This is a genomic window from Legionella sp. PATHC039, assembly GCF_026191275.1.
In the GTDB taxonomy this organism is placed as follows: domain Bacteria; phylum Pseudomonadota; class Gammaproteobacteria; order Legionellales; family Legionellaceae; genus Legionella; species Legionella pneumophila.
The window spans coordinates 3235858-3293528 of record NZ_JAPHOP010000001.1; the positions used below are offsets into that span (position 1 = coordinate 3235858).

Consider the following 57671-nt stretch of genomic DNA (forward strand, 5'->3'; position numbering starts at 1 on the left):
TTCTTTAGCGGTTTCCTTGACTCGAACATAATGTTTTCTATCCAGCTCATCACGATCTTTTCGATACTCTTCCGGACAGGTATCCGTAATGGGATCCCTTTTTTGAGATTTGGTTTGCCCAGTTTGTATTTCATGTTGATATTTGCTGACTTTACTTGATAATGTGGAAGATTCTAATGTTTGATCTCCCAAGTGTTGAATATGACATTGGTAAGGATCAGCATGTTTATATTTTTTTCCTGGAGTAACATGCCAGCCGGTAAATTCTAACAATCTTTTAACTATGCTTTTTAATATGTTAGGTATCCATGGTGATTGGGTAATCATATCGCAAACGGCTGCTTTAAATGACTTGAAAACATTGTTCATGATCGCACGAACTTTGATGTCCGCTTGCTCTTCTAATTGCCTTTTTACCTCTAATGCAATGCTAGCTCCGTAGCAATCCCCCTGTAAAATGATGTCGTCCGGGTGCACGCCTTGTTTAATTAAAGAGGAAACCACAGAAAGACCAGCATTGATTAAGTCATTCGCCTCTCTCACCTTTCCTGAACTGAGGCCTGTCCCTGGGAAATTAAAAGCGTGTACAGTTGCTCCAGTTTCTTTGCAAGCCGTGCTGATATCGCGAAAACAGGCTTGGTAGTAAGTATTCGCTCCGGGAAAATAGACAATATGTTTCCCAGTGCCAGGCTTTTTAGGCTCATTTGACTCTGGTTGGCATTTCATGACTTCTAACTGACATGATTCACCAGAAACCAGCATTGTTTTCACTTTCTTCAGACTTAAATCCAGGCCTTGAAACTCTTTATAATAGTGTGATTTTTTATCGGTTTTTTGTTTTTCAACGAAATCTCTAAAAGGAGCTTCGTCATCAACTTCGTCCTTTTTTCCGTAGCCTTTGTTTTTATACCAATCACCGGCCCCTGCTGGAAAAAGGGAATTAGCTACAAATTGTTGTAAACGACTATGAAAAAAACTGTCTTTTGTAATAGTTTTGGCCATTTAATTCCCCAGTGTGATCAAAATAAAGTCATAATATTTTTTAAGTTTAGCATAAATTTAGCAGAAAAAACTTAAGAGAGTATTAATAAAGTACATTTGGATTTGCTAAAAACCAAAAACATCAATAATACTATGATTTTTTTTTAGGATTCATGCCAATATGCTGAAATTATTTGTCGTTTATTTGATCAAGTATTAAGATTTCTTAGCATATTATATGTTTATGGGTTAAAATAAAGAGACTTTTATAAAAGTTGACTTCAGTCATGCCTTTTGCCCATCTCTTGTTAGCTTTATTGGTTGTTTTCGTTTGGGGAATTAATTTTATTTTCGTCAAGCTTAGTCTTGAAGAATTTTCTCCACTGCTTCTTTGCGCTGTCAGATTTCTTTTAGCCAGTGTCCCGGCTGTATTTTTTATCAAACCTCCTGCTGTACCTTTTAAAATTATTGCTGGTTATGGGTTAATCATGTTTGCCTTGCAATTTGGATTCCTTTTTATTGGTTTGCGTGTGGGCATGACTCCAGGAGTGGCTTCTTTGCTCATGCAAGTGCAAGTCTTTTTCAGTATGTTTTTTGCAATAATATTTTTAGGAGAACAACCCCAAGTTGGGCAGATAATAGGGGCTTTGATTGCATTTATAGGCATTGGTGTAGTGGCCTTACACTTCGACCACAATGTGTCTTTAATGGGGTTTTTATGTATTCTTGCTGCAGCGGCTTCCTGGGGTATTGGCAACCTCATTACGAAAAAAATTCATTCTGTTAATCTGATTGCTGTGATTGTTTGGAGTAGTTTTGTTGCCTGTTTGCCCATGTTTATACTTTCTCTGGTTTTTGAAGGACCTGAAAGCATTGTAAACGCCTATGAACATATGACCTGGAAAGGTATTCTTTCCGTGCTTTATATTGTTTATATTTCAACTTGGGTTGGTTATGGGGTATGGAATTGGTTGATAAGCCGTTATCCAGTTGGCATGGTAGTACCTTTCACTTTATTGGTTCCAGTTGTGGGTATTTTGAGTTCTGTCTTTATTTTGGGAGAACCATTTTATCTCTGGAAGCTGGTTGCCGGATTGCTGGTGATTAGTGGACTTTGTATTAATTTACTGACAACTCGCCTGTTTGTTGCAAAAACGCAACAACCTGAGACAGCCTAGTTATCACCAGCTGATTCTATATATCCTTTTAAGATCATAAGTGGAGCAGGGAGTTAAATTTCTATCACCGCATATAATATGGATTATCAGATAATTATTTTGGTTATTACAAAATAAGGATAGGGGCAGTAATATATTACAATTTTTTTTCGAATTAGAAGTTATTAATGAGTGATCTGAAAAATATATTCTTGTGCGCTGATGATTTTGGCCTTAATCATGGTATTACCCAGGGTATTTTAAAAATGGCTCGCTTACAGCGCTTATCTGCAGTAAGCTGTATTGTGAATGCCAGTTCTTTTGATGTCAATGCCCAAGACTTATTGGCTTTGAAAAATGGGGTTAGCACTGGCTTACATTTTAATCTCACAGAAGGTTATTTTCTATCTCATCCTGACAAGCTTTGTTTTGGTTTAAGAGAATTACTCATCAGATCGCATTTGGGTATCTTGAATTCAAGAATAATCTCAGATGAATTGAATACTCAATTGGATCATTTCATAAAAGTCATGGGAAAGTTGCCGGATTTTATTGATGGTCATCAACATATCCATCAGTTTCCTGGTATTAGGCGAATTATTATTGATATGTATGAACAGCGATTAAAGGGAAAGAGTATTTTTATTCGTTCCACTTATCCTTTGGTTAACATGTCAGGGTATCAAGCAAAAACAAAAATTCTGGGAATAACTGGCGGTAAAATTTTAAGTAGCCAGTTAAAGAAAACAAATATTCCTCATAATCCTTATTTTGCAGGGATTTACGATTTTTCTGCCAGAACAAACTACAGATCTTTATTCAGGCAATGGTTAAACAATGTTCCTACAAATACGTTAATCATGTGCCATCCTGGTGAAGGTGAGAATAGTGATATTATTGCAGCGGCAAGAGCCAGGGAACTAAATTATTTTTTGAGTGATGAATTTATGCAAGATTGTGAGGAATACCAAGTCAATTTAACGACAGGCCCAAAATCTTGAAAAAAGATAGTTGTAAACTGCAACGATACTTAAAACAAAAACCAGGGCAGCAATATAATGTAACGTTGTGAAGCGTAATAGCAGATAATATAGTGTTTCATTAATTAGGCCGGCAGAAGCTGCCACCAGAAAAAAATGAGGTAAACTTAATTGTTTTTCATTTTGTAGCTGATTAAAAGTGAAATATTTATGACCTAAATAGCTGACATTGAATGCAATTAAAAAAGCAATAACATTAGACAGCAGAGGTTGAAGATTTAGAAAATTGACTAAATTGAACACGATCAAAAGATGTACGATAGCAGTGCAGATCCCTACTCCAGTAAAATAAATTAATCGATGGGATAATTTAAGAGCAGTGGTCATCAAAACTGGATTCCTCATCAATAATGTAGTGGGGTCTGTGTTTCACTTCATCAAAAACACGGCCTATGTATTCGCCAACTACACCGATAGCAAACAATTGCAATCCGCTAAAAAAACTGATTGCAGTGACTATGGTTGCCCAGCCAGGGGTTTCAACGCCAAAGATTAGTGTGCTCAATACAATCCAGGCGGCATAAATAAGCGCCAGGGCGGAGACCCCCATCCCTCCCAGGGAAATCATTCTTAGAGGAAAAGCAGTAAACGATGTTATGCCAGTAATTGCCAAATCCATTAAAGAATAAAAACTCCATTGTGAACTACCCGATTTACGGGGGTGCACATTAAATGGCACAGCTATTTGTTTAAAACCGACCCAGCTATATAAACCCTTCATAAAGCGATTACGTTCGGGAAGGGGTTGTAGCGCATTAACAATTTTTCTATCGAGCAATCTAAAATCACCTGCATTTGCCGGGATATTAATACGGTTTATCTTAGAGGTGAGATGATAGAAAGTTTTGGCGCAAACTCGTTTTAGCCATGATTCGTCAGAGCGATTTTGTCTCACGGCATAAACCATGCCATAACCGTCTTCCCATTTGGTGATAAACTCGCTTAATAACTCAAGCGGGTGTTGGAAATCACTATCCAGTAAGATCACAGCATCTCCGCGTGCATGATCCAATCCTGCACTGAGCGCTTTTTCCTTGCCGAAATTTCTACTGAAACGAATGCAACGAAGAGAATATTCTTTTCTTAATGTTTGAATGATTGCGAAAGTATTATCTTGGCTTCCATCATCTATCAGTAGAATTTCATAGGGATAATTGATGCTCTTAAGAGTTTTATCCAATGCGGCAATGAATTCAGCAATAAGTACTTCCTCATTAAAAACAGGAACAACACAAGAGATGAGTTTTTTATGTTTTGCAGTTTTAGACATAATGAATATTAATGTACAAGACAAAAGATAGATAGTTTCATATGTTAACCTACTCTTGGAAGTTGAGTCCATTGAGGGTTATAAAAACAGTGAAAGTATTGGTATATTGTCCACAGTCTTTAACATGAATAATGGGCCCATACTAATGAACGATTCAGGTTGGTTTTTGATTTCAACTGCTCTTTTGCTTGGGATGCGTCATGGTTTTGATTTGGATCATCTGGCAACGATCGATGCGATAACTCGCACGGTTCGTTATAAACCTTCTTTATCTCGGATGGTTGGCTTTTTGTTTTCACTAGGCCATGGTTTGGTAGTTATTATTGTGAGTTTGATTATTGGAGGGGGGATTATTTCAGCGAGTACTCCTGAATGGTTAAATGAAGTGGGTAATATTGTATCAGTTACCTGTTTATTGTTATTTGGGTTTTTAACTTTGTGGAATACGGTTCATTATTCATCTTATTCTACCATACCAACCAACTTAAGGAGTTATTTATTCAGGAAGCTTGCTGCTAACAATGTACATCCTCTTATGATTCTTCTCATTGGTGCGTTGTTTGCATTATCTTTTGATACGATTAGTCAAATTGTATTGTTTTCACTTGCAGCCAGTGCTTTATCAGGTTTTCTATTTTCTGGGTTATTAGGTTTTGTTTTTATGCTGGGAATGATGATGTCTGATGGATTAAATGGATTTTTTGTAGCAAGCTTGATTCGGCGTGCTGATGGGTTCTCATTACTTTTCTCAAGATTAGTGGGAATTAGCATTGCTTTTTTTAGCATAGGTATTGCTATAATCAATTGCTGCAAATTGCTTTAAACAGGCTAAAAATGCATGAATTATGGTTATGTAAGCGTATTGTCGAGATTATCAAGCAACAAGCCACTGGCAATAAATGCCGAAAGGTAAATAAAATAGTGCTGGAAATAGGGCAGCTAGTAGCAGTCGATAAGCACGCATTGAATTTTAGCTTTAAAGTGATAACTCAAGGGACGATTGCACAAAATGCAGAATTATCGATTGTAGAAATCCCAGGTGAAGCAATATGCAATTCTTGTCAACAAATTGTACCGATGAAACAGTATTATGATGAATGCCTGGTTTGCGGCAATCATTCCTTAACACTGACAAAAGGTGAAGAATTAAAAGTGAAATCAATGGTGGTGGAATAATGTGCGGGATATGCGGATGTTCAGTAGAAAAAGGTCAAACTATGGATGATGAGCATCATGCTGCTCACCATGAGCATTCTGTGCCTCATGAACATTCAGTTGATATCGAGCAGAATATTTTAGCGCAAAACAATGAATTTGCTGCTCATAACCGGGATTATTTTCTCAGGCATAAAATTTTGGCTTTGAATTTGATGTCAAGCCCTGGATCCGGGAAGACAACATTGCTTTCCAAAACCATTTCCGAACTTGGCAAGGAAATGGATATTGCAGTCATAGTAGGTGATCAACAAACAAATTATGATGCCCAAATGCTAAAATCTCATGGAGGGGATGCCTGGCAAATTAATACTGGAAAAGTATGCCATTTGGATGCCCATATGGTCAGTCACGCCATACAAGATATTTCCCTAAAAAAGCAATCGCTTTTATTTATCGAAAATGTGGGTAATCTCGTTTGCCCGGCTTCATTTCATCTGGGCGAGCAATTCAGAATAGTGGTTCTTTCTGTGACGGAAGGGGAGAATAAACCGCTCAAATACCCTGATATGTTTCATTCAGCAGATTTGCTCCTGATAACCAAAGCAGATTTATTACCCCATGTGAATTTTGATTTGGATTTATGTAAGGAATATGTACGCCGCACGAATCCATCCATAGACATTATTACCCTGTCAGCGGTTAATGGTGTTGGATTGAAGGATTGGTACGATTGGTTGTTGCATTCTTTTAGATTGAATGTCCAGGGTTCTTCATAGAAAAAGTGGTAGCCCATGGAATTGGAACGGGTACAAATTAGCATTCAAGGACTAGTGCAAGGGGTTGGTTTTAGACCATGCGTTTATAAGCTTGCCAAACAAATGGAATTAACTGGCTTTGTACAAAATAATGCATCAGGTGTTTTGATAGAAATTCAAGGCAACTATTTATCACAATTTATTCCAAAATTAAGAGAGCAATTACCGCCTCTCGCTGCAATTCATAACCTAGAGTTCACTTCACTGCCAATTGTTCCGAACGAAAGAGCTTTTGAAATTCTTGATAGCCAGCAGGGTAAAATAAATACTGTCATTACTCCGGATGTTTGCATTTGTTCTGAATGCCTCGGCGAATTATTTGACCCTCAAAGCAGATACTATCGTTATCCTTTCTTAAATTGTACTCACTGTGGTCCAAGGTTCACAATTACCAGAAATCTGCCATATGATCGTTGTCAAACATCAATGAGCCAATTTCCCCTTTGTCAATCGTGTCAATCCGACTATTTAAATCCTGATAACCGTCGCTATCACGCGCAACCTACAGCCTGTAGTCAATGTGGCCCGCAACTCGCGCTATCAGTCGACAAGGTAGCTCATAGAATTCGGGATGGAGAAATTATTGCTTTAAAGGGTTTGGGAGGATATCAATTAATTTGTGATGCTCGCAATGAGAATACTATTTCACAATTGCGGTTAAGAAAAAGCCGTGAGGCCAAACCATTCGCTTTGATGGTAGTTAATGCAAAAAGTGCAGAAAGAATTGTCGAAGTAAGCCCCCAGGCCAGATTGGTATTAGAAAGCAGAGAAAGGCCGATTGTCTTGTTAAGAAAAAAGAAAGCGCTTTTACCGGATGGGATTGCTCCGGGCTTAAATCATTTCGGTATCATGCTGCCTTCTACTCCATTACATTATTTGCTTTTTAATTCGTTCCTTGGCAACCGGGATTATTGCCAATGGCTGGATGAGTGTCATTCCATGGTATTAGTGGTGACCAGTGCGAACATAGGGGGTGAACCGCTCATTATTGATGATAAGAAGGCGGAGCAAGGTTTAATTTCAATAGCCGATAAAATTGTCTCGCATGATCGGGAAATCATTACTCGCACAGATGACTCTGTTGTTCGCATGATTAATGACTCTTCAGTATTGATTCGTCGGGCACGCGGCTATGTGCCTGCTCCTTTAAGATTGCCTTATGAAATTCCTCCTACTGTGGCCTTGGGAGGACATCTTAAAAATACCTTCTGTGTTACTCGTGGCGAAGAAGCTTTCGTTTCACAACATATTGGCAGTTTAAACAATAAAGCGACGATTGAGTATTTTCATGAGTCATTGAATCATTTATTAAAATTTCTTGCGGTCAAACCAGAACGAATCGCTCATGATTGGCATCCTGATTTTTATACCAGTAGATTGGCGCAAAAGTATGATATACCTGTTTACGGGGTGCAGCATCATCATGCCCACTTGGCTTCTGTTGTAGCAGAACATGGAATTCAGGAGCCTGTATTAGGATTGGTTCTGGATGGCTATGGGTTTGGCTCTGATGGCGAAGCTTGGGGGGGCGAATTATTATTACTGGAGAAAGCAGAATTTAAGCGCGTTGGACATTTTTTCCCTATTCCTCAGCCCGGAGGAGAACTTGCTGCAAGAGAACCTTGGCGTATGGCTGCTGGCATTTTGTATACTTTGGGAAGGGGGGATGAGATTTCGCAACGGTTTAAAGAGCAGAGCCAATCGCCATTTTTACTGCAATTATTAGAAAAAAAGATTCATTGTCCGCTGACTACCAGTTGTGGGCGACTGTTTGATGCGGTCAGCGCTCTGTTAGGGATTGAGTTCCTGTCTGGTTTTGAAGGTCATGCGGCCATGAGGTTGGAAAGCATGGTGACTCATCCACAAGTCTTAAACAAAGGCTGGACGATAAACGACAATGTTTTTGACATGCGGCCTACTTTACAGTTTATAGCAAACACGACAGAGCAACAGTTAGGAGCCAATCTGTTTCATGGTACTTTAATAGCAGGTCTTAGCGAGTGGGTTACAGGAATTTGTCGAGAAAAAGGGATTCACATGCTACTATTGAGTGGCGGCTGTTTTTTAAACCAGGTTCTTGCGGAGGGCTTAATTAATTCATTAATTAAATCAGGTATTAAACCCCTGTTGCCCAAATTGCTTCCACCAAATGATGGTGGAATTGCGCTAGGTCAAGCATGGATTGTTGGAATAAAAGAATAAGGGTGGCTTATGTGCTTAGCGTTGCCAGCGCAAATTGATCAGGTTTTGGAAGATAACAAGGCAATCGTTAATTTGGGTGGGATCACCAAGGAAATTTCCACTGTTCTTTTGGAGCAGGTTTCTGAGGGAGAATACGTCATTATTCATGCAGGATTCGCTTTAACAAAACTGGATGAAAGAGAGGCAAAGAAAACATTGAATTTGTTTGCCCAAATGCTAAAGGATGGCTTGAAGTGAAATACATAGAAGAGTTTCGTAACGGTGCTTACGCACAAGCCATTATCAATGAAATTATCGCAACAGCAGAGCCGCAAAGACATTATCAGTTTATGGAGTTTTGTGGAGGCCATACTCATGCTATTCATCGTTATGGGATTCCAAGTTTGCTTCCCAACAATGTTGAAATGATTCATGGCCCCGGTTGTCCTGTTTGCGTTTTGCCTATAGCAAGAATTGATAAGGCTATTGCGCTTGCCTCAATGCCGCAAGTGATTCTGTGCAGTTATGCTGACATGCTGCGAGTCCCGGGAAGTGGACAAAAAAGTTTGTTAACCGCCAAAGCATGCGGTGCTGATGTCAGGATGGTCTATTCTGCGAATGATGCATTAAAAATCGCTCAGGAAAACCCCGATAAAGACGTTGTGTTTTTTGCTATTGGATTTGAAACAACAACACCCCCGACTGCTTTTGTCATTAAGCAAGCGAAAAAATTAAACATCACTAATTTCAGTGTATTTTGTAACCATGTGTTAACACCTATTGCTATGGATAGTTTGCTGCAGGCCAATGAAGTTGCCCTGGACGGCTTTGTTGGCCCAGCCCATGTCAGTATCGTGATTGGGAGTTTTCCTTATGAGCAAGTTTGTAAAAAATACCAAAAACCTATCGTGATATCAGGGTTTGAGCCGTTGGATGTGTTGCATTCTATTCTGATGTTAATTCAACAATTGAATGAGGGGCGTTGTGATGTGGAAATTCAATACACTCGTGCAGTGAATCGTAAGGGTAATCTTTTGTCACAATACATAATGGCCGAAGTCCTGGAAATACGTGATCGTTTTGAATGGCGTGGTTTGGGTTTTATTCCATCCAGCGCGTTAAAGATCAAAGAGTCTTTTTCTGAGTTTGATGCTGAACAGCGTTTCGAATTACCTGAGAGTGCAGCGCAGGAACATAAGCAATGTCTTTGTGGTGAGGTATTAAGAGGAGTAAAAAAACCAACTGATTGCAAATTATTTGCCAAGGCTTGCTTGCCAGAAAATCCTTTAGGATCCTGTATGGTTTCATCGGAGGGAGCTTGTGCAGCAGTTTATGCTTATGGACGGGTTAATGCTTTATGAATGAAATCCTGATAACTAAAAAATTAACGGGGCCAAAGCTGAATTTTAAAGAAGGTACTATCAATTTGACCCATGGCAGTGGTGGACGTGCTATGGCTCAGCTAATTGAACAATTATTTTTAACCGCATTTGATAATGAATGGTTGGCACAGAAAAATGATCAGGCTTGCTTTATTGTTCCTTCAGGACGTATGGTCATGGCAACCGATGCTCATGTTATTTCCCCACTTTTTTTTCCTGGCGGGGACATTGGTTCTTTGTCAGTGCATGGAACTGTTAATGATGTCGCTATGTCAGGGGCAAAACCTATGTATTTGACAGCCAGCTTTATTCTTGAAGAGGGATTTCCTCTTAACGATTTGCGAAAAATCGTTTATTCCATGGCTGATGCAGCCAGGCAAGCAGGTGTTCCCATCATTGCCGGCGATACAAAAGTTGTCGAACGAGGAAAAGGCGATGGTATTTTTATTACGACAACCGGAGTAGGGATTGTCCCTGCGGGAATTCATATTTCGGGCGATGCAGCAAAACCCGGTGACAAAATCATTGTGAGTGGCTTTATAGGGGACCATGGGGTAGCTATTATGGCGCACCGCAATAACCTGGAATTTCAGACCAAAGTGCAGTCTGACACAGCCTCTTTGCATGGGCTTGTCGGTCAGATGGTGAAAGCAGTTCCAGAACTTCATTGCTTGCGTGATCCAACGCGTGGAGGGCTTGCAACGACACTCAATGAATTGGCCTTACAATCCAAAGTCGGGTTTGTTATTGATGAAAGTAAAATTCCGATTCGTACTGAGGTTGCCAGCGCGTGCGAATTATTAGGTCTTGATCCTCTTTATGTTGCTAATGAAGGGAAATTAATAGCAATTTGCCCTTTTGAAAAGGCAGAGCGGCTATTAACTGCTATGAAAGCGCACCCCTTGGGTTTACATGCTGAAATCATTGGTGAGGTGATTGAAGATCATCGCTGTTTTGTTCAGCTGAAAACAAAATTAGGCGGGTTGCGAATTGTGGATTGGCTGGCCGGAGAGCAATTGCCCAGAATCTGTTAATAAGTAATAACGATCGACAAGAAAGGACGACCAGGATGAACGACAAGAGGAACTGTTTTTTGCCTCATGATAAATTGCAACATTTAATTGATTCTTTGCAAAATGCTGGATACTCCTGTGTGGGTCCTCAGGTGCGTGATGGCGCGATTGTTTATGATGTCCTGACCAGGGCTGAGCAATTACCATGGGGTATGCGTGATCATCAAGAACCAGGTGGCTATCGATTGGAACAAATTCCCGAACGCAAAGCTTTTGCATTTGCCAATGGCCCTCAGGGAATAAAGCCTCTATTGTTTAAGCCACAGGAAACAGTTTGGAGGGTTGAGCGTGATGAGCAAGGAAAATTGTGCTTTAAACCATATCAGCCAGATGAAACACCTGTTGCCATTATCGGTTCTCGCGCTTGTGATTTAGCGGCGATGAGCATTCAAGATAAAGTTTTTATAGAAAGTAATAACCCGGATCCTCGTTACAAAAGAAGGCGCGAGCAATTATTTGTTGTTGCAGTGAATTGTACCTATTCCTCTGCGAACTGTTTTTGTGTTTCTGCTGGAACTGGCCCTGCAGTGAACAATTCGTTTGATATTCTTATGACGGAAATTGAAGATGGATTTGTTGTGGAAGCAGGTAGTGATAAAGGCAAAAAGATTATTAATCAATTGGATTTACATGATGCAAAAAGTGCTCAATGTACTGATGCCCAAAATAATGTGAAACAAGCCGCTGCCTTGCAAACCAAGAGGATTCCTCTGGACAATAAAAGGGATTTACGAGATTTGCTGTTTTCGAATTTAAATCATACCCGTTGGGATGAGGTGGCTGAACGATGTTTATCCTGTGGTAATTGTACTTTGGTATGCCCAACCTGTTTTTGTCATAGTGAAGTTGAAAAGCCAGGCCTGGATGGTTGTACCAGTGAACATCATAGAGAGTGGGACTCTTGTTTTACGACAGGTCATACTTATCTCAATGGGAAAATTATTCGTGATGACACAAAAAAGCAATACAGGCAATGGTTAACTCACAAGGTAGGAAGCTGGTTTGATCAATTTGATACAAGTGGCTGTGTTGGATGTGGACGTTGTGTGACCTGGTGTCCTGTGGGAATTGATATAACCGAAGAGTTGGCAGCAATTTCAGGCGAGTCCAATGCAAGGAAAATAGCAAATGAATGAAGTAGTCTATGATCCTTATTTGCCAAAAGAAGTTGAAATTATTCAACGTACGCAGGAATCGTCTTCAATTTTTACTCTGCACTTGCGCTTTACTGATGAAGATCATCATAAGCAATTTCAATTTTATCCTGGTCAATTCAATATGCTATACCTTTATGGGGTCGGTGAAGTGGCCATTTCTATTGTTTCGGATCCCAGAAAGAAAACTTTTCTGAGTCACACTATTCGAGCAGTAGGGCGGGTAACCAAAGCCATGCAAAAACTGCAGGTTGGTGATCGTCTTGGAATACGAGGTCCTTTTGGAGTAGGCTGGCCACTGCAAAAAACGATAGGTAAAGACATTATCGTTCTAACCGGGGGATTGGGTTGTGCCCCATCTGTTTCTATTATTAATTATATTTTAGGAAGACGACGTCATTACGGTAAGCTCAGTATTTTGCAGGGAGTAAAACACAGTGACGATTTTATTTTTAGAAAGCAGTATGCTAAATGGCAAAAAACAGATCATACTGAAGTTTATATAGCTGCAGATCAAGCTGGTCCTAAATGGCCTTGGGGTGTTGGTTATGTGACTGACTTGATTGACCACATCATGATACAACCAGATAACTCTGTGGTGATGATGTGTGGGCCTGAAATGATGATGAATACAGCCGTTAAAGTGTTTACCCAAAAGGGGATTCTTGAAAACGACATCTACCTTAGTATGGAGAGAAACATGGAATGTGGAATTGGTCATTGTGGTCATTGTCAATACGGTGGTTTATTCGTGTGTAAAGATGGTCCTGTATTTGCTTATTCTCAAATTAAAGAGTTATTCAAAGAATCTGGATTTTGAAGTGCCTGAGGAAAGCTATGAAACCACGTATCGCTGTACATAAATTTACTTCTTGTGATGGATGTCAATTGGCATTTTTAAATGTGGGTGAATCGTTTTTGACTTTATCAGACTTAGTTGAAATTGTGCATTTTGCAGAGGCAGGCATGGTGGATGTGGATATGAAAGTGGATATTGCATTTGTGGAAGGCAGTATTTCAACTCCTGATGAAGAGCATCGAATACGTAAAATTCGTGAAAACAGTCAATACCTCATTACCATAGGTGCTTGCGCTACAGCGGGCGGTATACAAGCCTTACGTAATTTTGCAGACTCCAGGGAATGGATGGCCAGTGTTTATGCGTCACCGGATTATATCAAGACTTTAACGACCTCAACAGCTATTGTGCATCACGTTAAAGTGGATTGGGAGTTATGGGGGTGTCCTGTAAATAGCGGGCAGATATTGGAGGCGATTCGTTTTTTATTATCTAACGCGACTCCCAAAATAAAAAGAGATTCTGAATGTATGGAGTGTAAACGAAAAGGGAATGTGTGTGTGCTGGTGACCAAAAAACAACCTTGTATGGGGCCAGTAACTCAAACAGGTTGTGGGTCGCTTTGCCCCACTTTAGGCAGAGCATGTTATGCTTGTTATGGTCCAAAAGAAAATGCTAATCCCAATTCTTTGGGAGAGTGGTTTTTATCTATCGGATTAACCAAAGAAGCGATTGCCAGGCAGTTTTTACATATCAATAATCAGGCACCTGCATTTAATCAAGCCGGAAATTACTTTAAGGGAATTAAAATCAGCAATGGGTAAAAATATTTCAATTAATGTTCCAATTTTGGCGCGGGTGGAAGGAGAGGGCGCTCTTGAACTTTGCATTCGGGATAGCAAAATTGAGACATTAAAATTAAAAATTTATGAACCCCCAAGATTATTTGAGAAATTTCTGGAAGGTCGAAGTTACCACGAAGTGTTGGATTTTGTAGCCCGTATTTGTGGTATATGTCCCGTTGCTTATCAAATGAGTGCTACCCAGGCTATAGAACAATGTTTTAACCTAAGCCCCACTCCTTGGGTTCGCGATATGCGTCGCCTGTTTTATTGTGGCGAATGGCTGGAAAGTCATAGCTTGCACGTCTATTTTTTGGCTTTACCTGATTTTTTAGGATTTCAATCAGCACCTGAAATGGCAAGGAAATATCCAGAGGAAGTGAAATGTGGGTTGCGGATTCAGGCTTTTGGTAATGATTTGATTAAATTGTTAGGAGGGCGTTCCGTTCATCCAGTGGGCGCTTGCGTAGGCGGTTTTTATAAAGCGCCACACCATCCGCAAATCAAATTAATATTAGACAAGGCAAAAGAACGGATCTCGGATTGCGAAGCGTTAATTCATTGGCTTGCGAGCTTATCCTTACCCGATAATTCTCATGATTTTACCAGTGTTTCGCTCTATCACCCTACTGAATATCCTATGAATGAGGGAAGGATTGTTTCAGATCGTGGATTAAATATAGCCAAAGAAGAATTTGATGCTTATTTCAAAGAGCATCATGTGGATTATTCCAATGCATTGCATTGTTTATTGCAAAATAAACCTTATTTAGTGGGTCCTCTGGCCCGTATTAATAATTGTTTTGGGCATTTGCCAGCACCCATTCATCTTCTTTTACAAAGCTTGAATATTCAATTTCCTTCGCGAAATATGTGCCATAGTATTATTGCTCGAGCAGTGGAGATGTACTACTGTGTTTTGGAAGCCATCCGCATTCTGGAACAATATGACTTGCCAGAGCAATCTCGTCCTGAAATCAAACCTCAGGCAGGAGAAGGAGCAGGTTGTACCGAGGCTCCCAGAGGTATGCTGTGGCAGCATTATGTTTTTGATGAAACCGGTCAGGTTTTACAAGCGCGTATTGTTCCTCCCACCAGCCAAAATCAAGCGCGTATTGAGGAAGATTTAAAGCATTCTTTAATACAATTTGGCCTTAATCAGGAGGAAGAAGCGATCAGGTATTTTAGTGAGACGATCATTCGTAATTATGATCCGTGTATTTCATGCTCTACACATTTTCTGAATTTAAAAATCGATAGAATATGAATCTTATAAAAATATTAGGCATAGGCTCACCTTTTGGTGATGATCAAGTAGGATGTTTGGCTGCTGATTGTCTTAAGACAGAATTGTGCAAAGATCAATACATTAGTAAACTGGTGAGCATAGAGTCTCACGATCGGCCTGGTCTTCGTTTGATTGAATTGATGAATCCAGCCAAAGTCGTTTTTTTAATTGATGCTGTAAAGTCCGGATGTGCCATAGGTACAATCCATCGCTTAAAAAATAAAGAGATTTATGCATTTAAAAATATGTTATCGACCCATGAAATGGGGGTGGTTCAAGCTCTTCAATTAGGCCATACCCTTAATGCTCTGCCAGAGCATATTATTTTATATGGGATTGAAATTGATAGCATCGTTTTTAATGCGATGCTGTCTAAACCAGTTGAAAAAGCAATGAGGGTAGTTGTTATCCAAATAAAAAAAGAGATTGATGAAGCACTAAAGCTTATGACATAAGTTTCTTTATGCCTTAGGCAGTCTTCTCAATTGATATCTTAAAGAAATCGTTTCTTAATTTAAAGCGCCAAAGGCTTTACTTCTCCACCGTACTGCATAGCGCGTTTCATTACTTTGCGTCCATAAAAATATCGAGCAATGACGTGGGTTACAAATTGATTGACCAGTTGCGGCAAGAAAGGCATAGGGCGCAAAACATCAATGATTAATACGGCACGATAATCATCACTTGTATTTCTTACTTCATGTGGCCAGGAGTCATCAAAAAGTACTGCTTCTCCTTCTTTCCAGGTATAAGGCTGGTTATTAACTAAAATTTGTGGTGGATTGTTTTGGGGAACATGAATTCCTAAATGATATCTTAGATAGCCAATATAGGGGCCTTCATGGAGGGGAATAGATTTCCCAGGTTCTAAAATCGAGAAAAAAGCTTGTATAAGATGGGGTATTCCTTCCAATAAATTACAAAGTGACGGGCATAATAAACGTGCTTCCTTGAGTTGATAACCAAGAAGATACAGCATGAAAACATTCCAGTTTTTTTCTGTGGTATTTGATATGGCAGACTCTCCGGGATCTATGTCGTGGTAGCGTGGAAATTCTTTTACATTCGCTTGTACATTTTCGAATTCCCTTTTGATATCGGGAAAATGGCGTGTTATGTGATTTAATTCTGGGAAAGTTTGATCAATATCAAAAAAAACCGGGCGTTGATTATATCCTACATAGCGCCCATAAAAGTGATTCAATTTACTCTTGAAATAATGATAGTCTACCATTGCTTATTCCTTTATTTTATTTGTGATAATAATCAGGTGCCGAATGTTCGACTATCCTTGGGAAATTGGTTATTTTAAAATGAAGTGTGAAGAAATGGAAGTTTAAAAAATGCTCGTTTTTATACCGAGACAGTTTTTCAGGTTTTAGAAATGATTCTTGGCATTAAGCTTATTCCAGGTAAGCATATTCTCAATGGCAGTTATCACATAATATTTATCGCTATGGCTTAAAAAATACTGATACCAATTTCCTTTTCCTTGTTATTTTTCAGCTATTACGGTTGGGAAGAGATGAGCCTCGTCATACAGGAAATGAATATTCTTGAAGCCCGCCAACTCGAGTTGTTTTTGGGTTTGTTGGGAAGAGCGATAACACTGGAATTTTGCATTCAAAATATCTGAAAAAATAACTCTCTGCAGTAATAAATCCTCTGGATTAATTTTATTGAACATCCATTCGCATTGTGAACTCAGATGAGGGGGAGGAGTTAAAAAACTGGTTACTAACTTCCCGCCTTTTTTTAAGGCCGTATGAAACTGCTGGTATAAATCCAGAACTTTGTTATCGTCTGGTTCATAAATATTTAACCCATTGCTGGAAATGAGATCAAATTCCTCTTGAATATTAAGCTCCCAGGCATTACGACAAACAAGCGTTGTGAATTTGTCCAGGTTTTGTTGTTTTGCCAAGGCATTGGCTTCCTCTAATCCTGCCTGGTCATAATCTATACCCATCAGTCGGATGTTGTTGATGCCATTGAAATCAAGATAAAGTAATTCCCCTAACATCCCACAGGGGATAGAAGCGAGGGTTGCGCCATTAACCAGAGCTTTTTGATTTTCCTGCAAAAATAACCCAAAGCGTTGTTGGGTTGCTAACATTGTTGGTGCCTTGTCCAATAAGAAACGTTCCATGTCTGATAGTGGCTCGCCACTATTGTTTAACCCCGTCTTTCTTCCGAACCATGGATGAGTCAACATATAATGAGTCCAATACCCATTAATGCCCTGATTTTTTATTAGAAATTGACCAAATCCAAATTGACTTAATTCTTGAAGAATTTTAAGTTGCGTTTCTACTGTGGCATGTGGCTTATCACCCTCTTTTATTATTCTTTCTTTCATTTGCTTTATAACGGTATTCAGCTGACTGGATAATCTTTTAAGTTTTAATTGCTGTGAGTTTAAGATAAGAAAATGGATTTATTTTATAATTCAAACTCACAACAATTATACTTAATATTCTTTAAAATTCGTAGGTTCTCTAACTAACTTCATTACCTTTGACGAAATATCAACAGACTCTAAGAGGGCTTATCAAAAGTGCTGTAAATATACCCTGATATTGGGTTATCCGGATCGGTGAATTCAGGATATAACTCGGTAACTGTTTCATGTATTTGGTTTATATCGCTTCTGAGCAGGTAGCCTTTATTTTTTTCAAACATTTTTTCTGCTGTAAATGCCCTTATTTCATCTTTATAGCTGACTTGTTTTGACGCTTCTGTTTCCAGTTCCTTATCATACAGATCTGAATTTAAAAAATGACAGACTTCATGAATTAATGTTTTGGCAATTTCTTCAACGCTTTTTGTCGAGCTGATATAAATATGTTGGTGATCATAAATAATACCATCTAATTCTTTCTCAATTTTACGTACTGCCGACATTGTAGGCGGGAAAGTTTTTGGAAGAGTAGTATGATAGTCCTTTTTCATAATGGTTTTCATTCTCTGGTAATGATCTGGGGTAAGTTGAAAGAAAGTACTTAATGTGATTTGATTGGAATTTATCGCATCGAGCACTAATCTTGCAACAAAAGATTGATTTTGTTTTATAAGATTGATTGCATCTTGCAATTTTTGTTCGAAATTTTTTTCATCAAAAGCCTGGTTTTTTTCAAAAAAATTGAATTGAGACATTCCTTTTCTCCTATTATCCAGTATTAATGATTACTTCCATGCAATTTCATAGTAACCTTTCTTCAATTAATGAACAATACTGAGGGTAATTTTTCAGAATGATCAGTTTTATTGCTAAATAATTCTTGTATAATTTTGAAAAATTAATTTGAGAGTAGAGAATGTATATACAAAAATTAAAAGAAATGTTTGCTCAAATGGTAATTAAGAAAAACGCCAATCTTATTCCAGAATATTACCATGGGGAGTTTCTGCTCTATACCAATGATATAGTGACAGGTTATGATGAATTTCTAAGCTCGCATCAACAGTATTATGCGACTGAAATTCAATATCAAGTTGAATATGATGAAGAGACTTTCCTTATTGGACAAACACTTCCCCATGCATGGGCATTGGAAAGGACTTGGTTTAGGTCATATTGTCCAAGTCTGGGTTGCCCATATACTTAGTGAAGGTGATCATCGTCTGAACCATGTTGAAAGCTGGGCTGGCGGTTTACTGATAACGCTTGAAAAATGTCTTGCAAGGCCGGTTCGCTCTTTGGATTTCACTGACGATCGTCCCAATACCAAGGCCTTTTGCAACACTTTATTAGTTCGAGTTGGCATGAGCAAGCGACCGCTTGCGCGATCGCCTTGGCTTGCCGTCAACAGCTTAGAGTATTACACACCGGCTCGGCTGATGAGCTGGGGCTGGCTGCATAAGTTCTGCAAGTTTGAAGTTTTTGTTCGACATAAGTTTTCCAACGCATCTGGGCAGCCCGGCCCCCGCCCCCCCCGGGGAGGCCAAATATATCGACTGCAACATCACCACCCAAACCGTCAATAGAATCATCAGTAGTAGTAACAGGAAATGACCCGGCTGCCCCAACCTCGCGATAGGTATATGACCGCGCCACAGTCTCTTTTTCGTCTACCACATAATAGAGCCCCTGCGCCATCATACACCTATCAATGCCCGGTAAACGTCTCATTTCAAAACCTATCAATTGCCGCCATACTAAACGAATTTTGTCATAATTATCATTGCTTGCTTTGTATAAATTACCCCACTCACGGTCAAGTAGTTCAAACGCATGTTGAAGACTCGCGTAGTTATAATGCATGCCAGGCTTGGTAAGAACTTTAGGCGCCCAATCTTTCCGAAATTGACTAAGTGCCTTACAGAGCTCATTGTCGCCGGTCATGTCTTTATGAAGCAATGCCGTTACTTGCTCAGGAGTTGCTTTTTTAATCAGTTCAATCAATGGTGATAAATCATAAGGTTTCTGAGTCAATATGCCTTCAATATGCGGTCTATAACGCTCATATTGGCGTATCATTTCTTGCTCACCGTTGTCTATTTTTGCAAAATAACTTTGCACAATCCCCGCGAGTTCATCATCACCGGCACCTAATACAAACTCATAAAGGGTCACACGCTTTATCTCATCACCACCCGGCGTTTGCACATTCCCAGCTAGAAACAATAGACTTGGATTGGCTTCTAACATCGTCTTTAGTGCGTCAACATCTTCTTGTCTGGCATAGGCGGCAAGAGTTAATGCTTTTGCAATCTCGCTACTGGGGTTTTGGCCATACTCACTGATTTCTTTAATTATATCTATTGGTAAGGCAGAAAAAAGAGTGTCTCTGCGGTTGTTCATCATGAGCATTGTGTAAATTTGTTCGCGGGTTATCATTAGGGCATATCTCTTTAATAATCAACAAAAGAGGCTATTATATAGTCATTTTGGTACATTTTAAAGCTAATATAAAAAATATGAGAAAATTATAAAATTATTGAAATAGCTTGATGGTGATCAAATGCAATGGAACCTCATGAAAATTTGAGCGAACGGCAAGATATAAAACATCTTGTCTATGAAAGGAATCATATTCAACGAATTTCTCAATTTTGTAGAAAAAGTGAATCTTACACCCTGGTGGTTCAAATCATTATTGATAGTCATTTGAAGTCCCATGGTGCCTACACGTCTATCGGCTCTTACTATCCCAAAGAGTTATTTCAATTGGTTAAAGCACTTGCTATGAAAAATGGCAAACCAACATCAATGATTTTACAAGAATATGGTGAGTATTTGTTTGAGGTTTTTGCAAAAAAATATCCCCAATTTTTCAGGGAAAAAAAGTCGGTGTTTCAATTTTTGGAAGCGCTTGAAACACATATTCATTTCGAAGTGAAAAAATTGTATGACCATACTGAACTACCTCATTTTGAATGCCAATATCACATTCAAAATCAAATGGAAATGATTTACACTTCTTCGCGTCCTTTGGCCGATTTTGCGGAAGGTTTAATAAGAAGTTGTATTAAATATCATAAAGAAAACATGACTATTGTTTGTGAAAATCTGCATGCAGAAACAGGTTTTAAGGTAAGATTTGTATTAACGAAAGGCGATCCTGATGAGCGATTATGAAGTATTGTTACGCTATCTTGATAGAGAGATACGCGCAAGGAAAGAAGCTGAAGAAATAAGTGAAAAAAAAATATCCGAGTTATACCGTTCTGCCCAACGTCTGGAAGAGAGTTTAAAGGCTCAAAAAGAAATAAGTAAAAAATTAAAAGAGAAGACCAAGGCATTAAAGCAGCAAATTGCTAAAACAGAAGAAGAACGCCATGCCAAAAGTACTTTACAAACCATATTGGAAAGCGCAATTGAATATTCAATCATTGCAATCAATTTGAAAGGCGTTATCCTGGTTTGGAATGAAGGGGCCAGACGAAATTACGGCTACGAGGCTCAAGAATTAGTGAACAAAGAGAGCATTGAGATTTTGCATACAGTGGAAGATATACACTCAGGTAAAGTAAGAAAGTTTTTTCAAACAGTATGTCGGGAAGGAAAAGCAGAAGAAATATTTCAAAGGGTCAGAAAAGACGGGTCCCAGTTCACTGCTTCCGTTACTATGACTATCCGCCATGATTCGCAAGGAAAAAAAGTAGGGTACGTCATTATTTCAAAAGATATTACAGAAATTAAAGAATTTGAAGACAAGCTGATTAAAAGTAACCAGGATCTTGAAGAGTTTTCATACATTATTTCCCATGACCTAAAAGCGCCGCTAAGGGCAATTATTCAATTGGCAACGTGGATTGAAGAGGATTGCGGAAATAAGTTGGATCCTCTTTCCAGAAAAAAACTTCAATTGCTTAGAGAACGTACCCTTCGCATGAGCGGGATGGTAGATGGCTTATTACAATATGCGCGGGCAGGCAGGGTCAATATGGAGGTAGAATGGGTAGATACTAAAGAGTTAATTCAAGAAATAATAGATATTCTTAACCATGATGAACAATTTACTATCATAGTTCATGAGTCTATGCCGCAACTGTCAACGGCCAAATTACTCCTAAGTCAGGTTTTTTCTAATCTGATAGCAAATAGCATGAAGCACCATCATTGTAAAACGGGAACAATTGAAATTGGTGTTTTGGACAAAGGCACATTTTATGAGTTTTTTGTGGCAGATGATGGTCCGGGCATTGAGCCAGTATATTTTGAGAAAATATTCAGAATATTTCAAACCTTAAAATCCAAAGATGAGGCAGAAACTACCGGCATAGGATTAACTATAGTAAAGAAAATTGTAGAATCTCAAAATGGGAAAATTGAGGTGGACTCTGAGTTGGGTAAAGGCACAAGATTTTCATTTACATGGCCTAAAGTCCCTCATCAATAAAGGTTTAGGTCTATAATTAATTTAGAAATAAAAAAATAAAACATTGTCTCACGGAGAATAGTGATGGACCTCGCAGCTGATAAAGTAGATATCCTGTATTTGGAAGATGATGAGGTTGACATTCAGTCTGTTGAGCGCGTATTCCATAAAATCAGTTCATTAATCAAGATTGAAATAGCTAAAAGTGGGAATCAGGCATTGGATATGCTATATGGTCGAAATAAAGAAAATAAAATTCATCCCAAGTTAATTCTTCTCGACATCAATATACCTAAAATGAACGGTATTGAGTTCTTAAAAGAATTAAGAGCCGACTCTTCCTTTACGGATATAGAGGTATTTGTACTTACGGCAGCTTATACCAGCAAGGATAAGCTGGCTTTTGAGCCTTTAAATATTCGTGGCCATTTAATTAAACCGCTCGATTATGGCGAGGCTATTAAACTATTTTGGATATTACAATCCATGTAGGCGCTGTGGTATTAAATGGTTTTGTAGGTGCCAGGTTGACTTAATGCCATACTGCTTTCGGAAGCTTGTTTTAATGCTTTTTCTAATGGTTCTTTTAATTTAGGGTCGGCGTTTGGATGTTGTTTTAAATATTCTTTGGTCAAATTATTTAAATCAGGATCACGAGGATTTTCTGTAAGGGCTTTGGCTAATTCATTGACTTTTTCAACTCTCATATGTTTGGTAAATTCCTTGTACTCTTTTTTAACAGATGCCATATCGCTTTCTGTTAATTTATGGAACCCTCCCACTTCTCTGGCTTTTTGACATAAGAGTATTCCCTCTATATTGGATCGGGAATTGGCTATTGTGCAATTGTCATTTTTTTGTCCTTTTTGTTTGATATGATGAATGGGCTCTTTGTTTCCAGCAACTGCTTTAATTTGAGACATAATTTCATCATGAGAAGCACCATTCGAATGTCCATTGGCCATGTTATTGATAAACTCTGAGGTGATTTTACTGGAATCATCGATTCGGAAAATATGGGTACCATGTTCATGACTCTTTGCTCCCAGACCGCGATTGGTATATACCAGGTAGCCAGATTTGGAGCCAGGGCCATCGGGTACATAAGACAATCCCATAGCATGGCCTTTACAGCTGACAGGAATTGTGGTGAGTTCGCCACTTTGGATGCGTCTTGAAAGATCCTGACCTGCTTCCGGGTTTCTTTGCGGTGTGCTGAATTTGAAGGCAGATGCCTCGTTTGAAAAATGGAAGGCATTGGCTATTTCCTTAAAGTTCTTGCTGTCAGGATGAGATTTGGCAAAATGACTGACAGAATCTGTCATCAATTGATAAGTTGGCGCTATATGGCCGAATTGAGAGGAGGTGCCATCTACACTGGTTGTTTTTATGCCTAAAACCAGACCAAAATTTTTAACAGGGTGCAGTTTTTCTTTTTCAGGTGGTAGTGGAGGAAAACCAAATTCTTTGGCTGCCTTGCTGTCAAGGGCAATTTCAAAGACGGCTTTTTCTATTGGGCCTGCTTTTGCTCCGTTATCCAGAAAATATTTTGACGTAGCGAAGTCTTGTTTTTGCAGGGCGTATTGCAAGGGGCTTTGCCCTTCTGTGTTTTTGGCTTGAATTAATGCGCTTTGTATGCTGTCATAACCACTTTCTTTGGAAATTTTGCCTAATTGTTCTTTAAATAATTCACCCTGGAGTTTTAATGACATTAATTCGATAAGTAAACGAAAAAACATGTCATTGTCTGCTTTGACTTTATTGATTATTTCGGTTTGCAGAGACATTTTTTTTCGTAGGTCATCGAGTTTGGTTTGCTCCATTGTTGACTCATTGATTTGTTTAAGCATATCCATTGAAATACTTAATTTATCCAAATTTTTAGTGGCAGTTGTCATTTTTGAGTCAGGTGGAGGAGTCAACATGGAACACCCTGATTGATTAGTTGAACTATATAATTATTATACATCAGGACTTGCGAAAATCCCCAATCCCTTTGTTAAAAAATGTTTTTAATGCAGTCATTTAGTTTGTCTTAACTCTCTCATTAAACACATTTTTTGCTCTGACCTTGCGGTAGGGCGTAAGTCCTGTACATAATAAAAACTGTCTAAAAAAACCTGGCTTATCTTTATCAATGATTAGACGGTATGTAATTTGATGTTAGGGATTCGGGTTCTTCCTGCGTTACTTTTCTCTGGTCTTTACAACCAAAAATACTGTACAAAAAAAGACTCAAACAAGATCTTTGCTGTGAATGAGCTGGGATATCTATTTCATTTCGTCTAGTATTATTGGGTTTCTCAAGTAAGAGCTCTTCCTCCGGAAGAAGTTTTTTTGCTGGAGGTTTTTTGTAATACTCAATAAACGCATCTTCAGCAAATCCTGTTGATTTAATAACAAAGTCAAGCAATTCTTTTGGAGTAGGCGTTTTATATTGAGATATAGTAACATTTGAACCAAGTCCAAGGGGATCGGATTTATTCTTGAGATCTCTTGAAAACCATTTGACCAACTCACTTTTTTCGTAAAGATTGGTAATGCCTTCTGAGGTTGGATAAAATACTGGCTCTTTAGGAAGTTCCATACAAATTGCACAATAAAACCAATCCAAATCAACGACTTCGAGTAGCTTTAATTTTTGCTCTAAAATTTCTAACATCATTCTGGCATCTGGCTCAACCACTTTTAAATCTTTTGGGATGCTGTCCTTATAATAGAGCATTTTATCCGGGTCGTTTTGTAGATAAACAATTTTCGTCATAACATCTCCAAAGAATAATACTTTAAATAACATGAGTTATGGATAAAGAGGATATAACAACTAGTCGATACCCAGGGAACGTTTGGGCTGAGGACATGCATAGGCATCGTCTCGAAGTCCTGGCATGAAGCATTAAATCCGATACTAGGCTTCGAGACGGCATAAATGCCTCCTCAGCCCAAGCGGTTCGAGATAATAACTGATTTTATCCATGACTCGCGTTAAATAATATTATTAATGAGTAAACATGAGAAAAAGTGTGCTTTATTGTGGCACCGATGTCAATTTAAAATTTGATCGGGCTGATAGATTACTTACAGGAAATCCAGATTGGTTATTACGGATTTATAAAGTTCTTTGCATGGCAATATGGGGAATACCATCCTCCTCATAAACCGAGCCATAACTCCTAAAGCCAAATTCTTCATAGAATTTTTTCAAGTAATTTTGGGCAGAGCATTGAATGCGAATACCCGTGTAATGCATGTCGCAATTAGACAATAATTCGCGTATCAGTTTCCTTCCATATCCTTTGGTTCGTGCTGATTTAGCTGTAACGACACGGCCAAATGTGAGATGGTTTTCGATCTCAGTTGGAAGAAACAGGCGCAAATAAGCCACGAGAGAATTTTCTTCCAGGCCCAATAAATGCAAGGAAAAAAAATCTTTACCGTCTGGATCAAGGTAGGGGCAGTGCTGTTCTACTACAAAAACGCTCGCTCGTAATGCCAGAATGTCATAGAGTTGTTTGCTTGTTAATTCTGAAAATTCACACCATTTAAAATGAAGCATGAAACACTCCCAATCCGGCTTAAATCTTCGATGCATTATGCTGAAGTTATGACTCTGAAATCAAGTGGAGTTATGATCAGGATTTTGTTAAAAAATGTTTTTAATTGAGTCAATTGGTTTAAATAAACCACTTATTAAAAACATTATTTGCTTCCAACTGGATGTATTTGGCAAGTTCTGATTATACCAGAGCAAATTTACAGGCAATGGGTTGAAGTAAAAATCATTATCGAAATTATCTTTAGTAATTAATGCAAATTCATATATTATGGTGAGGATTTTTTTAACAGGGAGTATCTATCGATGTCGTTTAATAATTTCTTAAAAACATTCAATGAATTTTTATTAGAACAAGGCGGTACCACTTACCAGGCTGTTGACCATTATTTGAAAGGGAAAGACAAACCCCTCAAATCAGTTTTTTTTGCTCCTTATTCATCTGTCCCTAATTTTTTATACAGAGCAGGCCATGTGATAACGGCACCGATTAGTTTTTCTATTATAACTTTAGAACTTGTTTCATCGTCGCTCTATTTGAGCTTAAAGTCTCTCAACAGCCTGGTTTTTTCTGATAAAAAAGCCGCAAAGATTCATATTATTGATAGCGTGGTGCATTTCGCTGTTTCTCTTATTACCGCAATTGGTGTGATTGTTAGCCCCATTATTAATTTGATCGATTTGATTGGAGGAGCAATATCAACTATGAGGGTAAAAAGTGAGCCAGCAGAACAGATGAGACCATCTGTTCTCTAGTTTTCGCCAGATTTGAAATAAATAAGGGGTGCGATTGAGCCACCTAATCAGATTTTTGCTATAGTCAGACCGCAACAGGATTCGGTTACTGAATTAAGATGATCGATTCCTGTGGCGGCAACTCGACTTAATACATACAACGGATTAAAAATAAGCGACATTAAGGTTGAGAGTAATGCAACACAAGCCATACCTGCAGCAACAATAGATCCGGCAGCAGTAGATTTAAATGATGAGACAGTTTGCTCTCTCAATTCGGATCTCGGAACACATATCGCAAAGATCAAAGCAAATGGTGAAAGAACTAATGCCCCTACTAAGTGGATTATCGCCTTCAGCAAAAAACCTGCTGTGTGAATACCAAGCCAAAGAGGTTTTTCAATAGGCCGTACTGCTAATGTGGTGAATGAATCTATGGAATGAATGGGTTCGAAATATTTTCTTTGTGGTATGGGTATAGCCTCAGAATATTTTGCACGAATGTTTTGATAATAACGCCAATCGTCTTCGATATGAGAAAAAAATGATCTTTGAAAAGCCACTGGAAACTCCTTGTTATTGAATCAGCGGATATTAAAAAAATTGGCAGTGTTTGTAAATAATAGGCAAGTTATTCATTTTTCAAATCTTGGAATTTTCTTGCTGACAGAGACAACAAGAGGTTTTTACTGGGCTTATTTATGCCCACAGTGTTATTAATTTTGTCTTAAGCAAACTATATTACAATGGTGCCAAAAAAGCTTAATATGAAAGAGTATAGCGAAATTGAAAGAACAATTAGCCAAAATATTCGAAAAATACCCCTTTGTTCATTTAGATAAATCAGGTGAGCTATCAATAATTGTGCCTTTAACAGGCGCGGCCAGTATCTCCTGCAATTTTACTGCCGATGAAACCAAGCCAATTTTTCTTTATTTATTTGGCGATAATACGTGTAAATCAGATCTGGAAAGAAGAACTTTTTTTTATGGAAAGCAGAAATCCGGAGGTCGTCACTCTGTAAAACCCTTTACCGAATTGTTCTCAAATCTGATTCATGAATTAAATGGTCTCAAATCGTCTACTGAAATTCGTGTGGATGAGCAGCTATTTCTTGAAACGATCATAGAAAATCTTAATGAGTTGAAAGAGCAAGCTCTCGCTTTCAGAAAAGGAAATCCAAGCATTGAAGAGATGAAAAATGATTTTAGTCATAGCGATGAAATCATCGTATCAAAGAGCGAATTTGTTGTAACGGTGTATCCTGACAGAGTCCGACAATTTGATTTGCCAAACGTAATGAGTCTTATAAACCCCGGAGAATCGCGCTACAAGCAATTACTTGCCCAGTCCAACATTAATCAATGCTTGGATGCATTGTCTCTTGTGCAAAAGCCTGCTGCAGAGGATAACTTGGACCTTATTGCTGATGCGCTGGGAAAACTGGGCGCAAACCCCATCGATTACTTATGCAAAAAAGATAATAAAGATCCTAAAGCTTTATTTAAAGCGGTTTATGAAATTCTGCAAAAACAGGATACCTCTTTAGAAAATCAACAATCAGCTGTTTTCGAAGTCATGGAAAGCAATTTGGTCGCTGCATTTGGAGATAACGAAGACTTTAGTACCTGGCAAAAGGAAGAGATAGTCGATGCAATTAAATCAATATTTAAACAAGCGCATTTGCTGAGTGAACAATCAGAAACCAAGCAAAAAACATTTGCAGATGTCTACAGTCAGGCTTTTGATAAATGTAACGAAAGCACTAATGATGATTCTGAATCAGGATGTAAACGCAGGAACACCTATCAGTTGTTTATTTTACAAACGTTTCTCTATTTGTGTTCTTTGCAGTTGCGTTTAAAAAACAAAGAAAAGGCAAAAAAATTCCTGGGTTTGTTTGAAGACAGGGGGACGTTGAATAATTTGGTATTACAATTATGTACTGATGAACAAGCGTTTATGAGAATGATGGCCGATGAATTTGAGCTGTCTTCTGCAGAATACGCGTCTATTGCTGAATCAACTTATGGTATCGTCTTGGCTCATATTGATGCTGAACATTTTGATGAACTAAGAATAGCATGCAGTGCTCAATTGCTCCAGGATTCCAATTATATCGTGATGGGAGGACGTCTTTGTTGGAGCACCAGTTCTATTAATGAAGAGGGAAATATAAGAAGTTTGGAGCAGCAAAAGAAAATTTCGTCTGAAAATTTTGAAATTTTTTATAATCAAAGACAATCTTATATTGATAAATCAAGAGAGTTTCAACAGATAAAAGTTCTGCTAGATAAAGAAGTGAATGACGAAGGGATAGCTGAAGCTGTGGCGTCAAAAGTTCGTTACCTGACGAAATATCAAAAGTCACAAATCTTAAGCGAAGTGATTCAAAAAAAGAAATACGAACATGCAAAACTTTTAATTGAAAACTATGCCAATCTTGTTTTCCCATCCGTTTTTATTTCAGTGATAAAGAGTACACCGGTTCATATTGATTTGATTCGAGCATTTCTCAAAGCGGACTCTCGTCATGCGTTGAATATTGAGGGGAATGATTTAATTCAGGCAGCAAAAAAAGGAGATTTTGAGCTGGTTAAAATCATTATAGAACATAGACCGGATTTATTGGAATCCAAAGACTCTTTCCAACAAACTCCGTTGCTTTGGGCTTGTGCCAATGGCTATGTGGATATCGTGGAATATTTAATGGATTCAGGTGCTGATATTCATGTCAGAACAAAAGTGTCTGGGAGTCATCGATATAAAATTGGAGAAACCCCAACTGGGGGACGAACCGCACTTGATTGGGCGCGATGTTATGATAAAACTGACCCTGTAAAGGCATCAAAGATAATTGCCTTATTTGATACCTACTATCAGCGCATGGAAGACCATTTTAAATCCAACATTGCTTATAAAGACCAATTCAACAAGGTTCATTTAACCCAGGCGATAAATAATGGGGATTTAAAATTAATCGCATTGATTTTAAAGTATTGCCCACACCTCGAAAAATTTTTTACTCAAGAAGATCAACTACGTGCAAAACAACGACATAATCAGCAGATGTTGCGTTCTCAAATTATGCCGTATCAAAATTCATTCAATAAGTTATTAGACGAATTACAAAGAAAAGCGGAATTGCTGAATAAAAAATATGGTACTCTTCACGAAGCAACCAATGTCATGCAAGCACTAATTAATGATTTATCCACAGTAGGAAATGATTTTTTTATGGATGATATCACTCCTCAATCATTTCAAAAATTTGAAAAGAAGTGTAAGCAGGTTCTTGAGGAGGCCAGCCCTGTTTTATCAACTCATCGTGGTTGGCATGGCTATCCTGATTTTGTCAGAAGAATTATAGGAGTTATTGCAACCTTGGCAGTTATTCCTGCATTGGTTGTACACTTTTCATCCGCAAAAGGATATGTAGGAGTTTTCTTTTCTGGCAAAGAAAATATAAAAACAGATTCTTCTGAAAAAATGGGTGAATTTGCGAATAGCCTGGAAGTCCTAAAAACAGAAATATCCAATAAGCTGGCTTAACTGGATAACTGGGCTGCTGAAACCAAAGGTTTCTTTCTATTCTGTTTGGGTTGCAAGCAAAGGGTTCTATGGAACCCTTGATTTTTGTTCTAATTAAACACTTTATTTTTAAAGTTAAACCAGATATGATGCAAAGAAGTAATATGATTTAGTTTTATATGAAACCCATCGACTTAAAGGAATATCTCCAAAAATTAAAATTAGGTTTTCAATTATTATCTGATTTACCCCCCGAAGAACAGATTAAATACTTAAACAGTATTTATTTAGCACATATTAAAGTTTTTCCTTATTCCAATTTTGAATTACGCAGAATTGCTAATCAACATCCTGTCCAAAGACAATCCTTGTCTTTTTTTAATTATACAAAGCTGCTTTCTTCAGAGCATGGAGGGTATTGTTACCAAAGTGCGGGTCTGTTGTTTGATGCATTAGTGCAATTGGGATTTAAGACGGAATATTGTGCGGCGCGTGTTCTTGTTGGCGAACCTGTGAATTCCCCTAAGGTACTTGCGATACCTGCTACTCATCTTGTTTTAGTAGTGACTCTTGGAGACAAAAAATTTCTTCTGGATCCGGGATTGGGCGCTTCTGCTCCAAGGCTCCCAATATTGATAACAGAAAAAGACGAGTCCATTTTACAAGGTAAAGAAGAGTTTAAATTTTATAAACATGATGGTGTGCATGTTCTGGAGAGAAAAACAAGTCAAGGGTGGTTTCGCTTGATGCAGACTGATTTGCTCCCCATAGATCTCAAAACGGTAGAGATGAACTTACTCAAATTGGAACGTTACCCGGATACAATTTCTATTCGAGACAATAAAACGGTTGTTGGATCTATTACGGAATATGGACGTAAATCCTTGGTTTGGGACGCTCAATCGAATCAATTGAAATTTTCAAAACATGATGGCGATGAAGTCATTCAAAAAACTTTAACCAGTTTTGAGGAGGCGGTGCAAATACTTGTTAAGACGTTTGGTATCGATCATATTTCCGCGCAAGAGTTGAAAACTTACTGTACTGAAACAAATCTTCCCCAGCCAATAAAACCTTGGACTGTGGACTTCCCCCTTGATCAAGCGGAGTTAAAAAGAATGGAGGAAAATTTAATTTTTAGACTATAGAAAAGTGATTTGTATTGGCTTTTCCAGGCAGGTTCAGCCCATCAGAACTTATCTTTGTTATTAAAAGGCCTGCTTATCGCTATGCGGCCAGCCCTTCTAACAATAAAATCAGCAGAAACCCAATGAAAAAACATAAAGTAATATAAGGGGTTTCACGAACTTCATGGGCTTCAAGCAATAATTCCTCAGTGACCAGATAAAGTAATGCCGCAACACCAAATGATAAAATTCCATTGGTAATCGATAGCGGTAAATGAATTAATAAACTGGCACCCAGAGCAGCTCCCACAGGGATCAATATAGCTAAAATGAGGCTGGTTAACAGACAAATTGGTACGCTCACCTGCCTTACTCCTAAAGTGGCAGTTGTCGATAATCCCAAAAAGAAAATTTCAATGGCAAGGGCAATAGCGATAAGAACTCCTTCTCGTTCACCAGCCAAAAAAGCAACCCCAATTAAAATACCGTCTATTAATAAATCAATTCCAACTGCGGTTAATAATCCCCAGGATAGACCTGTTTTTTTGTTCAAGATCCTCGAGCCTGTTAGCCAACCATTTTAGGAATAACATGCCCAGAATGCCTACCGAAAAGCCGATAATAAGAGCAACAGGATCATGGTATGCTCCGATTTTGGGTAGCAGTTCTTTTGCTACAGCAGCAAAAACAACACCTGCTGCAAAATGTTGGGTGGCACTGATTATTGAACCACCTGGACGGTAAAGGCTCGCGATGCCCCCACCAATTAACATCAATATGGCGGGTAATAAAGAATAGGAGGTAATAAGCGAAATAGATGGGGTCATAAGAGATATTCTTTAAGGTAATGTTGATAGAATAATCAAATAATTAACCCAGTTCAAGAATGGCAGGCATTGCCACATTGGCTTAATTATTTATGATAGCACCATAGATGGCAGTAGAATGTTCTGTCATATAGGCCCATAGGCGATCTCCATAGGAAAAATGCCACCATTCTCTGGGGTAATTAACAAAACCATGCTTAGCCATTATTTTCAGCATCAGAATACGATTTTGCATAGCTTCTTCAGAAATAAGTTTTGAATAGGTTTCACTTAAATCAGGATCAACAATTAACCAGTCCTTTGCAGCCATTCCAAGATTAACCAAATTGCCATAGCTATCAATGAGTTCAATATCGATTGCGGCCCCGGTGCTATGCGGTGGTATATTAGCTGTCCCATCCAAATGGATTACTGGAGAAACCAGACGACAGGTTTCATTAAATAAATCCTCATAGGAATCGTACTGTTTGCTTTGACGCAGGTTATCACGTTGTTGGTTAAACAGAATTTCCTGAACAGTCAGACTACGCAATCCTTCATATAATCTAAAGCGCCAGCCATAGGGTAGATCATTTTGTGCCAAGCATAATTTTTGATATACAGTTTTACGTATTTTGGTATAGTCATTTGCAGTTAAAGGGGTTTCTGGAGGGGGCCCATAAACAATAATATTTTGGCTTTTAAGATCAATGAGCTCTTCGCCGCATTCTTTAACAGGGATAGATATTATTTCTTTATCTGCGATATGTGCTATGGGTTTCATTATTTTTTCGTAAAACAAGCAAAATTTTATTGCATGGATTCGACAAGTTATCTGCACATTAATTATATCATGCTAACAAAAAAGCAGGTTAGGTCTTATGCTTTAGTTATTTAAAACTTTTCTAATAAAACCTAACAATCTGCAGTTGGCCATTTAATGAAATTATGGCTGAAACTCTAATATCAATTGAATTTTAACGAATTTTTTTCAGATGGGTTTTTCATGAGTTCATAAATACTGTCACGTAGCTCTATTGGAACATTTTTTGAGAACACTGGTCTCACCGTGTCATTCTCTCTGTCCAAAGCCAATTGGATCTGTTGTATTGAGCCATAACCATTTTTATGGTAGAGGTGATTTTCATATTTTTCAAATTCCCCCAAACCTCTGCCATTCCCTACATAAGTAAATCCTGCCTTTTTTAGTAATGTTTCAATTTCAGTGATCATTCTAATTCTCATCAAATAAATAGGGTGGCTATTATATTGATAAAATACAAAAAGATCAATCAAAGAGCATATTACAATTTATTATGCCATCTTGTTTTAGTGTTTTTCATTGAGATTACCAAGGACAGGGTATCCTATGAAATTGATAGTTTTCCATTGATTTTGTGCATCTTTTAGAAAGACATCTAATCCTTCATCTTGCGTCTCGAAAATGAGTTTTCCCTGCTCAAATATTTGTAAGTACCAGGTAATTCTTGCAACCGCGAGATGGCCTGAGCGATAGACCTGTTTTAATTTAAAATGATATTGGTAATTTTTCCTTGTTTGCTGAAATATTTTTTTAAAGCCATGACAAATAGACGTGTAATTTTTTTGCGGAGCACCCTGATAATTGGCAATTAACGATTTTGAAAATAAAGCACAGGTTGGTGCCAGTTTTTTTTGATTAAATGCCAAAGTCCAGTCAGTAAATATTTTTTCAAATAAGGCAAAATCATTATTTTTATTTGGTTATTTATAATTTGGACATAAAATTCATTGTAGGGTCATCATGAAGGATTTGAGATCACTCTGTATTCTGTTAAGCTTTGCTTTGCATTATTTAGACTTTACTGCTATTGGAGGAAGCTCAGTATGGGGTTATCAGCTCAGCAAAAAACGGCCATAAAATCTTACTTCGAATCTAATTATAATCTGTTTTTTGGGATTCCAACTGAACGTAAAGAAGGCGATTTAACACCCAATGAACATGTGATGGTATTGCAATACCTGCGATTTTATTTATTAAAGTTGCCCATTGAGTGTTTGGAAGAAGAGTTGGTGAACAAACAAATCAATGGTGATGATACGGTAGGTATTTTATTAGAGGATTTTCTGGGCAACACTCTTTCTCCAATGAACCCGGATGCTTATTTTCATAGTCAAAAAAATTTTATCCAGATGGGTAACGCTGAAGATCCTGCAAAGCCAGAAGATATTATTCAGTATTTAATAGACGTCATCGAGAATATGTCGCAACAAATGGATCATGGTTATTTAAAAAAAGAAAGTGATCCCAGGATAGAAAAGAGCAACAGTTCTTATGCGTCGAAAGCACTAAAGTGGGGCCTATTTGGAGGAGCTGCTTTAGCTATAACGTATGCTGTCAGCAAATTGTCTGATAAAAGCCATACCAATAGTCTGTGAAAGCGACAATATTTGGTTTCGGGGTAACGGGATATCACTTTCCAGCGGATTTCTCGAATTACATCTTATACCAAAGCAAAACCACGCTATGTTGTAAGAGTTGTGTCAAAAGCAAGGAACCTGAATTGCTATTTCCGTGGATACTCCTTAAAAAGTAGATTGCAATGATATTATAAATTCGTTTTCTGCGAGACAGAAAAAGTATTATTCTGTACAAACCTACCTACTGATAAGGAAGTCAGAAATGATAAGACATTTTTTTATAGTTTTATTCTTTTTCGTCGGTTTTATGAATCAGGCTTCAGCTCTTCCCTGGTTTGAGAATAAGAATGATTTAAGAAATAATAACAAACTGAGATATAGGGTTCATGGTGAAATCAAAAAAAATCAAATAGATTTTTCTGGCAGGTGGAGCGGGCAATGTGATAGTAATCCGGCTGTGGACCTAACTATCAAGCATACTCGAGAACACATTTCTATTTCCTATGGATTTATGGAAGAAAAATATATTCCGGGCGAAGTTCGAGCAGAGTCATCCTCTCGCTTATCTTTATCTGAAAGCGGCAGCACCACAGTGAAATGGAGTCAAGATAACACAGCTTTAATTTTTATTAATTATCATTTGTTTATCAATGAAAGCGGTAGTTTGAATGTGTTTTTTAGTAAGGTTTCCATGGCATTGGAGCAAGAGCAACTGGTGGTCAAAGGGCAGCATTTTCAAACAGGAAATACCTTGGATGATATTAAACAAGAAACCATCTCATGTATTTATGACCGTAAATAATGACATGAAGTAAATCTCTGTATGATGAGCTTTTTGCTGGTCACATGGGATTTACTGTTTACGTTCATGGGGTATGTAATTAAGGAATATTAGGTCCTCTGTCTTTCCCGCGAAGGCGGGAATCTATCCATAAAGCTAGCACAAGGGTTTATTTTTAGTTAGCTTCCCGCCTTCGCGGGAAAGACAACTCAAATAAATAGGCTTATAAACAGAAAAATTTGCATACCCCGTGTACGGTTACGATTTACTTTACTGGTTAGTGAAATGACATCAATTGATTAAAAATTGTCGATCAGACTTTTTTGTATTTTGATTTCTATTGCTTCAAAGAATAATTTAACATCCAGTGTATGTTATACCTATCAATCAGCATACCAAAGTGCGCACCCCAAAATGTATCGGCGAGTGCTTGCACTACCGTTCCTTCCTGACTGAGTTTTTTAAACAGGGCTTCAATTTCTGATTTTGTGCTGCAATCAATGTTGAGATGCACATTATTGCCTTGCTTTGCTTCGCCACCTGGCCAATCAGATGCCATCAGAGTGAAATTACCTTGTCTTAAACAAGCATGCATGATGTCGTTTTTATCGGCTTTTTTATCAGAAGCCCCTTCAGGGGAATCACCATACGCCATTAGTTCCAATTCTCCTCCAAAACAATTCTGATAAAATGTCATTGCTTCTCGACAGGTACCGTTGAAAAGAAGGTAAGGTATTAGCGGTTTCATGTATTCTCCTTGATAGGTTGATTATTGCAAGACTTGTAGCCCCCAATTTCTTTGCTAAAAGTCATTTATTGCCTTGATTTTGGGATTTTTCGTTAACATCTTATTCTGCTACAGCTTTCAACTTTGCGATATCCAGCTTTTTCATTTGCAGAAGCACTCTCATTACTTTTTCTGACTTTTGATGGTCACTCAGCAATTTAGCCAGGATATTGGGAACTATCTGCCAAGATAACCCAAATTTGTCTTTAAGCCAGCCACAAGGACCTTCTTCTCCATCCGCTGAGAGTTCCTTCCAGAAGTAATCCAACTCGTCTTGCGTATCGCAATTGACCATCAGTGAGATGGATTCGTTAAATTGAAACTCAGGGCCGCCATTAAGTGCCACGTATTGTTGTTCATTCAAAGTGAAGAGGATTGTCATCACACTGCCTGCTGGTTTTTTATGGAATTCAAATCCTTCTTTGCCATAGTAAGAAATTTTTTCAATACTCCCATTTTTGAAAATCGAGATATAATATGTCACTGCTTATTCGGCTTTATCATCGAACCATAGACAAGGAGTGATTTTTTGCATGGTTTTTTTATCCTTATTTCTAGCTATTGAAAAATTTATTAAAATTCATGGCGGTTATGTGGTTTATCCAAATTTAATTTTGGACCCTTGGGAACAATTCCGGTAGGATTAATGCTTAAATGACTCCGATAATAATGTTGCTTGATATGATTAAAATTTACGGTTTCTTTTATACCAGGAAATTGATAGAGCTCTCGTAAATAATTGGATAAATGCGGATAGTCGATAATCCGCTGCAAGTTGCATTTGAAGTGACCATGATACACTGCATCGAACCGAATTAATGTTGTAAATAAACGCCAGTCGGCTTCGGTTAGTTGCTCTCCTATCAAATATCGCTGTGTTGCCAATATGTTTTCTATTTGATTTAAGGTATTAAATAACGCATCAAATGCTTCTTCATAAGCTTTTTGGGATTTAGCGAAGCCGCATTTGTAAACACCGTTGTTAATATTTTCATAGACAAGCTGGTTAATCTCATCAATTTTTTGGCGCCATTGTTTTGGATAATAGTCATGATCTGTAGAACTAAAGGCATTAAATTCGCTATTCAACATGCGCATGATTTCTGATGATTCATTATTGACTATCGTTTTCTTTTTTTTGTCCCATAAAACAGGAACTGTTACTCTACCGGTATAATCTTTTCTGGCAAGCAAATACAACTCTTTGAGATAAAGGATATGATTGATTTCATCGGTTGTTTCATTACCTGATTCGCCGTAACTCCAGCCATTTTTACCCATGACTGGATCTGAAAAAGAAACAGAAATAATTTTTTCCAATCCTTTCAGTTTTCTCATGATTAACGTTCGGCATGCCCAGGGACAAGCATAGGACAGGTATAAATGATATCGATCAGGCTCTGCTTTAAACCCACTCTCTCCACTTGCAGTAATGTGCTGACGGAAACCTGATTCAGCACGAACAAAACGTCCTTCTTTGTCCGTGTTTATATTGTTTTCATCGTGCCAAATACCATCAATTAGTATGCCCATTATGAATTCCTTATATATCAATAATTTATTAATGTTTTTTGAATACTGGCGCAACATGAATACGTCTTGTTTAATAACTGCTTTTTAATGCATAATCATTGATAAATCGATTAATTCATTTTGTATCAATAAATTTAAGGAAAAATTTATGTTCAACGTAGCGGTTATTGTCGGAAGCCTTCGTAAAGAGTCTTTTAATCGTAAATTAGCATTTGCTATGGACAAGCTTCAGCATCCTACATTTCAGCTATCTCATATTAAAATAGATGATATTCCTCTTTATAACCAGGATTTTGATAATAATTTACCTGACTCAGTCATTCGGTTTAAAAAAGAAATTACTGAGGCAGATGCCGTTTTATTCGTGACACCTGAATATAACCGTTCGATACCCGGTGTATTGAAGAATATTATAGATTGGGGGACCAGGCCATACGGAAAAAATGTATGGGCAGGCAAACTCATGGCAGCTATTGGAACGAGTCCGGGAGCTATTGGAACCGCTGTTGCTCAATCGCATTTGCGAAGCATAATGGTTGCAATCGATGGCGTTTGTTTTGGGCAGCCTGAAATTTATCTTGTTTATAAAGATGGACTGATTGATAACAATTTTTCTATTACCATAGAGTCTACCCGAAATTTTCTGCAAGGATTTCTGGATCGTTTTGCCAGAGAAATGGAAAAGCATAAATCAATATAAGTATGTCGACTGATTACCCAAAACAATCTTTCTGGCAATTGGTGCATTTTTCTATGTTCCCGATCATTTATTTTGGCTAAAGCCTCTTGCTCACTTCGTTATTCCTTATGTTTTAAGGTAGTCCAGAATTTTTATGTTTGGACTACCAATAATTAATTGAATAACATCTGTTGAATCAGCAATTTTATAACATTGAGTGTAAATCTGTTACAATTAAGTGCAGTTTATATTTTTCATAAATAATATTTTAACAGGAACACCATTAATTGAATTTTATTGGCTGGACAGAAAGGCAAAGTCTTTTTCGATTATTTCCACTCATTATCAGCATTTCCTTTGCTATGGATGTTTTTGTGCCCGCAATTCCGGAAATGAGTCGTTATTTCAGTACTGACAGTACAACGATGCAAGCTACCCTTTATTTGTTTATGCTCACTGTAGCTTTGGGGCAGCTATTGGTTGGACCTTTGGCTGATCGTTTTGGACGAAGACAGATGGCTTTGAGTACGGCACTTCTTTTTTTTGCAGGGTCGTTGATCTCTGCGTTAGCTCCGTCAGTACCGGTATTGATTTTTGCACGTATCATCCAGGCAGCTGGTGCCTGTGGAACCTATTTACTATGCTTTATTATCGTTCGAGATAATTTTTCAACGGGCACCTGTGCCCGCTTGTTTAGTATCCTGTCTGGGACGAATTCGATGGTTGCCAGTTCTGCTCCAGTCATTGGGGGATTATTGTTGGATATGACGCAAGATTGGCATAGTGGATTCTACTTTTTAACCTTGCTTGGGTTATTAATGAGTGGCATAGCCTTCCGTTGCATCCCTGATTATCACTATCCCAAACCCGAGCTGCCCCAGATGAGGGTGCACCAAGTGATGAGGCAGATAATAAGTAACTCGGACTTTCGCCAATACACATGGGTTGCATCAGCCAGTTTGCTGGGATTGTACTTGTTTTGTGCTCAATCACCAGGTATTTTGATCACACAACTGCACCTGAGTGCGACTGAATATGGTTTCTGGTTTGGTTTGAATGCAATGACTGTGTTTGTTGCCAATATGATGGCCGCACGACTTACTTATTCTCACCCATTGGAGAGCATAGTGCGTTGGGGCTTGGTTTTAATGACACTGTCATGCTTTTTTATGCTGGCTCTTAATCTTCGTCAATGCAGCATTTTAAGTTTTATGCTTCCCATGCTTTGCTTGACTATGGGTATTGGTATTAGCATGGGCACAGCAACGGCGCTTGCTTTAAAGGATTTTGAACAGCAAGCTGGTGTCGTTACCGCTTTGTTGGGTGCTTGTCAGTTCGGTCTCGCGGGCCTGATTGGTGTTTTGACAGCTCAATGGATGCCCGGGCCATTTAGTGTAGCTATCCCCATACTTTGTTTCACTGCAGTGGGATTGGCTAGAACCACCAAATTCAGTTTTAGGATATTGAGCGACTCTTAATCTTGTCCGCAGGCAATTGGCCAAAAAAGACCGATGCGGTAGGGAACACTGTAACCTTCGGTGTTGTTTATCCTGATGTGGTTCTGTATTAAATTTTAGTGGCAATTTCACTAAAAAAGGAAACATCATTGATACCATTTCTATCTTGACTCATCAAGCGCAGGATATCACCCATGAAGGTCCTGGTGCTCGTTTCATTGGACATGATCGCTTTAAAAAAGTAGCTGCATCCAATATGTAGCTGCATCCAATATATAGAATGATTTTTCCAAGCAAGCTTACAATAAGCCTCATGTCAAGAAATGAGGCTTTAATGATTCTGGAGATGTTCTATAGACAAGGAATGAACTTGGTAATCTTAAATCTACTCTGTAGTGATTTCATGCAAATTATTCCCATACAGTAGCACAGCAAAACTGACAAGCCACACGTAAAATCCGATTAATAATTTTTCTACAAGAATAAAAGGTGAAACCAATGCCATAAGAAAAGCGGCGGTAGCAAAACGATAACTGCTTTTAGAGCCATAGGTAAGTAATGAAAATAGATACAAAAGGTTTGCCAGCCAAGCAGGTTGCCATGCTAGAAAACCCATCCATCCTGTTATTAAGATTTCAAATCCATAATGCGTTTGATGTATCCCTCGTTCAAAATCAGGTATTATTGCCGCAGGCAAGCATAGGGCAATGACATAAAGGATTATTGATAAAAAGATACATACTGTTTTAACTGAATTTCGAGTCATTGATTACTCGCTTTCTTTGATAGAAAGAAACATTATTTATTCAGCCAGCTCAAGAATTTCATTGAGCAATTTAATGCGGTCTTGAATCAAAAGCACTTGCCAGCTTTCCGCGCTAATCTTGGGGCATTTCACACGAGCCAGTTGAACCCAGGCATCCCTATATTGAATCCAGTCTATCTCGGTTTTTTTAATGCCTTCTTTGGTAACCGTTGTGTACTGAAAGGATGAAGTATCTGCCATCAATTTTTTATATATATTATTCAATTGCTTATCCATTTCCTCATATTGCTTTGTTGTTACGAGAGGAGTCTCACAGCGATCTACTTTTTGTAACAGCTCAAACAAGCGTTGATTTAGACCTAATTGCGCATTGATGGCGAATGCTCCTCTGGCAGCTCCTGATAAATCAATTTCATTCATCGAATGATCACGGATATACACTTCGGCAGTTTTTCTAACCTGCTGATATAATAATTGTTCTTGAGCAGTCCACTGACTGACTAAGGCATTAATTTTTTTATTGCGTTTTACATCTTCCAGGCGCTGATCGATAGAAGAGCACCAACCCATCATATACCCACTGGTAATGTCATCACAAATATCAAAATAAGTTTTCTTATTACCCTCTTTTATCTGTGCGAGATGGGCAATACGGCCATCCATTTCCGCTGGGGCGGCATCTTCCATCATGCAGGCAAAATGCATGGCAAGATCAGGATTAAATGTTACTCCTCTACCATTGGCGTAGGCCATAACCAGAACATTATAATCTTTATTCATTAATGCGCATTGAAAGGCTTTGTCATAATCGGGGGCGGCATTAAAACCATAATAGAGATCAAGAGCATCACAGTTTTTTAGTGAGGTTTTACTGGCCTCATCAAGCTGGTTTTGGCTTGGTACTGATATATGAGCTACTGTTTGGCATAATTTCTTTGTTTGGGGAGAATAACTCTCTAAATTAAATTGACTTTGCTCTCCAGTTTCATCTGCATGAAGTTCATTAATATTGGCTAAATTTAATAAACCAATAAATAGAATAAAGATAATCCAATTAAATCTTATGTTGTTAGTTATCATAATTTTTTCTTTCTAATTATTTGTTATTAATACGGCATTCCATTTTTATGCATAAAATGCCATTGCCCATCATTACCAAAGACTGCTGCCAGATCATCGGCAGGATAATTTACTTCATCGCTCTGGGTTCGATCTCCTATTTCAAGATAAACCACTTCATCAGCTGTCCGATTGACCAATTGATGTGCTGTGCCATCTGGAGTAAATCCAGCACACATTCCGGGATGTAATTGAATGTCAGCAGTTTCAGTGACTAATGTTGGCTGCCCTTTGAGGATAAAAACAAACTCTTCCTGTAATTTATGTTTATGTAGCAACGCAGATTGTGCTCCAGGAGCTAATCTTGTTAAGTTGACGCCAAAATTCTTTATTCCGAAAAAATCCCCTAATGCATGTTTTTGACGACCAGTCATCATGGATGCAAACGGTTCCGGATAAATGGAAGGTTTAGTGCGAGGGGGAACCTCAGCTGCTGCTATAGCAAGCAATGAATGTTTGTCTTTGTTCATCATGATCGTCAATTTGAGTTCTATCCTTGCAATATTTAATCAATATTAGCATAAAGTAAGTTATCTTGAATCTCTACTTTCAGGAATTCTAGATATGGATTTGTTACTGAATTTAGCGAAACCAAAGCAAGATTAATCTTAGGCAGCAGAAAGTAAAGTATAGAGAAAGGTTTTGAGTGAGTTAGATTTTTCTATGAATCTGTTTCAGGATCCTTGCTTTAGGAGTTTCAGGCTAAAAAATTAATTATCAGCCAGCACAATAGATATATCATGAACTCTAGGGGAGTGATGTAAGGCGCACTCCTTTTAGAGGAGGAAGCGTTTTTACAGAGGGTTTCTCTGGGGTATAAATGGGTAATCCATTCCCTAGAAGTGCTAGAGTTGGAGTAAATAGTTTTTTTCCGATAGGTTCTGAAAGCGGAGTAGATGGTTTTTTTACTATAGATGGAAGAGTAGGAACAGATGATTTTTTTGCAGTCAGCTCCTGGGTTGGAGCAGGAGATTTATTTGTTACTGGTGCCGGTGAGGATTTATGGATTGGGAAAAATCCAACCTGGCCAGCCACCATAGCGGTTTGATTTTTTAGAACCGGTGCGCTCATTACTCCAGAACGTTGATCAGAAAATCCCAGAGTTCTTAATGCTTGAGACAAATCAACATTAGTCAAAGAAAGTCTGGCAGCAAACCAGGTTTCAATGGATGTTTTTGTGAAAATCTTTGCGGCAAATAATTCACATAGCCTTGCATTTCGAGTCAGACTATCTGTTCCCAGGTTATCAAAATAAAAATTAATCATTTTGGATTCAATCAATTTTTTTGCTTGTTCCTAACTGCATCCCCGAATGGTTGCTTTATGATGAATCGCTCGGTTCATGATTAAAGTAAAAAACTCCGGATCTTCGAAAACAATGCGTGCTGGTGAATTTTTCTTTTTTTCTTGAATGACTATATCATCCTTAATTTCATCATTTTCATTGATGAATTGGATTTTCATGGCATGTTCCAAAGCTGTTATCAGCATAAATCCGTGGTGTTTAGAGTAAAAAAATTTGCTTCCTTCTACCCATTTTTTATAGGAATAAAGCTCAGCTCCTCCGACTCCATTGACAAAATAAACAATCCCGTTGCGTTCGATACGCTCGTAATGATGATCATGACCACTCATAACCACATCAATACCCATAGAGGCAAAATTCCATTGCATACGGGCATTGGAGCCATGTTTACCAGAACTCAATGGAGCATGATGAAAATAGACTATTTTAAAAGGAGCTTTTGATTGTTGTACTTGTTCAGTTAACCATTGATATTGTTTTGAACCTTCCTTGCTTCCATCCGGTTCGTGAGAGTCACTGTCCAAGGCAAAAAAATGAATTGGGCCGCGAACAAAATCATAATAACTTTGGTTTCCAGGAAGGGTAAAATAACTGAAATAAGGTAATGTACCCTGATATAAACAGGTCTTTCGGGCAAGCCAATCATGGTTACCCAGAGTAGGGAAAAAGCGATTGATATCAGAACCTTTCCCGTATTTTCCCTGATAATTGCCTATGTATTCGTGATAATATTTACCCACATTCTTATCAATGGTTTTCCAGCAACCGTGAGTGTAATTATTATCTCCAAGTGTAAGGATAAACTGGGGATTTTTTGACTTGAGAACGCTGGCTACTTTGGCTTCCGCTGCAGAATTGGCACCATAGTCTCCAATAACAGCAAAAACCAGGTTTTCCCTAGCCATCAGCGGATCAGTTAGGATAAATAAAACAAGAAACAACAAATTTTTCAAAGAAGATCCCTGTGCTTGATGGAGCGAAGCCGCTATGGTAAGAGATCTCTTTTTAATAAATCAATAGAATTGAAAGTACAAAATGATTAAGTCAATTTATTTTTAAACCGGTCGAAATTTAGTGAATATTATTTCATTGATAAGATGAGCTAAACGATGTTATGGCGTTACAAAGTCCTTTTAAACTATTGTAATGTGATGCAGTAATTAGGGGTGTATTGAACAATTCTGTGTTTGCTTTGTTCAAGATAGTAGTCATGGAATCGCCAGGGCCGAGATCTATAATCAAATGATACTGATATTCGCCGATTAAAGCGCAAACTTTATGCCATTGAAGCGTTGTATATAGTTCTTGGGCAAGCAAAGCCCTTTCTTGCTTGGCATTATATATTTTATTTAATTCTAGCGGGCTTATGACAGGGTATTTTAGAGAATAAAAACCATAATTTTCATCCAGAAATTGCTGGAATTGTTTGCTTTTATCAGAGTAAAAATCCGTATGAGAAGGCAGATAAACTCCTAAAAATTTCGCATGACTTATAGGGTATTGAGAAAGAGCTGAGATCAAGTGCCTGAGATCTGAAATTTTTCCGCCGATCACCACATGTTGTGCTGAATTGATAATAGCAATATAGCAGTTATGTTTTGCAATAACAGGTTGAATTTCTTCCAATATAAATTTTCCAACGACAGACAACAAATCGTATTCTGCAAAGATATTGTTATCAACTATCGATGTCATGAGTTGGGTGCGATACCTGAATAATTTAAAGGAATCTCGAGGATTTGCATTAATGCTCCCTAAAAAAGCGCTGATTTCTCCTAAACTGTAACCAGCCAGGTCAACTTGATGGTTTGTGAAGAGGGGCAGCAGTCTTGAAAAAAGGGTTAACTGATAGGCGCCAATAATAGATTGAATAGAATATGGATTGGTCATTTCCAGGTTATTTTGTAAAAAATCAATTTCAGCTGCAGAAGACATTGTCTTTAGATAGTTGATTGTCTTTTTATCAGTTCGAAAAATATCAAACAAACTGTCAGCATGATAACCTTGCCCGGCAAAAAGAAATAATATTTTCATTTCGCTTCTCTTGAGAAAACATGCCGTAAAAAATAAATTAAGCCTAACATATCTGCTACGCCCCCGGGACTTATGTTTTTTTTGGAAAATAATTGATGCAGTTCAATGGCTTTTTGTATGGATTTTTCCCGATTGTTTTGACATATGTCTTGTTGAACATGATAACGGGCAAATTCTAATCCCTCGGGACCTGTGCGATAAAGGATATTGATGTCGTCAATAGCCAATAATAAACGTTGGTATGCTAATAATCCAAAGAATGTTTGATCGTGAATAATGTTCGACAACTCATTATAAGTATGGAATACAGCCTTATATCCTTGAATGGCAGTTTGCTTGGCATCAGGTACAGCATATCTTTTCGTTACTAATGTACCATGTGTATCACTGTTTTGATGCTCCTTTTCCAGGTATTGAGCCCATTGATCAATAATCGCGTAATGCAGATCTTCGGCAGAAAAGGCATGATATTTTGCACTTAATTTGCAAATCGAAGTACATAATATACCAAGGGCAAATATAGCTCCTCGATGAGTATTGATCCCCCCAGTAATCTTTAGCATGGTTTTTTCAGCATTCAAACCAAAGGTTACCAGTTTTTTTGGCGAAGATCCTAAGGCAGTATGTAGGCCAACCTGGAAAAAATAATGACGCAAGCCAAATAGACTGCGAAAAAATAAATCCCCATTCATATCCTGATGTGCCCCACTATCAATGAAACTCACTAACCCAGGTTTTGGATATAGGGCCACTTCATCATACAGGGCTTGAACTGCCTTTTTAGCAAAATATCTTGCAATTTTGTATGGATTAGGCAAGGAGTGCTGGAAAGTTTGCATATAGGCTCTCTCTTTTCACTAAAAATATTTTTTTAGCTGCTTTAAATAAAATGGAATCACTGGAGTGGATTTGTAACAATTCTGTCCAAGAACAGTCTCCTAAGGCCGGAAAGCGTATTTCACCATCGATACAATCAATTTTAAGCGTTTTTTGTATATGCTTTTGTAATTCTGACAAGGTGAGGAGTGATTGATTTTCATAAGATATCAGCACATCCAGATCTGAAGAAGATTGAATATATTGCTCCCTGGTTAGGTGTTGCCAGCAGTAGGACCCATAAACCTGGATTTTGGTACTAGTATCAAGTTCTAAATAAGGGAATATCTCTTGCAGAGAAGGGAGTGCTTTTGTGTCAATTACCCAAGAGTCATCCACTATATAGTTGGCGCGTAATTTTTGGTTTTGCGTTGGGATAAAGTAGGGAATAGCCAGTTGGATTTGTCCACAGGGGACATCTTCAGGCTGCCTGGTTACTATAAGGGGGTATTCACATTTTAACCAATATTGGAGTAAATCAAGTTGTTCAGGAGCGGGTAAGCTTGCAGTTGTCGTATTTTTATCAAGATAGCATAGAGTATGTCTGAGATAGTTCATAGATTTTCTATGGCTTTTATAATGTCATAGGCTTCTTTGCGCCCGCCATATTGTTTGCCTAATTTGGCACGATTATCATGGCTAATATTGGGCTCCTTGAGTGTCAATAGCAATTGCTGCGTGACTTCGTCCAAATCAACTACCTGGTGTAAGCCTCCTAATTTTTTAAAATTTTCTACACCGGGTGCGAATACCGGAGATGTTTCGCTGATTTTTCGTAACACATCGATATCTATCTTGGTCACTTTGGACATACCCTCTAGCCACATCACTGCCAATTTAGCATTTTTCAAAGCATATATTCTGTCTGCCATCATGCCAAATGCGATAAAACTGCCGCCAATGGCTTGATTGTATATGAGGGTAATGATTTTATTGCCATTTTGGCGTGCCAAATGCAAACACTTTAATAAATGAGCAAAGTATGCATACATTCCTAGCCATTCATCACGTACTGATAATTTTTGTCCGGCTACATCAGTCAACAGGACAATAGGATCTGTGTTGTTATTTTTGATTATATCCAGAATACATCGGGCCATTTCTATGGATTCGTCAACTCCGAAACTGGTGTCTTCAACGGTGCCAACAATGTTGAAATTTTTGTTTTCTATTTTCCCGGCTCCAAAAACAATTTGCTGTTTAATTGTTGTTTTTGTTGTGTCAAAGCAATGATCGATTAATTGTTTTAAAGTTATTTTTTCATTGGGCATCATTTATTTCCCTTTATTAGTCAATGCCAGGAATTGCTGATCAGAAACATTGAATATGTCTTGCTGATACAATTCGGGTCGATTATTTTTTAACCACTCACTTTCCTCACGGCAATTTTTAGCTGAGGTAATGCGTTTTTGCAGTTGTTCATGCTCTGCCAGAATAGAATTTAGACTAAGGGACGGGGTAGTGGTGAGCATTTTAAGGGCAGTTTTTATCGCCTGACGAATATCCTTGGTTTTATTGGTGGTATACCCATGAACATCGGCTTTAAGAAAGCGGGTTCTACCTCCATAGACTCGCCAGACTAATGGACGATTACTGCTATCAAATACTTCAATTCCTTTTACTGCCTGAATTACTTCCGCTCCTGATATGCCAATACGTGCTCCTTGATTAACGATAAGATAATCAAGAGTGCCACTGATGATCCCCATGCCACCAAAGGCCCCATTATTGCCACAAATAACGCCTATGGTTTTAATGCCGGCTGAGCGAGCATCCAGGATGGAGCGAATGATTTCAGAAATTTCAATCTCACCTACATTCGCTTCTTGCAAACGGACTCCACCACTGTCAATCAAAAAAATGATTGCAGGCAGTTGATGTTTAATTGCATACTTGATTAGACCATTGATTTTGGCACCATGTATCTCTCCTACTGACCCGCCAATGAAATCTTTTTGTTGCGATGCAATAGCTATATCAACTCCATCCATTTTGGCGATGCCAACGATGACCCCATCATCAGTTTCCACTTGCATGTTTAACTGAGGCAGGGTAGGGCTAGGTGTGTCTTTATCGAGTAAGAATTCTGTAAAACTGTTTTCATCGACTAACGAATAAATTCTAGTGCGAGCGTTTGCTTCCGTATAGCTATCCTTTTTAGGATATCCTGTTTGGTAGGTTTCCATTGCTTGACGCAGGCGTAAGGAAACGACGGGGGGAGTGGCACCCGCGTCGTTAAGAGTAATGGATAGCCCACTATAAGGATAATCTTCAACAAAGCGTTCGATCACTGCATCCCAGGTATTTCGGAAACCAGAGATTACAGTATTTACAATAATATCGGTTTTATCAAAGTTAGAGTTTGGTTTAATAATCACTTCCAAATTACCTGAACCGGCTACTCCAACTTTAATCATTGGAGATATTTGGAGTTTTTGGGGCAAATTGAATGTGTATTGATATTTATCCATAAATAGGTCTACCAATTCCTGAATTTGTTAGGAGGAGTATAAAGTCCATTCGAAATTTCCACTAAATCATGGATGTTTTTGGCAGCGAGTAAATCACGATCAGCTTCTTTTAATGAAATGCACAAATCTTCTGGTCGTTGAATGATTCCACGATGGCGCAGTTCATCGACTATTGCTTTATCACGTTTCAAACCTACCGGAGTATAGCCGGCGATTCCGCGAATAGCTTGTTCGCGCTCCTCTGAGTTTTTACATAATAACAGATTGGCTACCCCTTCTTCGGTAACGACATGAGAGATATCATCACCATAAATCATAATGGGTGGGAGGTCAGCTTGCATTTCTTTTTGTAGTTCCCATGCATCCAGTTTTTCTACAAAGGTTGGTTTGCCTGCCCCCTGAAATGTTTCAACCATTTGTATCACAAGTTTACGTCCTCGAGGCATTGCTACAGGATTATGAGAGTTCTTTTCTTGTCCAGCTTTTAGCCAAGCGTAGGAAGAATGACGTCTTCCTAACGTATCACAGCCCATATTGGGTGCCCCGCCAAATCCGGCAATTCTACCTTTGGTAGCTGTTGAACTGTTGGCTTGCGGATCCATTTGAAGGGTTGCGCCAATAAATACATCACATCCATAATGTCCGGCAAGTTGCCCGTACAGGCGGTTCGAACGTAATGAACCATCTCGACCAGTAAAAAAGATGTCTGGTTTGGAGCGAATAAATTCATTCATCCCTACCTCACCTCCTACACAAAAGATAGACTCGATAAATCCCGCTTCTATTGCAGGTATTAAAGTAGGCAGAGGATTGACCATCCAATGTTGGCATATTTTACCTTTTAAACCCAGAGACTGGGCATAAGTTGGAAGAATAAGTTCAATTGCACAAGTGTTAAAACCAACCCCATGATTTAATCTATTGACTTGATAAGGAGCGTAAATGCCTTTAATCACCATCATGGCCATGAGGATTTTTACTTCGTCAATTAGTGCGGGATCTCTTGTAAACAAGGGTTCAATGTAGGATGGAGATGGGGCTTTAACGATGGCATCGACCCAGTCTCCTGGAATGTCAATTCTTGGGAGTTTCCTGACGATTTCGTTAGCTTGTACAATGACCAGGCCATTTTTAAAAGCAGTTGCTTCAACGATACTTGGTGTTTCTTCCGTATTGGCACCGGTGTACAGATTACCGTAATAATCTGCTTTTTCTGCAGTGATTAAGGCGACATTGGGAGTAAGATCCATCACATAACGTGCATAAAGCTCATTGTAAGTATGTATATTGCCTATCTTAATCTGACTACGCTGGATCATAATTGCCAAACGAGTCGATTGTGGGCCAGCAAACGCGAAATCAATTTTTTCAGCAATTCCTCGTTCGAACAAGTCAAGATGTTCCGATAAGGTAACAGCCGATTGCAGCATATGTAAACCGTATATTTTTTGGGGATTTACAGAACATAGGCTGCGTGCCAGAAAATCGGCCTGTTTCTGATTGTCTCCTTCCAGGCAGACTTTGTCATGAGGTTTTATTGCTGTTTCAAGAAGGGCGACAATATTTTTCTCAGAAACGATTTTACCTTTTTTAAAAAAAGGTTTGATGTTAATGAGTCTGCTCTCATAATCCTTGAGGTTTTTATTCCAGTCCATAATTTTTTAGTAATCGGATAAGAACTATAGTGATATCAAATGTTAATAGTATAGTAGATATTGACGCAAGTATTGGATTTTATCCCCCGTAAATATTAAATCAATTTATCCATTATTTTTACTCGAGAATTGTTTAAAGATAAGTTTATGATTCTCTCCGCTTGCTTAATTTAGCATCTGTCCATGTCTGTTTTTAATAGTAGATGCGGCTAAAAATCGACACTATGAGCTTGATTTGATTAATTAAAACCTTTTTTCTGCGTCAGTTTCTTGATCATTAAAGAGTTGAAATTTATGCATAACCAATTTCTACAGATGCACATAAGAAACAAAATTTTGCCGCAGAACGAATTGACAGAATGGTTTGAACGCTTACGGTAATAATGTCTTAAAACCCGTATCTTGAAAGTTTGAATCTAACTTTTTTGCTGCACCAAGAGCCTCTTTCACTTGCTTTGTTGGATTCATATCCACTTGTTGTACAACTTCAGGAGCTGCTGCTTTAATTGCAACCTGAATCCCCAAGCGGGTTAATATGTCTTCTAAAACAGAGGGCCGAGTATTAATTTTATCAGCCAATTGAGCCAAAGCACCTCTATCAACATGTTCTCTAATTTTTTGTAATGAGCCACATAAATTACCAGACCCTGTTGTAAAATCTTGAGCAAGAGCAATCATGTTGTGGACGGAATCATATACCTTTTTATGTTCGGGCATATTAAAACCTAAATCTCGTAATTCTCCATCACTAGGATATATATTTCCTGCATGAGGTTTGGGAAGGTGCAATACTGGCACTCCTAATGCCAAACATTCGGTTGCCGTGTTTTGACCTTCGCAAATCATTAAATCTATCTCAGCATAGAATTTACCCAAATCGGTTTTCCCTAGTATCCCCTCTTTAGTAGAATCTGCAACCGAAGGTTCCGATCCTATTTCTAATATTTCACAGCACTCTTTCGCTTTAGATAAAGTCACTAAAGTGCTTATTACACTTGGACTGGTTATATTTCTGATGCCATAGCAGCCAATCTTAACTACATTGGGTCTGGCGCCAATTGCCCCTATACTTCTAAAACCTTGCTTTATTTCATCATCTATCTTATGTGGTAGAGATGATACAGTTTCCCTTACACCGCCACTGCGACATACATAAGATACACCTGCTAACCATCTTGGAGGCTGTAGTTGTATCATTACACTGCAACCAAAAGCCATATCCATCTGTACTCTAAGTAATGATACTTCATTTGGATTCACTGGCGCCTCACTGGTTTGATCGGCAGCGCCACTGATACATAACTCATCATGCGTACCGGGAGGTATTGAGAGTTTTTCATCATCATTCAATAAAAATTGCTTAATTCGATGAGGAAATTTTTCCACCAGAAGTCTTTCTATTATCTCAGGAGGTGTATACTCGCCCGAGGATAAGACTTGACCATAACTTAAACTATATTTGTCGGTACATGATTCTCCGCGTGCAATTAGCTCCATTTGTTCCTTCGGCCCACTAAGCTTCATGTTACTTAGATAAATAATATTAAAAGAACCTCTAAATCCTAATAAACACAGCTCATTCATGCGAGCGATAGTTGCATTGATATGACCAGAGCCAACACCGGGCTCAAACCACACTGTAACAGAATTCATTTCTGATAGCTTAGGCATTTTAAATCTCTCAACTCCACGAACCCAGTTAAAAGCAAGACATTATAAGTTGCTATTACCTGACTTATATAAATAAATATAGTTGCTTAACCGGGGTGTGCAAGTTAGCTTGACTGCACCATTGCAATCTGTTTTTTGCTTCAATTGTCGCATTTTGAAAACTTGAGTTGTTTAAAATAAAAACTGTGTTGAACCATTTTGCCATTAAACATTAATTAATCTTAAAAACTAATCAGATTATGCTTGGTGAACTACAGAAATTACGACTTAATGTGTAAAGGCGAATCTTAAATAGTAAATATTTAATTTCATTCTATTGCTGTTTTCTGATCTGATAGAAGAGATTAATTCCTTGAAAGAAAACAACATCTTGCATTAACATTAATGAACCATTTAAATTCATAAATCATTACATAGGGAAGTGGATATGAGAGAAAAATATATCGGCCGAGAGCCTATTATCAATAAACCTTCTGATATTCCTAAGGGTTTGGTTGCTAAAAGAAAAGCAGAGTTGCTCTTGGCAAAATTAGAAGAAGCTATCAAAGCTCAAGAATCTTTAAATAGAGAATCAGAGAGTCCTACGAAGGAGGGCAATTCCGAGTCACTCAAACCCCGATTGACCCATCTAACGAGCGAACGTCCAAAAATCAATCATAGACCTCCTTCTTCCTTTAGCTATACCAATTCAGAAAATACTTTGTTTACTTCTGTTAAAGAAGAAAAAACCGAGGGGGAGGTGTCGTCTGTATCCCTTTCTAATGATAAAAAAAAAGTAGAATATAACTCTTCTGCATCAATTTGGACGGAACTGATTGCTGCCTTATCAAGAGCAGTTGACAACTATACGAAGAAAAAAATGGAAGGAACTACTCCCGGTGAAGCTTATGGTTGGTTCAGCTGGTTGCGTCATGGCAAGGCAGGGGAAGATAAAGCAGGAGGGCTCGCAAGTGAAGCACGGACAACCAGTACGGTTGAATCTTTGTTGACCTTACTTCATCATTTCTTTGCGGATTCTACCACTAGATACAATAATCATTCATTGGCTCCTTATGTGATGGACGAGCTCAATAAATTATTGATTCAGTATGCTCTTAAACCTTTCATACTCAGTTTAGGCTCCCAATATGATCTTAATAGCTGGCTGCATATCAAAAATCAATTAACTCAACTGGCAGGTAAGGAAGCGTGTCAAGAAAAGCAATCTCTTGTTGGACCTGTGTGATTATCAGGAGTCCTGAACAGGGCTCCGTATTTTTTAATCGATTGAGTTTAACAGTTTAAATTTTTTTGAATTGTTTGATGATTGCTTGATTCCAATCTTTGCGATGCAGAAATCGCAGCGAATGCCCAAATTAAATGTGGTTCCGAATGTACTACTAAAACCCTGCCTTAATAGCCTTAATAAATAAATTGTGAAGACATCCCCTGTCTATTTCAGTTGGCGATACAGGTATATCAAAAAAATCTCTTTGAGCCAGTCTCTTTCATTTTCTGTACGTAATTTGATTCATTTAAAATATCACCAGTTATTTTAACAATTTTTGTGCTTCGCAATGGGGGCATGGAGTTTTTATTAAGCAGAGCACATGTTGTATTTAAATTATAAATATTGCGCTTTTTATATATTGCATTTTATGTTATTTTTCAATTTCTTGATCAATAAAATCAGGAATTTAGATACAAAAACTATTTTGGAATAGTCCTTTTACTTTACTTGGAATTTAAAAGATGAAAGAAATTATCGAGTTGTTAGCTACCTTGGATAAATTGCAAAAGCCTTATATTCATAGTGTCAAAACCAGGTTAAGTGATCTTTTAAATCTGGATGAAAAAGAAAACGAGCTAATGCGAATTGAGCAATCGACAAGTCGATCCTGGGAGGAGGGGGCTACAACCGATTTAAGGATAGGCCCTATAAAATCAAAAGAAAGAATAGAGGAATTAAGATCTGTACTCGTCATGTTGTCTGCTGCCAATGCAGTGAAATATGAGGAAGGGCATAGCTTACAGGGTAATGGGGTCGAATTTATTATCACGGCATGTGATGTTGAGAAACTAGAAAGTTTTAATCCACTGAATCAGAAAGAAATGCAAAATACTATTCCCGCTACGACCTTTATTCGTATGTCAATTGCAGGAAATAGGGGGTATGTACGAGGGATTTCATTCAATTCTGCAAAACTCGATGTGGAGAATTACCTTGGTTCGTTTAAAGAAAACGAACTAACGATACCGACACAACAATGGTTTTCTATTCTTGAGTTATTAGATTTATTAAATAGTGGGTCAGAACTTAACCTTATTCAAATACAGAATGATTTAAAATCTCTTTTGGGGGTGAAGTTTGAAGTTTATTTTCATTCATCCAGTGAAGAATTCCCCATTGATTTGCGCACAGGAAATTTAGATTCCAAGGAGACAGGCGTTCAGCAAATACAGAGATCGTTAGATAGCCTTGTTTTGCTTGATTGTCTAAAAACAGAAACCAAAGAACTTGAGGATGGTCAGAAAGTGTGCATTATCAAAGAGGTAAATCCACAGGAACTTCACAGGTTTTTACTTAAAAAAGAAAAGAATACTAATGCAAACGCAGAAATGCTCTCCAATGTTATCGGACTTTTAAAACAATCATTTCCGCATAATAGGGTGATCCAGGATTTGGTTGTTTTTGATGGCAGAGAAGGAAAAAGTATGTCGCGTCCCTACTTACATATTAGAACCCAAAGCTATCATCAGGAAGCTAGCAGTGATTATAAGAGTACAATGAGCATTCTCAAAAAAATTCAGGATAAAACATCAAAACAAATCAGCTTTGATTTAAGAAATGTGATGGTTGAGATGAAAGATGAGTCAAGATCTATATACATAAGCAGTATTGAGAATACTATCAGATCATCTCAATTTATTATTGATGTTGCGGTTAGTTTAACAACACAACAGCTGTTCGAATTGCAAGATATATGTGCTGAAATAAATCAATCCAGGTTAAAACATCATCGTCATAATCTCTTCAAGCCGCAAATTGAAGAACAAAAAATCAATGAGCAAAATCAATCTTTATTTTTAGGTTAAAGTCAAATTCGACATAAGATGAATTTTATGCTTCTTATGTCGCTACTTTGACATTATGCTTGGTTATCTTATCCTGCAATATTTTTGTTCAACTGGCATTTTGGCATTTTAACAAACCTTCAAGATCAGCTAGAGCCTTTTCGTCATGGTTAGTTAATAGTGTGACCCAAGAGGCGATGATCTGATTGTAGGTAAAAATCCGCTTTAACCACTGTTTTTTCTTTTCTTCTTCAGCGATGTGCTCGGTTAAAGAAAGCTGCTTTTTGTTTAGTTTTTCCCAATTTTTTATTGCGTTCGCCAAAGGATCATTATTATGGGCTCGTGCCCATTGGTAAATAATCGCATTGCGATTTTTTTGATAGTCCACTAAATCAGGATCATTCTGTTTTTCTGATAGATATTGCAAATAATACATTTCAAACTGATAAGGGTGTTGGTATAAATTAAGTTTAACAATAGTTTGGTAAAATTCTTTTTCAAATGTTTGTTGCTTCTCATTGAGAGGCTGGCTTTTTGATTGATTCACTGCTTTTTCCCAGGATGGCATGATGACGTTGAGTGTCAGATTCATCATTCCCTCCCAAACGGCTTGTAATTCTTTGCCTTCTTGCTCTAATTGCTTTTCCAGCGAACTGATTTTTTGTTTTTGTTTTGTTAAGGATAAAGAAGCAAATTCACGGGCTTCAGGCATTAACTGGACGATTTTATCTTCAGAAGCTCGGGCAACATGCATAAATTGGTAAAGGGCATCATTATTGCTGGACTGAAGTCTTTTCTTATAATTTAGGTAAATGGATTGAATCATATTGTTGTCGTAATGTTTCGTGCGGGACTTAAATTGTTTTGATGCAAATAATTTGGCCCATTGGAGTAAATAATAGTCCGAAGTACTTAAAGGAATGTCTACTGTCATGTCTTCAATGATCGCGTTTTGATGGGCAACCAGCATACTTTTAGCCGGTTCCCTGATTTTTTTTCCATCAATGACGCCATGCCCTGTGTACCATTCGGTAAAAGAACGTTCGTATCCTTGATAAGTAGCGCCGTTGGCATCAGCAGTGCAGCCACTGGCATAGTGATCATCTGTTGAGGAAGTAAAACCACAAATTTTAGTATTAGCTACAGGATAGCCATCTTGTGTTGTAACAGATAATTGATGAAACCCACCTGAATAACACTGAGACATCGCAAAAATAATCTGTTGGCTTGGTATTAAGGCGAGCAGCGACGATAATTCATTTTTGGATAAACAGGCTTTGCTAAAGTTTTTGGCGTTAGTGAAGTTGTTAATAAATGGTTTTTGATAATGCCAGAGATCAATGCAATTGTTACTGTAGGGATTGGTATTTTTATCCTCTAAAAACTCATGAGGCATGCCATGATCACTGACAAAGAGAAGCAAATTATCAACAGGGTTGATTTGTTGAATTTTGGAAGATAAAAAAAAGGCATCCACATTGTATTTATTGGCTTGCTGATTGTTTTGGATAATACCTGTAAACATGACGTCTTCTTTGTTTTGTTGATTATCTTTTGTATTAATGAGTTTGTGCACATCAAATGGAGAAGGTTGTGTGGTCGGTGTGTTACCTCCTCCAAAATAGATGCTTACGGTTTCGGGATTAAATCGGGTGATTAAATGCTCATAAAGAGTTTTTGTTTGCAGATATTGGGTGTAGTGGTTAAGGCCTGGGTTATCTCCTCCTGACAGTACCAAAATTTGCTGGCCAGCATAAGTAGAAGTGGCGTGCAGAGCAATTAAAATGCTGAGAATTATTTTCATCTTCATTCCATGAATCATTGGTTTAATTTTTTTCATTGTTGTGTCAAGGATAGCAATTCTTGTATTGAACTGCTAATGATAATTGAAACGTTAATATTAAAGACTAAGACTAATTAGACATAGGCAAGATATAGTCAGCGATAAGCACTGTTACTCCTTGTTTTTTGATTACCCTTCTCTAACCTTACTCCCTGTTCGAGTTCAATACAGGTGTTAAATAAGTCTATTTTTAATAAAGACATTCATTTTGAGTAATTGTGGAGCATTTATTGTGAGTATGGTTTAAAATTATATCAAGGACCATTATTAGTTGATATTCCTGTTATGAGCACATCCGAAAAAGACGTTCGTGAACAAAAAGTAAAAACAGTCACATTAAGTTTTCTGGGTACAGGACAACATCGTGAAAAGGTTCATCATATTCTCACGAGTTTTCATAATACAATCTCGGAAGTAAATAAAGACAATCCTACAGTGGCAATGAGAATGTTTGATGGCCCTGGTTCAGAACCAAAATCAGGCGACAGCAAGGATCCAATTCCTGGGACTTATATTTATAACCCAAAAGATAATTCCAAGATATTAATTAGTCCTGTAATCTCCCAAACGATTACCAATGCCATACAAAAACTGACAGGAAATTTGGCGGGAGAAGGTATAGAGCATTTATTATTTGAGGCAGTACTTTACCTTAATGACACCATTGAAAAAAATGGAGGCAAACTGCCTGAAACAGTTAATTTGCATGGGTTTAGCCGAGGGGCTGATACTTGTATGCGCATGGCGAATCTTCTTTATCAATTATATCCCGACATCAAGGTCAATTTATTTCTTATTGATCAGGTTCCCGGACCTGGGAAACGGGATGATCCTCATTCTTATACTGTTCCTCCTAATGTAGAGCGTTTTGAGTCGACATTGATGTTACATGAATACAGGCCTGGATTTGACCCTCAACATTCTGGAAGGTATGTGATTGCAGATCCCGAAAAAACAAAGGTAGTTGTTAAACCCTATTATGGGGAACACAATACCGGTAATCGTGTTACCGAAGATCCCAACACAAATCACACCGCTATTTTATTACATGATGATATGAATCGCTTTTGCAGGGAAACCGGCTCACTCCCTTCTGTTGGGATTTCTCCACCCATTATTGCCAGAGTAGGAGATAAAAAAGAGGAGGTTAGAGCTCATGCAGAATTATCTCCAGAAAAACGCTTTGAGTTGTTATGTGGTATGAAGGAAAACGAATGGGGCTATGCCAAACTGACCAAAAAATATCATGAGCGCAGTATTCTATCGAAGCGGGAAGATTACGTACAAGACACCAGATTGTTTGTCAACCAGGAACACCGGGAATTGTTTAAACAATTGTATCCCAAATCATTTAATTGGTTTTTTGAAAAAAATCATGGCGGTCAAACAAAAAAGGAAGAAGTCATCGCTGAATTAAAATCACTATCCGAAGATCCAAGGTATGAGCATTTTTTTTCATCATTAGCGAAACACTTTCAAATTAATGAGAATAATATTGCAGGAACATTACCAGAACCCTCAGG

Annotated in this window: 57 protein-coding genes and 3 pseudogenes (2 of these 60 only partly in view); 28 read left to right on the forward strand and 32 right to left on the reverse strand. The window is 38.0% G+C overall.

Going from position 1 to position 57671, the window contains the following annotated elements; translation table 11 throughout:
• Positions 1-1002, reverse strand: the 5' portion of a protein-coding gene (gene sdbB, locus OQI99_RS14715) for a Dot/Icm T4SS effector SdbB (RefSeq protein ID WP_061513321.1). It extends 345 nt beyond the left edge of the window; only the first 1002 of its 1347 coding nucleotides appear in the window; the start codon lies at positions 1000-1002; its stop codon lies off the left edge, out of view.
• Positions 1003-1268: 266 nt separating this feature from the next.
• On the opposite strand from sdbB, the gene OQI99_RS14720 reads away from it, so the two are divergent.
• The gene (locus OQI99_RS14720) at positions 1269-2159 is read left to right on the forward strand and encodes an EamA family transporter (protein WP_061513320.1); all 891 of its coding nucleotides are present in this window, start codon (positions 1269-1271) and stop codon (positions 2157-2159) included.
• A gap of 167 nt (positions 2160-2326) precedes the next feature.
• Positions 2327-3139: a ChbG/HpnK family deacetylase gene (locus OQI99_RS14725; protein WP_061513319.1), complete on the forward strand. Its 813-nt coding sequence runs from the start codon at positions 2327-2329 to the stop codon at positions 3137-3139.
• Here the strand turns inward: OQI99_RS14725 and OQI99_RS14730 are convergent.
• Positions 3116-3505: a GtrA family protein gene (locus OQI99_RS14730; RefSeq protein ID WP_061513318.1), complete on the reverse strand. Its 390-nt coding sequence runs from the start codon at positions 3503-3505 to the stop codon at positions 3116-3118. The two genes, OQI99_RS14725 and OQI99_RS14730, sit on opposite strands and share 24 nt — an antisense overlap.
• Positions 3489-4448, reverse strand: coding sequence for a glycosyltransferase family 2 protein (locus OQI99_RS14735; protein WP_265732260.1), 960 nt, complete (start codon positions 4446-4448; stop codon positions 3489-3491). The genes OQI99_RS14730 and OQI99_RS14735 overlap by 17 nt, the downstream gene beginning before the upstream one ends.
• 145 nt (positions 4449-4593) lie before the next feature.
• Between OQI99_RS14735 and OQI99_RS14740 the strand changes: the two genes are divergently transcribed.
• The 12 genes from OQI99_RS14740 to OQI99_RS14795 are packed head-to-tail and all read left to right on the forward strand — an operon-like array spanning position 4594 to position 15595.
• Positions 4594-5271, forward strand: a complete 678-nt coding sequence (locus OQI99_RS14740) for a DNA repair protein (RefSeq protein ID WP_061513316.1) — start codon at positions 4594-4596, stop codon at positions 5269-5271.
• Positions 5272-5282: 11 nt separating this feature from the next.
• Entirely contained in the window at positions 5283-5624 is a 342-nt protein-coding gene (gene hypA / locus OQI99_RS14745) for a hydrogenase maturation nickel metallochaperone HypA (RefSeq protein ID WP_061513315.1), read from the forward strand.
• Entirely contained in the window at positions 5624-6382 is a 759-nt protein-coding gene (gene hypB / locus OQI99_RS14750; RefSeq protein WP_061513314.1) for a hydrogenase nickel incorporation protein HypB, read from the forward strand. Before hypA ends, hypB begins: the two co-directional genes overlap by 1 nt.
• A gap of 15 nt (positions 6383-6397) precedes the next feature.
• Entirely contained in the window at positions 6398-8623 is a 2226-nt protein-coding gene (gene hypF, locus OQI99_RS14755) for a carbamoyltransferase HypF (protein ID WP_080447307.1), read from the forward strand.
• Positions 8624-8632: 9 nt separating this feature from the next.
• Entirely contained in the window at positions 8633-8860 is a 228-nt protein-coding gene (locus tag OQI99_RS14760) for a HypC/HybG/HupF family hydrogenase formation chaperone (RefSeq protein ID WP_061513313.1), read from the forward strand.
• On the forward strand, positions 8857-9963 hold the full coding sequence (gene hypD / locus OQI99_RS14765; protein ID WP_061513312.1) for a hydrogenase formation protein HypD: 1107 nt from the start codon (positions 8857-8859) through the stop codon (positions 9961-9963). Before OQI99_RS14760 ends, hypD begins: the two co-directional genes overlap by 4 nt.
• Positions 9960-11018, forward strand: a complete 1059-nt coding sequence (gene hypE / locus OQI99_RS14770) for a hydrogenase expression/formation protein HypE (RefSeq protein WP_061513311.1) — start codon at positions 9960-9962, stop codon at positions 11016-11018. The genes hypD and hypE overlap by 4 nt, the downstream gene beginning before the upstream one ends.
• A gap of 35 nt (positions 11019-11053) precedes the next feature.
• Positions 11054-12193: a 4Fe-4S dicluster domain-containing protein gene (locus OQI99_RS14775; RefSeq protein WP_061513310.1), complete on the forward strand. Its 1140-nt coding sequence runs from the start codon at positions 11054-11056 to the stop codon at positions 12191-12193.
• On the forward strand, positions 12186-13031 hold the full coding sequence (locus tag OQI99_RS14780) for an FAD/NAD(P)-binding protein (RefSeq protein ID WP_265732261.1): 846 nt from the start codon (positions 12186-12188) through the stop codon (positions 13029-13031). Before OQI99_RS14775 ends, OQI99_RS14780 begins: the two co-directional genes overlap by 8 nt.
• Positions 13032-13048: 17 nt before the next feature.
• The gene (locus OQI99_RS14785) at positions 13049-13834 is read left to right on the forward strand and encodes a sulfhydrogenase subunit delta (RefSeq protein WP_061513308.1); all 786 of its coding nucleotides are present in this window, start codon (positions 13049-13051) and stop codon (positions 13832-13834) included.
• Positions 13827-15119, forward strand: coding sequence for a Ni/Fe hydrogenase subunit alpha (locus OQI99_RS14790; protein ID WP_265732262.1), 1293 nt, complete (start codon positions 13827-13829; stop codon positions 15117-15119). The genes OQI99_RS14785 and OQI99_RS14790 overlap by 8 nt, the downstream gene beginning before the upstream one ends.
• Positions 15116-15595 carry a hydrogenase maturation protease gene (locus tag OQI99_RS14795; RefSeq protein ID WP_265732263.1) on the forward strand — a complete coding sequence of 160 codons (480 nt, stop codon included), beginning with the start codon at positions 15116-15118 and terminating at the stop codon, positions 15593-15595. The genes OQI99_RS14790 and OQI99_RS14795 overlap by 4 nt, the downstream gene beginning before the upstream one ends.
• Before the next feature lie 59 nt (positions 15596-15654).
• On the opposite strand, the gene OQI99_RS14800 is transcribed toward OQI99_RS14795, so the two are convergent.
• From OQI99_RS14800 to OQI99_RS14810, 3 genes are all read right to left on the reverse strand, one after another.
• Complete coding sequence (locus OQI99_RS14800; protein WP_027267622.1) at positions 15655-16374, reverse strand: aspartyl/asparaginyl beta-hydroxylase domain-containing protein; 720 nt, start codon at positions 16372-16374, stop codon at positions 15655-15657.
• A gap of 261 nt (positions 16375-16635) precedes the next feature.
• A complete protein-coding gene (locus OQI99_RS14805; RefSeq protein ID WP_265732264.1) occupies positions 16636-17499 on the reverse strand; it encodes an SAM-dependent methyltransferase in 864 nt (287 codons plus the stop codon).
• A 179-nt stretch (positions 17500-17678) separates the two neighbouring features.
• Positions 17679-18317, reverse strand: a complete 639-nt coding sequence (locus OQI99_RS14810) for a hypothetical protein (RefSeq protein ID WP_265732379.1) — start codon at positions 18315-18317, stop codon at positions 17679-17681.
• A 140-nt stretch (positions 18318-18457) separates the two neighbouring features.
• On the opposite strand from OQI99_RS14810, the gene OQI99_RS14815 reads away from it, so the two are divergent.
• Entirely contained in the window at positions 18458-18748 is a 291-nt protein-coding gene (locus tag OQI99_RS14815; protein ID WP_265732265.1) for a hypothetical protein, read from the forward strand.
• A 9-nt stretch (positions 18749-18757) separates the two neighbouring features.
• Here OQI99_RS14815 and OQI99_RS14820 read toward each other — a convergent pair whose 3' ends face one another.
• Both OQI99_RS14820 and OQI99_RS14825 read right to left on the reverse strand, forming a co-directional pair.
• The gene (locus OQI99_RS14820; protein ID WP_154694780.1) at positions 18758-18907 is read right to left on the reverse strand and encodes a hypothetical protein; all 150 of its coding nucleotides are present in this window, start codon (positions 18905-18907) and stop codon (positions 18758-18760) included.
• 38 nt (positions 18908-18945) lie between these two features.
• Positions 18946-19947, reverse strand: a complete 1002-nt coding sequence (locus OQI99_RS14825; protein WP_265732266.1) for a hypothetical protein — start codon at positions 19945-19947, stop codon at positions 18946-18948.
• Between the two features lie 162 nt (positions 19948-20109).
• On the opposite strand from OQI99_RS14825, the gene OQI99_RS14830 reads away from it, so the two are divergent.
• The 3 genes from OQI99_RS14830 to OQI99_RS14840 all read left to right on the forward strand — a co-directional run bounded on the left by OQI99_RS14830 (position 20110) and on the right by OQI99_RS14840 (position 22456).
• Complete coding sequence (locus OQI99_RS14830; RefSeq protein WP_265732267.1) at positions 20110-20721, forward strand: heme NO-binding domain-containing protein; 612 nt, start codon at positions 20110-20112, stop codon at positions 20719-20721.
• Positions 20708-21985, forward strand: a complete 1278-nt coding sequence (locus OQI99_RS14835; protein WP_265732268.1) for a sensor histidine kinase — start codon at positions 20708-20710, stop codon at positions 21983-21985. The genes OQI99_RS14830 and OQI99_RS14835 overlap by 14 nt, the downstream gene beginning before the upstream one ends.
• 63 nt (positions 21986-22048) lie before the next feature.
• Complete coding sequence (locus tag OQI99_RS14840; protein WP_011216339.1) at positions 22049-22456, forward strand: response regulator; 408 nt, start codon at positions 22049-22051, stop codon at positions 22454-22456.
• An 11-nt stretch (positions 22457-22467) separates the two neighbouring features.
• On the opposite strand, the gene ankD is transcribed toward OQI99_RS14840, so the two are convergent.
• The 3 genes from ankD to OQI99_RS14855 form a co-directional block, all read right to left on the reverse strand.
• Positions 22468-23889 carry a Dot/Icm T4SS effector AnkD/LegA15 gene (gene ankD / locus OQI99_RS14845; protein ID WP_265732269.1) on the reverse strand — a complete coding sequence of 474 codons (1422 nt, stop codon included), beginning with the start codon at positions 23887-23889 and terminating at the stop codon, positions 22468-22470.
• Positions 23890-24098: 209 nt separating this feature from the next.
• Entirely contained in the window at positions 24099-24728 is a 630-nt protein-coding gene (locus OQI99_RS14850) for a hypothetical protein (RefSeq protein WP_322783727.1), read from the reverse strand.
• 345 nt (positions 24729-25073) lie between these two features.
• Positions 25074-25520: a GNAT family N-acetyltransferase gene (locus OQI99_RS14855; protein WP_265732271.1), complete on the reverse strand. Its 447-nt coding sequence runs from the start codon at positions 25518-25520 to the stop codon at positions 25074-25076.
• A 303-nt stretch (positions 25521-25823) separates the two neighbouring features.
• Between OQI99_RS14855 and OQI99_RS14860 the strand changes: the two genes are divergently transcribed.
• Positions 25824-26273 carry a hypothetical protein gene (locus tag OQI99_RS14860; RefSeq protein ID WP_265732272.1) on the forward strand — a complete coding sequence of 150 codons (450 nt, stop codon included), beginning with the start codon at positions 25824-25826 and terminating at the stop codon, positions 26271-26273.
• A gap of 47 nt (positions 26274-26320) precedes the next feature.
• Here the strand turns inward: OQI99_RS14860 and OQI99_RS14865 are convergent, their stop codons facing one another.
• Complete coding sequence (locus tag OQI99_RS14865) at positions 26321-26815, reverse strand: hypothetical protein (RefSeq protein ID WP_265732273.1); 495 nt, start codon at positions 26813-26815, stop codon at positions 26321-26323.
• A gap of 223 nt (positions 26816-27038) precedes the next feature.
• Here OQI99_RS14865 and ankF point away from each other — a divergent pair, with 223 nt between their 5' ends.
• Both ankF and OQI99_RS14875 read left to right on the forward strand, forming a co-directional pair.
• Positions 27039-29804, forward strand: coding sequence for a Dot/Icm T4SS effector AnkF/LegA14/Ceg31 (gene ankF / locus OQI99_RS14870; RefSeq protein ID WP_265732274.1), 2766 nt, complete (start codon positions 27039-27041; stop codon positions 29802-29804).
• A gap of 158 nt (positions 29805-29962) precedes the next feature.
• A complete protein-coding gene (locus OQI99_RS14875; protein ID WP_265732275.1) occupies positions 29963-30931 on the forward strand; it encodes an arylamine N-acetyltransferase family protein in 969 nt (322 codons plus the stop codon).
• Between the two features lie 79 nt (positions 30932-31010).
• On the opposite strand, the pseudogene OQI99_RS16220 reads toward OQI99_RS14875, so the two are convergent.
• From OQI99_RS16220 to OQI99_RS14900, 4 genes and pseudogenes are all read right to left on the reverse strand, one after another.
• Positions 31011-31737 (reverse strand): annotated as a pseudogene (locus OQI99_RS16220) (ZIP family metal transporter).
• Between the two features lie 82 nt (positions 31738-31819).
• Entirely contained in the window at positions 31820-32500 is a 681-nt protein-coding gene (locus tag OQI99_RS14890) for a M15 family metallopeptidase (protein ID WP_265732278.1), read from the reverse strand.
• A gap of 182 nt (positions 32501-32682) precedes the next feature.
• A complete protein-coding gene (locus OQI99_RS14895) occupies positions 32683-32949 on the reverse strand; it encodes a hypothetical protein (protein ID WP_265732279.1) in 267 nt (88 codons plus the stop codon).
• Between the two features lie 96 nt (positions 32950-33045).
• Positions 33046-33405: a hypothetical protein gene (locus OQI99_RS14900; protein WP_265732280.1), complete on the reverse strand. Its 360-nt coding sequence runs from the start codon at positions 33403-33405 to the stop codon at positions 33046-33048.
• Positions 33406-33519: 114 nt separating this feature from the next.
• Between OQI99_RS14900 and mavI the strand changes: the two genes are divergently transcribed.
• A complete protein-coding gene (gene mavI, locus OQI99_RS14905) occupies positions 33520-34134 on the forward strand; it encodes a Dot/Icm T4SS effector MavI (RefSeq protein ID WP_265732380.1) in 615 nt (204 codons plus the stop codon).
• A gap of 226 nt (positions 34135-34360) precedes the next feature.
• A complete protein-coding gene (locus OQI99_RS14910) occupies positions 34361-34918 on the forward strand; it encodes a lpg2443 family Dot/Icm T4SS effector (protein WP_265732381.1) in 558 nt (185 codons plus the stop codon).
• A 316-nt stretch (positions 34919-35234) separates the two neighbouring features.
• Here OQI99_RS14910 and OQI99_RS14915 read toward each other — a convergent pair whose 3' ends face one another.
• The 3 genes from OQI99_RS14915 to OQI99_RS14925 form a co-directional block, all read right to left on the reverse strand.
• Positions 35235-35645: a VOC family protein gene (locus tag OQI99_RS14915; protein ID WP_265732281.1), complete on the reverse strand. Its 411-nt coding sequence runs from the start codon at positions 35643-35645 to the stop codon at positions 35235-35237.
• 100 nt (positions 35646-35745) lie between these two features.
• Complete coding sequence (locus tag OQI99_RS14920) at positions 35746-36168, reverse strand: VOC family protein (RefSeq protein WP_265732282.1); 423 nt, start codon at positions 36166-36168, stop codon at positions 35746-35748.
• Between the two features lie 89 nt (positions 36169-36257).
• Complete coding sequence (locus tag OQI99_RS14925) at positions 36258-37217, reverse strand: glutathione S-transferase family protein (protein WP_265732283.1); 960 nt, start codon at positions 37215-37217, stop codon at positions 36258-36260.
• 148 nt (positions 37218-37365) lie between these two features.
• Here OQI99_RS14925 and OQI99_RS14930 point away from each other — a divergent pair, with 148 nt between their 5' ends.
• Both OQI99_RS14930 and OQI99_RS14935 read left to right on the forward strand, forming a co-directional pair.
• Complete coding sequence (locus OQI99_RS14930) at positions 37366-37917, forward strand: NADPH-dependent FMN reductase (protein WP_265732284.1); 552 nt, start codon at positions 37366-37368, stop codon at positions 37915-37917.
• 266 nt (positions 37918-38183) lie between these two features.
• Positions 38184-39374 carry a multidrug effflux MFS transporter gene (locus tag OQI99_RS14935; protein WP_265732285.1) on the forward strand — a complete coding sequence of 397 codons (1191 nt, stop codon included), beginning with the start codon at positions 38184-38186 and terminating at the stop codon, positions 39372-39374.
• Positions 39375-39738: 364 nt separating this feature from the next.
• Here OQI99_RS14935 and OQI99_RS14940 read toward each other — a convergent pair whose 3' ends face one another.
• From OQI99_RS14940 to OQI99_RS14995, 12 genes and pseudogenes are all read right to left on the reverse strand, one after another.
• On the reverse strand, positions 39739-40119 hold the full coding sequence (locus OQI99_RS14940; RefSeq protein ID WP_061513288.1) for a hypothetical protein: 381 nt from the start codon (positions 40117-40119) through the stop codon (positions 39739-39741).
• A gap of 36 nt (positions 40120-40155) precedes the next feature.
• Positions 40156-41199: a lysozyme inhibitor LprI family protein gene (locus OQI99_RS14945; RefSeq protein WP_265732286.1), complete on the reverse strand. Its 1044-nt coding sequence runs from the start codon at positions 41197-41199 to the stop codon at positions 40156-40158.
• A 26-nt stretch (positions 41200-41225) separates the two neighbouring features.
• Positions 41226-41720 (reverse strand): lpg2434 family Dot/Icm T4SS effector, encoded by a 495-nt coding sequence (locus tag OQI99_RS14950; protein ID WP_265732287.1) that lies wholly within the window; start codon positions 41718-41720, stop codon positions 41226-41228.
• Positions 41721-41985: 265 nt separating this feature from the next.
• Positions 41986-42645 (reverse strand): annotated as a pseudogene (locus tag OQI99_RS14955) (hypothetical protein); the annotation flags it as partial.
• A gap of 216 nt (positions 42646-42861) precedes the next feature.
• Positions 42862-43449 (reverse strand): annotated as a pseudogene (locus OQI99_RS14960) (metallophosphoesterase family protein); the annotation flags it as partial.
• A gap of 181 nt (positions 43450-43630) precedes the next feature.
• Positions 43631-44578 carry a malonate decarboxylase subunit epsilon gene (gene mdcH, locus OQI99_RS14965; RefSeq protein WP_265732288.1) on the reverse strand — a complete coding sequence of 316 codons (948 nt, stop codon included), beginning with the start codon at positions 44576-44578 and terminating at the stop codon, positions 43631-43633.
• A complete protein-coding gene (gene mdcB / locus OQI99_RS14970; RefSeq protein ID WP_265732289.1) occupies positions 44575-45417 on the reverse strand; it encodes a triphosphoribosyl-dephospho-CoA synthase MdcB in 843 nt (280 codons plus the stop codon). The genes mdcH and mdcB overlap by 4 nt, the downstream gene beginning before the upstream one ends.
• Positions 45389-46012, reverse strand: a complete 624-nt coding sequence (mdcG, locus tag OQI99_RS14975) for a malonate decarboxylase holo-[acyl-carrier-protein] synthase (RefSeq protein WP_265732290.1) — start codon at positions 46010-46012, stop codon at positions 45389-45391. Before mdcG ends, mdcB begins: the two co-directional genes overlap by 29 nt.
• A complete protein-coding gene (gene mdcE, locus OQI99_RS14980) occupies positions 46009-46728 on the reverse strand; it encodes a biotin-independent malonate decarboxylase subunit gamma (protein ID WP_061513280.1) in 720 nt (239 codons plus the stop codon). Before mdcE ends, mdcG begins: the two co-directional genes overlap by 4 nt.
• Positions 46729-47925, reverse strand: coding sequence for a biotin-independent malonate decarboxylase subunit beta (gene mdcD / locus OQI99_RS14985; protein ID WP_265732291.1), 1197 nt, complete (start codon positions 47923-47925; stop codon positions 46729-46731). It lies immediately after the preceding gene.
• 8 nt (positions 47926-47933) lie between these two features.
• The gene (gene mdcA / locus OQI99_RS14990) at positions 47934-49580 is read right to left on the reverse strand and encodes a malonate decarboxylase subunit alpha (protein WP_265732292.1); all 1647 of its coding nucleotides are present in this window, start codon (positions 49578-49580) and stop codon (positions 47934-47936) included.
• A 372-nt stretch (positions 49581-49952) separates the two neighbouring features.
• Positions 49953-51251, reverse strand: a complete 1299-nt coding sequence (locus OQI99_RS14995; protein ID WP_265732293.1) for a hypothetical protein — start codon at positions 51249-51251, stop codon at positions 49953-49955.
• 421 nt (positions 51252-51672) lie between these two features.
• Between OQI99_RS14995 and OQI99_RS15000 the strand changes: the two genes are divergently transcribed.
• Both OQI99_RS15000 and OQI99_RS15005 read left to right on the forward strand, forming a co-directional pair.
• Positions 51673-52476 carry a hypothetical protein gene (locus OQI99_RS15000; protein ID WP_265732294.1) on the forward strand — a complete coding sequence of 268 codons (804 nt, stop codon included), beginning with the start codon at positions 51673-51675 and terminating at the stop codon, positions 52474-52476.
• Between the two features lie 506 nt (positions 52477-52982).
• Positions 52983-54326 (forward strand): hypothetical protein, encoded by a 1344-nt coding sequence (locus tag OQI99_RS15005; RefSeq protein WP_265732295.1) that lies wholly within the window; start codon positions 52983-52985, stop codon positions 54324-54326.
• A gap of 88 nt (positions 54327-54414) precedes the next feature.
• On the opposite strand, the gene OQI99_RS15010 is transcribed toward OQI99_RS15005, so the two are convergent.
• Positions 54415-56109 carry a hypothetical protein gene (locus tag OQI99_RS15010; protein WP_265732296.1) on the reverse strand — a complete coding sequence of 565 codons (1695 nt, stop codon included), beginning with the start codon at positions 56107-56109 and terminating at the stop codon, positions 54415-54417.
• A 324-nt stretch (positions 56110-56433) separates the two neighbouring features.
• Here OQI99_RS15010 and lem25 point away from each other — a divergent pair, with 324 nt between their 5' ends.
• Positions 56434-57671, forward strand: the 5' portion of a protein-coding gene (gene lem25, locus OQI99_RS15015) for a Dot/Icm T4SS effector Lem25 (protein ID WP_265732297.1). It continues 1024 nt past the right edge of the window; the window shows 1238 of its 2262 coding nt (coding positions 1-1238); the start codon lies at positions 56434-56436; its stop codon lies off the right edge, out of view.

Coding starts and splice junctions, on each gene's coding strand:
- OQI99_RS14730 (WP_061513318.1), bottom strand. CDS start 3,505: ATGACCACTGCTCTTAAATTATCCCATCGATTAATTTATTTTACTGGA.
- mdcG (WP_265732290.1), bottom strand. CDS start 46,012: ATGAACTATCTCAGACATACTCTATGCTATCTTGATAAAAATACGACA.
- OQI99_RS14795 (WP_265732263.1), top strand. CDS start 15,116: ATGAATCTTATAAAAATATTAGGCATAGGCTCACCTTTTGGTGATGAT.
- OQI99_RS14915 (WP_265732281.1), bottom strand. CDS start 35,645: ATGAAACCGCTAATACCTTACCTTCTTTTCAACGGTACCTGTCGAGAA.
- hypA (WP_061513315.1), top strand. CDS start 5,283: ATGCATGAATTATGGTTATGTAAGCGTATTGTCGAGATTATCAAGCAA.
- OQI99_RS14945 (WP_265732286.1), bottom strand. CDS start 41,199: ATGATAACTAACAACATAAGATTTAATTGGATTATCTTTATTCTATTT.
- OQI99_RS14850 (WP_322783727.1), bottom strand. CDS start 24,728: ATGACGAAAATTGTTTATCTACAAAACGACCCGGATAAAATGCTCTAT.
- OQI99_RS14785 (WP_061513308.1), top strand. CDS start 13,049: ATGAAACCACGTATCGCTGTACATAAATTTACTTCTTGTGATGGATGT.
- OQI99_RS14895 (WP_265732279.1), bottom strand. CDS start 32,949: ATGATCACTGAAATTGAAACATTACTAAAAAAGGCAGGATTTACTTAT.
- OQI99_RS14790 (WP_265732262.1), top strand. CDS start 13,827: ATGGGTAAAAATATTTCAATTAATGTTCCAATTTTGGCGCGGGTGGAA.
- OQI99_RS14805 (WP_265732264.1), bottom strand. CDS start 17,499: ATGAAAGAAAGAATAATAAAAGAGGGTGATAAGCCACATGCCACAGTA.
- OQI99_RS15010 (WP_265732296.1), bottom strand. CDS start 56,109: ATGAAAATAATTCTCAGCATTTTAATTGCTCTGCACGCCACTTCTACT.
- mdcB (WP_265732289.1), bottom strand. CDS start 45,417: ATGCAAACTTTCCAGCACTCCTTGCCTAATCCATACAAAATTGCAAGA.
- OQI99_RS14725 (WP_061513319.1), top strand. CDS start 2,327: ATGAGTGATCTGAAAAATATATTCTTGTGCGCTGATGATTTTGGCCTT.
- OQI99_RS14760 (WP_061513313.1), top strand. CDS start 8,633: ATGTGCTTAGCGTTGCCAGCGCAAATTGATCAGGTTTTGGAAGATAAC.
- OQI99_RS14825 (WP_265732266.1), bottom strand. CDS start 19,947: ATGATGAACAACCGCAGAGACACTCTTTTTTCTGCCTTACCAATAGAT.
- OQI99_RS14840 (WP_011216339.1), top strand. CDS start 22,049: ATGGACCTCGCAGCTGATAAAGTAGATATCCTGTATTTGGAAGATGAT.
- mdcD (WP_265732291.1), bottom strand. CDS start 47,925: ATGGATAAATATCAATACACATTCAATTTGCCCCAAAAACTCCAAATA.
- OQI99_RS14820 (WP_154694780.1), bottom strand. CDS start 18,907: ATGCCAACTCGAACTAATAAAGTGTTGCAAAAGGCCTTGGTATTGGGA.
- OQI99_RS14780 (WP_265732261.1), top strand. CDS start 12,186: ATGAATGAAGTAGTCTATGATCCTTATTTGCCAAAAGAAGTTGAAATT.
- OQI99_RS14775 (WP_061513310.1), top strand. CDS start 11,054: ATGAACGACAAGAGGAACTGTTTTTTGCCTCATGATAAATTGCAACAT.
- hypB (WP_061513314.1), top strand. CDS start 5,624: ATGTGCGGGATATGCGGATGTTCAGTAGAAAAAGGTCAAACTATGGAT.
- mdcA (WP_265732292.1), bottom strand. CDS start 49,580: ATGGACTGGAATAAAAACCTCAAGGATTATGAGAGCAGACTCATTAAC.
- OQI99_RS14735 (WP_265732260.1), bottom strand. CDS start 4,448: ATGTCTAAAACTGCAAAACATAAAAAACTCATCTCTTGTGTTGTTCCT.
- OQI99_RS14830 (WP_265732267.1), top strand. CDS start 20,110: ATGGAACCTCATGAAAATTTGAGCGAACGGCAAGATATAAAACATCTT.
- OQI99_RS14860 (WP_265732272.1), top strand. CDS start 25,824: ATGTCGTTTAATAATTTCTTAAAAACATTCAATGAATTTTTATTAGAA.
- hypE (WP_061513311.1), top strand. CDS start 9,960: ATGAATGAAATCCTGATAACTAAAAAATTAACGGGGCCAAAGCTGAAT.
- OQI99_RS14925 (WP_265732283.1), bottom strand. CDS start 37,217: ATGGGCATACTAATTGATGGTATTTGGCACGATGAAAACAATATAAAC.
- OQI99_RS14835 (WP_265732268.1), top strand. CDS start 20,708: ATGAGCGATTATGAAGTATTGTTACGCTATCTTGATAGAGAGATACGC.
- OQI99_RS14855 (WP_265732271.1), bottom strand. CDS start 25,520: ATGCTTCATTTTAAATGGTGTGAATTTTCAGAATTAACAAGCAAACAA.
- OQI99_RS14875 (WP_265732275.1), top strand. CDS start 29,963: ATGAAACCCATCGACTTAAAGGAATATCTCCAAAAATTAAAATTAGGT.
- OQI99_RS14995 (WP_265732293.1), bottom strand. CDS start 51,251: ATGCCTAAGCTATCAGAAATGAATTCTGTTACAGTGTGGTTTGAGCCC.
- OQI99_RS14940 (WP_061513288.1), bottom strand. CDS start 40,119: ATGACTCGAAATTCAGTTAAAACAGTATGTATCTTTTTATCAATAATC.
- OQI99_RS14930 (WP_265732284.1), top strand. CDS start 37,366: ATGTTCAACGTAGCGGTTATTGTCGGAAGCCTTCGTAAAGAGTCTTTT.
- OQI99_RS14800 (WP_027267622.1), bottom strand. CDS start 16,374: ATGGTAGACTATCATTATTTCAAGAGTAAATTGAATCACTTTTATGGG.
- OQI99_RS14890 (WP_265732278.1), bottom strand. CDS start 32,500: ATGAAACCCATAGCACATATCGCAGATAAAGAAATAATATCTATCCCT.
- OQI99_RS14720 (WP_061513320.1), top strand. CDS start 1,269: ATGCCTTTTGCCCATCTCTTGTTAGCTTTATTGGTTGTTTTCGTTTGG.
- mdcH (WP_265732288.1), bottom strand. CDS start 44,578: ATGAAAATATTATTTCTTTTTGCCGGGCAAGGTTATCATGCTGACAGT.
- OQI99_RS14815 (WP_265732265.1), top strand. CDS start 18,458: ATGTATATACAAAAATTAAAAGAAATGTTTGCTCAAATGGTAATTAAG.
- hypF (WP_080447307.1), top strand. CDS start 6,398: ATGGAATTGGAACGGGTACAAATTAGCATTCAAGGACTAGTGCAAGGG.
- OQI99_RS14740 (WP_061513316.1), top strand. CDS start 4,594: ATGAACGATTCAGGTTGGTTTTTGATTTCAACTGCTCTTTTGCTTGGG.
- mdcE (WP_061513280.1), bottom strand. CDS start 46,728: ATGATGCCCAATGAAAAAATAACTTTAAAACAATTAATCGATCATTGC.
- OQI99_RS15005 (WP_265732295.1), top strand. CDS start 52,983: ATGAAAGAAATTATCGAGTTGTTAGCTACCTTGGATAAATTGCAAAAG.
- ankD (WP_265732269.1), bottom strand. CDS start 23,889: ATGTTGACTCCTCCACCTGACTCAAAAATGACAACTGCCACTAAAAAT.